54 protein-coding genes (2 of these 54 only partly in view) are annotated in these 55,431 nt (G+C 70.8%); 36 read left to right on the forward strand and 18 right to left on the reverse strand.

Translation table 11 applies throughout. The features are described 5' to 3' along the window. On the forward strand, window positions 1–39 hold the end of the coding sequence (locus tag ACIRHA_RS07490; RefSeq protein ID WP_403841033.1) for a TetR/AcrR family transcriptional regulator. 762 nt of this gene lie to the left of the window's left edge; only the last 39 of its 801 coding nucleotides appear in the window; its start codon lies beyond the left edge, outside the window; it ends in the stop codon at window positions 37–39. Between the two features lie 13 nt (window positions 40–52). On the opposite strand, the gene ACIRHA_RS07495 is transcribed toward ACIRHA_RS07490, so the two are convergent. After that, window positions 53–2,035, reverse strand: coding sequence for an ABC transporter ATP-binding protein (locus ACIRHA_RS07495; RefSeq protein WP_403841035.1), 1,983 nt, complete (start codon window positions 2,033–2,035; stop codon window positions 53–55). A 216-nt stretch (window positions 2,036–2,251) separates the two neighbouring features. Here ACIRHA_RS07495 and ACIRHA_RS07500 point away from each other — a divergent pair, with 216 nt between their 5' ends. The 9 genes from ACIRHA_RS07500 (at window position 2,252) to ACIRHA_RS07540 (ending at window position 12,368) form a co-directional block, all read left to right on the forward strand. After that, window positions 2,252–3,622 carry a GntP family permease gene (locus ACIRHA_RS07500; RefSeq protein WP_403841038.1) on the forward strand — a complete coding sequence of 457 codons (1,371 nt, stop codon included), beginning with the start codon at window positions 2,252–2,254 and terminating at the stop codon, window positions 3,620–3,622. A gap of 119 nt (window positions 3,623–3,741) precedes the next feature. Further along, a complete protein-coding gene (locus tag ACIRHA_RS07505) occupies window positions 3,742–4,917 on the forward strand; it encodes a CaiB/BaiF CoA transferase family protein (protein ID WP_403841040.1) in 1,176 nt (391 codons plus the stop codon). After that, complete coding sequence (locus ACIRHA_RS07510; protein WP_403841042.1) at window positions 4,914–5,747, forward strand: HpcH/HpaI aldolase/citrate lyase family protein; 834 nt, start codon at window positions 4,914–4,916, stop codon at window positions 5,745–5,747. The genes ACIRHA_RS07505 and ACIRHA_RS07510 overlap by 4 nt, the downstream gene beginning before the upstream one ends. A gap of 40 nt (window positions 5,748–5,787) precedes the next feature. Beyond that, window positions 5,788–6,723: a LysR substrate-binding domain-containing protein gene (locus ACIRHA_RS07515; protein ID WP_403841044.1), complete on the forward strand. Its 936-nt coding sequence runs from the start codon at window positions 5,788–5,790 to the stop codon at window positions 6,721–6,723. Window positions 6,724–7,015: 292 nt separating this feature from the next. Then, window positions 7,016–9,070 carry a phosphocholine-specific phospholipase C gene (locus ACIRHA_RS07520; protein WP_403841046.1) on the forward strand — a complete coding sequence of 685 codons (2,055 nt, stop codon included), beginning with the start codon at window positions 7,016–7,018 and terminating at the stop codon, window positions 9,068–9,070. A 232-nt stretch (window positions 9,071–9,302) separates the two neighbouring features. Continuing rightward, window positions 9,303–10,160: a DUF1206 domain-containing protein gene (locus ACIRHA_RS07525; protein WP_403841049.1), complete on the forward strand. Its 858-nt coding sequence runs from the start codon at window positions 9,303–9,305 to the stop codon at window positions 10,158–10,160. A 30-nt stretch (window positions 10,161–10,190) separates the two neighbouring features. Next, window positions 10,191–10,409, forward strand: coding sequence for a hypothetical protein (locus tag ACIRHA_RS07530; RefSeq protein WP_403841051.1), 219 nt, complete (start codon window positions 10,191–10,193; stop codon window positions 10,407–10,409). Window positions 10,410–10,453: 44 nt separating this feature from the next. Further along, window positions 10,454–11,617, forward strand: coding sequence for an aromatic acid exporter family protein (locus ACIRHA_RS07535; protein WP_403841054.1), 1,164 nt, complete (start codon window positions 10,454–10,456; stop codon window positions 11,615–11,617). A gap of 517 nt (window positions 11,618–12,134) precedes the next feature. Then, window positions 12,135–12,368 carry a chaplin gene (locus tag ACIRHA_RS07540; RefSeq protein WP_403841056.1) on the forward strand — a complete coding sequence of 78 codons (234 nt, stop codon included), beginning with the start codon at window positions 12,135–12,137 and terminating at the stop codon, window positions 12,366–12,368. A 98-nt stretch (window positions 12,369–12,466) separates the two neighbouring features. Here ACIRHA_RS07540 and ACIRHA_RS07545 read toward each other — a convergent pair whose 3' ends face one another. Together ACIRHA_RS07545 and ACIRHA_RS07550 are read right to left on the reverse strand one after the other, a co-directional pair. Continuing rightward, entirely contained in the window at window positions 12,467–12,727 is a 261-nt protein-coding gene (locus ACIRHA_RS07545; protein WP_403841058.1) for a helix-turn-helix domain-containing protein, read from the reverse strand. Further along, window positions 12,724–13,137: an SsgA family sporulation/cell division regulator gene (locus ACIRHA_RS07550; RefSeq protein WP_403841060.1), complete on the reverse strand. Its 414-nt coding sequence runs from the start codon at window positions 13,135–13,137 to the stop codon at window positions 12,724–12,726. The genes ACIRHA_RS07545 and ACIRHA_RS07550 overlap by 4 nt, the downstream gene beginning before the upstream one ends. A 197-nt stretch (window positions 13,138–13,334) precedes the next feature. Between ACIRHA_RS07550 and ACIRHA_RS07555 the strand changes: the two genes are divergently transcribed. Next, complete coding sequence (locus ACIRHA_RS07555; protein WP_403841062.1) at window positions 13,335–14,108, forward strand: hypothetical protein; 774 nt, start codon at window positions 13,335–13,337, stop codon at window positions 14,106–14,108. 50 nt (window positions 14,109–14,158) lie between these two features. Here ACIRHA_RS07555 and ACIRHA_RS07560 read toward each other — a convergent pair whose 3' ends face one another. Next, window positions 14,159–15,124 (reverse strand): pirin family protein, encoded by a 966-nt coding sequence (locus ACIRHA_RS07560; protein WP_403841064.1) that lies wholly within the window; start codon window positions 15,122–15,124, stop codon window positions 14,159–14,161. Window positions 15,125–15,243: 119 nt separating this feature from the next. Here ACIRHA_RS07560 and ACIRHA_RS07565 point away from each other — a divergent pair, with 119 nt between their 5' ends. From ACIRHA_RS07565 to ACIRHA_RS07580, 4 genes are all read left to right on the forward strand, one after another. Continuing rightward, window positions 15,244–15,948, forward strand: coding sequence for an ABC transporter permease (locus tag ACIRHA_RS07565; RefSeq protein WP_403841067.1), 705 nt, complete (start codon window positions 15,244–15,246; stop codon window positions 15,946–15,948). Beyond that, window positions 15,945–16,619 carry an ABC transporter permease gene (locus tag ACIRHA_RS07570; RefSeq protein ID WP_403841069.1) on the forward strand — a complete coding sequence of 225 codons (675 nt, stop codon included), beginning with the start codon at window positions 15,945–15,947 and terminating at the stop codon, window positions 16,617–16,619. Before ACIRHA_RS07565 ends, ACIRHA_RS07570 begins: the two co-directional genes overlap by 4 nt. Beyond that, the gene (locus ACIRHA_RS07575; RefSeq protein ID WP_403841071.1) at window positions 16,619–17,578 is read left to right on the forward strand and encodes an ABC transporter substrate-binding protein; all 960 of its coding nucleotides are present in this window, start codon (window positions 16,619–16,621) and stop codon (window positions 17,576–17,578) included. The genes ACIRHA_RS07570 and ACIRHA_RS07575 overlap by 1 nt, the downstream gene beginning before the upstream one ends. A 72-nt stretch (window positions 17,579–17,650) precedes the next feature. Continuing rightward, a complete protein-coding gene (locus ACIRHA_RS07580; RefSeq protein WP_403841073.1) occupies window positions 17,651–18,814 on the forward strand; it encodes an NAD(P)/FAD-dependent oxidoreductase in 1,164 nt (387 codons plus the stop codon). 52 nt (window positions 18,815–18,866) lie between these two features. Here ACIRHA_RS07580 and ACIRHA_RS07585 read toward each other — a convergent pair whose 3' ends face one another. From ACIRHA_RS07585 to rhaI, 7 genes are all read right to left on the reverse strand, one after another. Next, window positions 18,867–20,030 (reverse strand): ABC transporter ATP-binding protein, encoded by a 1,164-nt coding sequence (locus ACIRHA_RS07585; RefSeq protein WP_403841075.1) that lies wholly within the window; start codon window positions 20,028–20,030, stop codon window positions 18,867–18,869. A gap of 23 nt (window positions 20,031–20,053) precedes the next feature. Further along, window positions 20,054–20,704 (reverse strand): lactate utilization protein C, encoded by a 651-nt coding sequence (locus tag ACIRHA_RS07590; protein ID WP_403841077.1) that lies wholly within the window; start codon window positions 20,702–20,704, stop codon window positions 20,054–20,056. Further along, window positions 20,701–22,182, reverse strand: coding sequence for a LutB/LldF family L-lactate oxidation iron-sulfur protein (locus ACIRHA_RS07595; RefSeq protein ID WP_403841079.1), 1,482 nt, complete (start codon window positions 22,180–22,182; stop codon window positions 20,701–20,703). Before ACIRHA_RS07595 ends, ACIRHA_RS07590 begins: the two co-directional genes overlap by 4 nt. Next, entirely contained in the window at window positions 22,179–22,970 is a 792-nt protein-coding gene (locus ACIRHA_RS07600) for a (Fe-S)-binding protein (RefSeq protein WP_403841082.1), read from the reverse strand. The genes ACIRHA_RS07595 and ACIRHA_RS07600 overlap by 4 nt, the downstream gene beginning before the upstream one ends. Window positions 22,971–23,062: 92 nt before the next feature. After that, window positions 23,063–24,505: a rhamnulokinase family protein gene (locus tag ACIRHA_RS07605; RefSeq protein ID WP_403841085.1), complete on the reverse strand. Its 1,443-nt coding sequence runs from the start codon at window positions 24,503–24,505 to the stop codon at window positions 23,063–23,065. Between the two features lie 210 nt (window positions 24,506–24,715). Then, window positions 24,716–26,755 carry a bifunctional aldolase/short-chain dehydrogenase gene (locus tag ACIRHA_RS07610; RefSeq protein WP_403841088.1) on the reverse strand — a complete coding sequence of 680 codons (2,040 nt, stop codon included), beginning with the start codon at window positions 26,753–26,755 and terminating at the stop codon, window positions 24,716–24,718. A 52-nt stretch (window positions 26,756–26,807) separates the two neighbouring features. Continuing rightward, a complete protein-coding gene (rhaI, locus tag ACIRHA_RS07615) occupies window positions 26,808–27,974 on the reverse strand; it encodes an L-rhamnose isomerase (protein WP_403841091.1) in 1,167 nt (388 codons plus the stop codon). Window positions 27,975–28,256: 282 nt separating this feature from the next. Here rhaI and ACIRHA_RS07620 point away from each other — a divergent pair, with 282 nt between their 5' ends. Genes ACIRHA_RS07620 through ACIRHA_RS07645 form a run of 6 tightly spaced genes read left to right on the forward strand, consistent with a single transcriptional unit; the run spans window position 28,257 to window position 34,357 of the window. Then, window positions 28,257–29,768 (forward strand): sugar ABC transporter ATP-binding protein, encoded by a 1,512-nt coding sequence (locus tag ACIRHA_RS07620; RefSeq protein ID WP_403841094.1) that lies wholly within the window; start codon window positions 28,257–28,259, stop codon window positions 29,766–29,768. 43 nt (window positions 29,769–29,811) lie between these two features. Next, window positions 29,812–30,867 (forward strand): ABC transporter permease, encoded by a 1,056-nt coding sequence (locus ACIRHA_RS07625; protein ID WP_403841096.1) that lies wholly within the window; start codon window positions 29,812–29,814, stop codon window positions 30,865–30,867. Next, a complete protein-coding gene (locus tag ACIRHA_RS07630) occupies window positions 30,860–31,876 on the forward strand; it encodes an ABC transporter permease (RefSeq protein WP_403841098.1) in 1,017 nt (338 codons plus the stop codon). The genes ACIRHA_RS07625 and ACIRHA_RS07630 overlap by 8 nt, the downstream gene beginning before the upstream one ends. A gap of 31 nt (window positions 31,877–31,907) precedes the next feature. Beyond that, window positions 31,908–32,987 (forward strand): rhamnose ABC transporter substrate-binding protein, encoded by a 1,080-nt coding sequence (gene rhaS / locus ACIRHA_RS07635; RefSeq protein ID WP_403841101.1) that lies wholly within the window; start codon window positions 31,908–31,910, stop codon window positions 32,985–32,987. Window positions 32,988–33,018: 31 nt separating this feature from the next. Beyond that, window positions 33,019–33,339: an L-rhamnose mutarotase gene (locus ACIRHA_RS07640; protein WP_403842177.1), complete on the forward strand. Its 321-nt coding sequence runs from the start codon at window positions 33,019–33,021 to the stop codon at window positions 33,337–33,339. Then, window positions 33,296–34,357 carry a LacI family DNA-binding transcriptional regulator gene (locus ACIRHA_RS07645; protein WP_403841104.1) on the forward strand — a complete coding sequence of 354 codons (1,062 nt, stop codon included), beginning with the start codon at window positions 33,296–33,298 and terminating at the stop codon, window positions 34,355–34,357. The genes ACIRHA_RS07640 and ACIRHA_RS07645 overlap by 44 nt, the downstream gene beginning before the upstream one ends. A gap of 3 nt (window positions 34,358–34,360) precedes the next feature. On the opposite strand, the gene ACIRHA_RS07650 is transcribed toward ACIRHA_RS07645, so the two are convergent. Next, window positions 34,361–37,459, reverse strand: coding sequence for a family 78 glycoside hydrolase catalytic domain (locus ACIRHA_RS07650; protein WP_403841107.1), 3,099 nt, complete (start codon window positions 37,457–37,459; stop codon window positions 34,361–34,363). Window positions 37,460–37,735: 276 nt separating this feature from the next. On the opposite strand from ACIRHA_RS07650, the gene ACIRHA_RS07655 reads away from it, so the two are divergent. From ACIRHA_RS07655 to ACIRHA_RS07675, 5 genes are all read left to right on the forward strand, one after another. Then, a complete protein-coding gene (locus ACIRHA_RS07655; protein ID WP_403841110.1) occupies window positions 37,736–38,764 on the forward strand; it encodes a LacI family DNA-binding transcriptional regulator in 1,029 nt (342 codons plus the stop codon). Between the two features lie 83 nt (window positions 38,765–38,847). Then, a complete protein-coding gene (locus tag ACIRHA_RS07660) occupies window positions 38,848–39,195 on the forward strand; it encodes a nitroreductase/quinone reductase family protein (protein WP_403841113.1) in 348 nt (115 codons plus the stop codon). Window positions 39,196–39,312: 117 nt separating this feature from the next. Next, complete coding sequence (locus tag ACIRHA_RS07665) at window positions 39,313–40,617, forward strand: alpha/beta fold hydrolase (protein WP_403841116.1); 1,305 nt, start codon at window positions 39,313–39,315, stop codon at window positions 40,615–40,617. Between the two features lie 212 nt (window positions 40,618–40,829). After that, window positions 40,830–41,582, forward strand: a complete 753-nt coding sequence (locus ACIRHA_RS07670; RefSeq protein WP_403841117.1) for a PIG-L deacetylase family protein — start codon at window positions 40,830–40,832, stop codon at window positions 41,580–41,582. Between the two features lie 90 nt (window positions 41,583–41,672). Next, window positions 41,673–42,824 carry a GDSL-type esterase/lipase family protein gene (locus ACIRHA_RS07675; protein ID WP_403841119.1) on the forward strand — a complete coding sequence of 384 codons (1,152 nt, stop codon included), beginning with the start codon at window positions 41,673–41,675 and terminating at the stop codon, window positions 42,822–42,824. 83 nt (window positions 42,825–42,907) lie between these two features. Here the strand turns inward: ACIRHA_RS07675 and ACIRHA_RS07680 are convergent, their stop codons facing one another. Further along, the gene (locus ACIRHA_RS07680) at window positions 42,908–43,459 is read right to left on the reverse strand and encodes a hypothetical protein (RefSeq protein WP_403841121.1); all 552 of its coding nucleotides are present in this window, start codon (window positions 43,457–43,459) and stop codon (window positions 42,908–42,910) included. Between the two features lie 215 nt (window positions 43,460–43,674). Between ACIRHA_RS07680 and ACIRHA_RS07685 the strand changes: the two genes are divergently transcribed. The 4 genes from ACIRHA_RS07685 (at window position 43,675) to ACIRHA_RS07700 (ending at window position 46,562) form a co-directional block, all read left to right on the forward strand. Continuing rightward, entirely contained in the window at window positions 43,675–44,265 is a 591-nt protein-coding gene (locus ACIRHA_RS07685) for a TetR/AcrR family transcriptional regulator (protein WP_403841123.1), read from the forward strand. After that, the gene (locus tag ACIRHA_RS07690) at window positions 44,266–44,769 is read left to right on the forward strand and encodes an HD family hydrolase (protein WP_403841126.1); all 504 of its coding nucleotides are present in this window, start codon (window positions 44,266–44,268) and stop codon (window positions 44,767–44,769) included. Between the two features lie 62 nt (window positions 44,770–44,831). Continuing rightward, on the forward strand, window positions 44,832–45,764 hold the full coding sequence (gene hemC, locus ACIRHA_RS07695) for a hydroxymethylbilane synthase (RefSeq protein WP_403841128.1): 933 nt from the start codon (window positions 44,832–44,834) through the stop codon (window positions 45,762–45,764). Between the two features lie 153 nt (window positions 45,765–45,917). Continuing rightward, window positions 45,918–46,562 (forward strand): LysE family translocator, encoded by a 645-nt coding sequence (locus ACIRHA_RS07700; RefSeq protein ID WP_403841131.1) that lies wholly within the window; start codon window positions 45,918–45,920, stop codon window positions 46,560–46,562. Window positions 46,563–46,573: 11 nt separating this feature from the next. On the opposite strand, the gene ACIRHA_RS07705 is transcribed toward ACIRHA_RS07700, so the two are convergent. From ACIRHA_RS07705 to ACIRHA_RS07715, 3 genes are all read right to left on the reverse strand, one after another. Further along, window positions 46,574–47,959 carry an MFS transporter gene (locus tag ACIRHA_RS07705; protein WP_403841133.1) on the reverse strand — a complete coding sequence of 462 codons (1,386 nt, stop codon included), beginning with the start codon at window positions 47,957–47,959 and terminating at the stop codon, window positions 46,574–46,576. Next, window positions 47,956–48,543 (reverse strand): TetR/AcrR family transcriptional regulator, encoded by a 588-nt coding sequence (locus ACIRHA_RS07710; protein ID WP_403841134.1) that lies wholly within the window; start codon window positions 48,541–48,543, stop codon window positions 47,956–47,958. The genes ACIRHA_RS07705 and ACIRHA_RS07710 overlap by 4 nt, the downstream gene beginning before the upstream one ends. A gap of 279 nt (window positions 48,544–48,822) precedes the next feature. Beyond that, window positions 48,823–49,365 carry a TetR/AcrR family transcriptional regulator gene (locus ACIRHA_RS07715; RefSeq protein ID WP_403841136.1) on the reverse strand — a complete coding sequence of 181 codons (543 nt, stop codon included), beginning with the start codon at window positions 49,363–49,365 and terminating at the stop codon, window positions 48,823–48,825. 64 nt (window positions 49,366–49,429) lie between these two features. Between ACIRHA_RS07715 and ACIRHA_RS07720 the strand changes: the two genes are divergently transcribed. From ACIRHA_RS07720 to ACIRHA_RS07730, 3 genes are all read left to right on the forward strand, one after another. Then, window positions 49,430–50,413: an SDR family NAD(P)-dependent oxidoreductase gene (locus tag ACIRHA_RS07720; protein WP_403841139.1), complete on the forward strand. Its 984-nt coding sequence runs from the start codon at window positions 49,430–49,432 to the stop codon at window positions 50,411–50,413. A gap of 71 nt (window positions 50,414–50,484) precedes the next feature. Further along, a complete protein-coding gene (locus tag ACIRHA_RS07725; RefSeq protein ID WP_403841141.1) occupies window positions 50,485–51,324 on the forward strand; it encodes an enoyl-CoA hydratase/isomerase family protein in 840 nt (279 codons plus the stop codon). Between the two features lie 67 nt (window positions 51,325–51,391). After that, window positions 51,392–51,823: a PPOX class F420-dependent oxidoreductase gene (locus tag ACIRHA_RS07730; protein ID WP_403841143.1), complete on the forward strand. Its 432-nt coding sequence runs from the start codon at window positions 51,392–51,394 to the stop codon at window positions 51,821–51,823. 46 nt (window positions 51,824–51,869) lie between these two features. Here the strand turns inward: ACIRHA_RS07730 and ACIRHA_RS07735 are convergent, their stop codons facing one another. Beyond that, window positions 51,870–52,772 carry an SDR family oxidoreductase gene (locus ACIRHA_RS07735; protein WP_403841146.1) on the reverse strand — a complete coding sequence of 301 codons (903 nt, stop codon included), beginning with the start codon at window positions 52,770–52,772 and terminating at the stop codon, window positions 51,870–51,872. A gap of 161 nt (window positions 52,773–52,933) precedes the next feature. Between ACIRHA_RS07735 and ACIRHA_RS07740 the strand changes: the two genes are divergently transcribed. Then, complete coding sequence (locus ACIRHA_RS07740; RefSeq protein ID WP_403841148.1) at window positions 52,934–53,425, forward strand: DUF2975 domain-containing protein; 492 nt, start codon at window positions 52,934–52,936, stop codon at window positions 53,423–53,425. Further along, complete coding sequence (locus tag ACIRHA_RS07745) at window positions 53,425–53,646, forward strand: helix-turn-helix transcriptional regulator (RefSeq protein ID WP_351338056.1); 222 nt, start codon at window positions 53,425–53,427, stop codon at window positions 53,644–53,646. Before ACIRHA_RS07740 ends, ACIRHA_RS07745 begins: the two co-directional genes overlap by 1 nt. 56 nt (window positions 53,647–53,702) lie before the next feature. Here ACIRHA_RS07745 and ACIRHA_RS07750 read toward each other — a convergent pair whose 3' ends face one another. Next, window positions 53,703–54,722, reverse strand: a complete 1,020-nt coding sequence (locus ACIRHA_RS07750) for an NAD(P)/FAD-dependent oxidoreductase (RefSeq protein WP_403841150.1) — start codon at window positions 54,720–54,722, stop codon at window positions 53,703–53,705. A 95-nt stretch (window positions 54,723–54,817) separates the two neighbouring features. On the opposite strand from ACIRHA_RS07750, the gene ACIRHA_RS07755 reads away from it, so the two are divergent. Further along, window positions 54,818–55,431, forward strand: partial view of a helix-turn-helix domain-containing protein gene (locus ACIRHA_RS07755; RefSeq protein WP_403841153.1) — the 5' portion only. Its footprint extends 28 nt past the window's final position; 614 of the gene's 642 nt are visible here — the first part of the coding sequence; its start codon is at window positions 54,818–54,820; its stop codon lies beyond the right edge, outside the window.

The following is a 55,431-nucleotide window of genomic DNA, read 5'->3' on the forward strand; positions in this document are numbered from 1 at the left end:
ACACGCCTGGCGGCGGATGGCGGCACGGGCCGGAACTGACCTGACCGCGCGCTCAGTTCGGATCGGGGACGGCCGGGCGGGTGGGTTCCGGTACGGAGCGGTGGGGGAGGTGTTCGTACTGGTCCGCCTGGAGGCGGTACATCTGCGCGTAGCGGCTCGTGGGCTCCGTGGCGAACAGTTCGGCGTGACTGCCCTGCTCGATCAGGCGGCCCTCGTCGAGGACGAAGATGCGGTCGGCGTGCCGGACCGCGGCCATCCGGTGCGTGACCAGAACGATGATGCGGTCCGGTCCCGCGAGCCCGAGGATCTGGTCGAAGGCACGCTGCTCGGCGTCCGGGTCGAGCGCCGACGTCGGCTCGTCCACGATGATCATGCAGGCGTCCCGAAAGTGCGCGCGGGCCAGACCGATCTTCTGCCACTGGCCGCCGGAGAGATCGCTTCCGCCACGGAACTGCTTGCCCAGCAGCGTGTTCATGCCGCGGGGGAGCGCCGCGATGTCACCATCCGCGCCCGCGTACTCGGCCGAGGTGTGCAGCTCGTCGTCGGTGGCTTCGCGGTCGGGCTGGCCGATGCGGATGTTCGCCGCGGCCGTGAACGGCCAGCGCTCGAAGCTCTGCGTGAGCAGGCTGACATGGGCGAACAGCTGCGCCCGGTCGGCCTCGGCGACATCGACGCCGTCCCAGTGGATGCGCCCCTCCCCGGGCAGATGAAGTCCGCACAACAGGCGGACCAGGGTCGACTTTCCGGAGCCGTTGGGTCCGACCAGGGCGATGACGCTGCCCAGGGAGAGGGTGAAGGAGACGCCCTTGAGGGCCGGCTCGTCGCGGCCGGGATAACGGAAGCCGACCCCGTCCAGGCGGATGGACCTGGGCCGACCGGGGAGGGGGAGACCGCCGTCCGGGATGGCCCGGTCGTCGGCCTTCACGAGGAAGTCGGCCAGGTCGTGCACGTACAGGGACTGCTCGTGGAGCTGGCTCATCGTGTTGACCAGGGCGCCGATCCCGGCAGAACCCGAGTTGAGCGCCATGACGGCGGTGCCGAAGGCGGCCACGCTCATGCGCCCCGACAGGCACAGGCCGATCATCAACAGGAAGGTCAGCAGGTAGCCGACCCCCTGGAGGGCCGAGGCGGCCAGCTCGGTGCGGGCCTTGTCCTTGGCCAGGCGCTCCTGTTCGGACTCGGCGGAGTGCGACATCCGGTGGAAGTGCCGGAGCAGGAAGCCGCCCACGCCATGGACGCGCACCTCCAACGCGGCCGTGACCGAGGTCAGGAGAGTGGACAGCACCCGGCTCGCCCGCACGTGCTCGATCCAGGTCATGGTCGAGAAGTACCGCTGCTGCGCCACCCGCATCACCCCCCAGCCCCGCGGTGCCACGATCAGCACCAGCATCGGCAGCAGCACCGGGTTGAGCGCGAGCAGTACCCCGCCGGAGGCGACGAGCGAGAACACACTGTTGATCGCCGCGACACTGGAACCGATCATGTGGCGCGCCTCGATGGCCCCGTACTGCGCCCGGTCGATCAACTCACGGAACGCGCCGTCCTCGATCGCCGCCATCTCGACGCGCTCGCAGGCCGCCAGGTACTGCTCGCTCGCGGCACGTTCGACCTTGGGTTCCAGGCTCCCCGCTGCCGAGGTCGACCAGGACGCCAGGACGGCGTTGACACTGTTGACGGCCACGAGCACGGCCCCCGCGGGCAGGGCACGGCGCAGGCCGCCCACATCGGCACCGGCCGCGAGCACCGCGTGCAGGGCGGCGTTGACCGCGAGCAGCCTCAGCGCGGCCGCGATGCCCTGCCCCACCTCGGTCGCGCCCACCGTGACCAGTGAACGCCGGTCGGTGCGCCATGCCAGCGTGATGGTGTGTCCCACCAGGCGGGGCAGGGACTTCAGCGCACCCCACAGGGTGAGGTCCAGGCGGGCGTACTCGTGCTTGCTCCAGCCCATGTCGTAGCGCAACGGGCCGCCGAACAGCTCCAGTTCGGAGGCCGACACCTTGGGCTCCTCGATCCGCGGGCGCCGCAGAATCCTCATGCGTCCACCTCTCACGTCGTCGGGGCTCGTCGGGGCGGGGCGCGCACAGCCGCCCTGCGGCAGGCCGTCGACGCCGCGCGCCGCCACACCAATATGGCCCGTCCCGCGCACGGGTTATAAGGACGCCTGATACCCCCCTCGCGGATTCCTGCCTTCCGCCGCCGTGACCACCGTGTTTCCCTCACATGAACTCACGACGTGGTGAGAGGAACCCCCGTGACAGCACTGCATACCGCGATCGCCATCCTCGTGGTCGTCCTGCTCATTCTGGTGCCGAAGGTCGAACCGGTGATCGCCCTGGTCGTCGGCTCGCTCTATCTCGGCATCGCGACCGGCCTCGGTTTCGAGGGCACCATCAAGACCGTCGTCGACGGCTTCGGCGACATCATGGCCGAGGTGGGACTGCTGATCGGCTTCGGCGTACTGCTCGGCTCGCTGCTGAACTCCATGGGGGCGCTGCAAAAACTCGTCGAGAAGCTGATGCGCCTCCTCGGGCCCGGAAAGCTCCCCTACGCGCTCGCCGGCGCGCTGAGCGCCGTCTTCCCGTCGATCTACGTGGACGTCCAACTCGTCCTCGCCGCCCCGCTCGCCAAGTCGGCCGCGCCGCGCATGGGGCGCTACGGGCTGCCCATGATGGGCGGCGCGCTGAGCGCGGGCATCCTCGTCGGCTACGTGTTCGTCGTGCCCGGCCTCGGCACCCTGGCGGTCGCCGGGCTGCTGCACGTGCCGCTCGGCACGATGCTGGTGTACGGCTTCGTCCTCGGCCCGCTCGCGGCGCTGCTGACCACGTTCCTCTTCGGCCGGCTGCTGCGCCACGGCCTGTGGAACGCGGACACCGACGAAGTGCCCGACAACGAGGACGCGCAGAAGGAACCGGCCGACGCCACCGGCACCGTGACCGAGCCCGAACACCCCGGCGCCCGCCGCCCCCTGCCGCCGCTGTACCTCTCGCTGCTGCCGATCGTCGTCCCGCTGCTGCTCATCGCCACCGGCGCCATCGCCGACGCCGCGGGCGTGCGGTCCGATCTGCTCGCCTTCCTCGGCAACCCGGCGTTCGCGCTGTTCGCCGGACTGGTCGGCGCGTACGCCCTGGCGAAGCGGGTGCTCAGCAACGAGCGGGTGGACCAGGCGGTGACCGAGGGCTTCCACAGCACCGGGCAGATCCTGCTCGTCACCGGAGTCGGAGGATCGCTCGGCGCCGTCATCGGCAAGACCGGCCTCGACAAGGTCCTCTCCGGGATCTTCTCCGCCGACGCGGGCATGTCCACGGTGGTGACGATCCTGCTGGTGTGGCTGGTCGCGGCGCTGCTGCACCTGGCCATCGGCTCCATCGGCGTCGCCGCCATCGCCGCGGCCGGGATCATCGCCCCGATCATGGGCGACCTCGCGGTGCCGCCCGCGGTGCTGGCTCTGGCGATCGGTTCGGGCTCGCTCTTCGCCCTGCAGGTGAACAGCAACTTCTTCTGGATGTTCCAGCCGCTCCTCGGGGTGACCACCCGGGGCGCGCTCAAGGCGCTCACCTTCGTGACCGCGTTGGCGTCCGTCGTCTCGCTGGTGCTGGTGATCGCCGTGAGCTTCGTGGTGTGAGACCCGCGCCCCGATCCTGAACCACGTACGACAGCCCGATCCTGAACCCCGTACGACAGCCCGACCCTGAACCACGTAAGACAGCCCGGCCCTGAACCACGTACGACAGAGAGAAGCACATGCAACCCCTCCGCGACCTCACCGTCGTCTCGCTCGAGCAGGCCATCGCCGCTCCGTACGCCACCCGACAGCTCGCCGACCTCGGCGCCCGTGTGATCAAGGTGGAGCGGCCGGGCGTCGGCGACTTCGCCCGCGCCTACGACACCCGTGTGCGCGGACTCAGCTCCCACTTCGTATGGGTCAACCGCAACAAGGAGTCCCTCGCCCTCGACATCAAGGACCCCCGGGGCATGGCCGCGCTGCGCCGGCTGCTCGCCGACGCCGATGTCTTCGTGCAGAACCTGGCGCCCGGCGCGGCCGAGCGGGCCGGCCTCGGCTGGGCCGAACTGCACGCCGCGCACCCGAAGTTGATCGTCTGCGACATCTCCGGATACGGATCTCCCGGCCCGTACGCCACCGCGAAGGCGTACGACCTGATGGTGCAGAGCGAATCCGGGCTGCTGTCGGTGACCGGCACGGACGAGGAGATGGCGAAGGTCGGCATCTCCGTGTCCGACATCGCCGCCGGCATGTACGCCTACAGCGGGATCCTCGCCGCCCTGCTGGAGCGGGGCCGCACCGGTGAGGGCGTCCATGTCGATGTATCGATGCTGGAGGCCACCGTGGAGTGGCTGGGCTTCCCCCTGTATTACGCGTACGACGGCGCCGAGCCGCCGCCGCGTGCGGGCGCCGCGCACGCGACCATCTATCCGTACGGCCCCTTCACCGCCGGGGACGGCAAGGTCGTCATGATGTGCATCCAGAACGAGCGCGAGTGGACGGCCTTCTGCGAACGCTTCCTGCTCCGTCCCGAACTGGCGACACACGAGGACTACGCGGGCAACGCCGCCCGCAACGCGCACCGCGAGGCCCTCGGCGCGATCATCGCCGCGCGGTTCGCGGAACTCACCGCGGCCGAGGCCGTCGAGCTACTGGCGGCCGTCCCGGTGGCGCACGCCCGGGTCAACTCGCTGGCCGAGGTGTGGCAGCACCCGCAGCTGACCGCCCGCGGCCGCTGGCACCAGGTGCACACCCCGACAGGACCGATCCCCGCGCTGGCCCCACCGGGCCTGGTCGACGACACACCACGCATGGACCCGGTGCCCGAACTCGGCGAGCACACCCGGGCGATCCTCGCCGAGGTGGGCCTGAGCCCATCCGAGATCGACGAGCTCACCACCGGGGGCGTCGCATGACCGGCGCGAGCGACCCGCTGGCCACGGCGGTGAGCTGGCTGTTCGTGCCGACCACCCGCCCCGACAGGTTCGCGAAGGCGGTCGGCAGCGGCGCCGATGCCGTCATCATCGACCTGGAGGACGCGGTGGCCGCGGGCGACAAGGCGGCCGCCCGAGAGCAAGTGCGCGCTGCCTGGCCGCGGGACACGGACGTGCCCGTGGTGGTGCGGGTCAACGGCCCCCGGACCGCCGAGTTCGCGGACGACCTCGCCGCATGTCGCGCCCTGGCGCCCGCGGCCGTCGTGCTGCCCAAGACCGAGTCGGCGGCGCAGGTGCGGGACGCGGCCGAGGCGAGCGGCACCCGCGTACTCCCGTTGATCGAGACCGCGCGAGGGCTGATCCACCTCGACGGCATCACGGCCGAACCGGCCTGCGCCCGGCTGCTCTTCGGCAGCATCGACCTCGCCCTCGACCTCGGTGTGTCCGACGATCGAGCCCTTGACTCCGCCCGATGCGACCTGGTCCGCTGGTCGGCGGCGAACGGACTGCCGGCGCCTGTGGACGGAGTGACCACGGCCGTCCGCGACCCGGCCGCCGTGACCCGGGCGGCCACGCGCGGTCGCGGCTGGGGATTCGGCGGCAAGCTCTGCATCCACCCGGCGCAACTCCCGCACGTGCGGACGGCCTTCGCACCCGCCGAGGACGACGTGCTCTGGGCCCGCCGGGTACTCGCCGCAGGCCACGACGGGGCGGCGGCCGTGGACGGTGAGATGATCGACCGGCCCGTCGTCGAACGAGCACGCCGCATCCTCCACCAGGCCGAACTCGCCGCACGAGACACCACGTCATAGATCGACACCCCAGAGCCGGAAGGCGGCCGCGAACTCCACCGTGGACATCGCCCAACTGCGTGACTTCATCGCGGTCGTCGACGCCGGCAGCCTGTCCCGGGCCGCCGGCGTGCTGCACGTGTCGCAGCCCGCCATCAGCCAGCGCATGGCCCAACTCGAGGCGCATCTCGGCGTCCGGCTCCTTGAGCGCGGCCCGCGCGGTGTGCGGCCGACGTCCCGGGGGCGGACGCTCTACCGGGACGCGCAGCAACTGGTGCGGCAGTTCGACCGGCTCGCGCAGGACATCACCAGTGACCGGCAGCCCGTCCACGGGCCGGTCGCCATCGGCCTGCCCACCACGGTGACCGCGCCGCTCGCGCCCGCCCTGTTCTCCTGGATCCGTGCCCACTACCCCGGAATCCACCTTCAGCTCTTCGAGTCGATGAGCGGTTACGTCCACGAGCTGCTGCTCGCCGGGCGGTTGGACCTCGCCGCGGTCTTCCGCGAGGACGACGCGCCACGCGCGGCGGAACTCCCGCTGTACTCGGAGGAGCTGTACCTGATCGGGAACCCCGACCCCGCCCCCGCTCCCGGGAATCCGGACGAGGTGTCCCTGCCCGACCTGCGACAGGTGCCACTCGTGACGCCGGGGGCGCGCAGCAACCTGCGGGCCCTGGTGGACCGGGCGTTCGCCGCCCACGGAATGGTGCCCATGAACGTCGGCGACGTGGAGTCGCTCGGCACGCTGATCCGTATCGCGGAGAGCGGCGAGGCCTGCACGATCCTGCCGCGTTCAGTGGTCGCGGTCCACGGGACCCAGCACCGCCTCGGCGTCCGCCGCATCGTCGACCCCGCGCTGCGCCGCCACATCGCGGTGCGCACGGCCACGGACGGCTATGAGCCGCGCGACGCCGTGGTGGCGGTCCGGCGCGGCATCGTCGAGGTCACCAAGGAGCTGGCCGCCACGGGCCGGTGGCCGGGCATCCGGCCTGCCTGACCGAGCCGCCTCGGCGACGGGGTCTTGTTCAACTTTGCGACGGTTTCCCGCCTCGTCGTGTTGGCGCAGCACCTTGATCATGTCTGTCGATTCGCGTAAGAACGATCTCGACCTGCTCTCTCTCGCCGAAGGACGAGCACATGCCGGACCGCGCGCAGGACCTGTCGAACGGCTTGACGTGGGCGTCTCTTGAACTGCCGGTCGACACCGGCGTCATCGGCGACGTCCTTTCCCTGCTTCTCGCACGACGGTCCGACTCGTCACCACCGCAGAACAGGAGAACCCCCCACCCATGACCGCATTCAACCGGCGCCGCTTCCTGCAGATCGCCGGAGCCACCGCCGCCGTCACGGCGCTGAACGGCTCCATCGACCGCGCGGCCGCCATCCCCGCCGCCCGGCGCAGCGGCACCGTCCGGGACATCGAGCACATCGTGGTGCTCATGCAGGAGAACCGGTCCTTCGACCACTACTTCGGCACTCTGAAGGGCGTCCGCGGCTTCGGTGACCCGCGACCGGTCACCCTGCCCAGCGGCAAGCCCGTCTGGCACCAGTCCAGCGGCGGCAAGGAGACCCTGCCCTACCACCCGGACGCGGACGACCTCGGCATGAAGTTCATCGCGGGGCTCGACCACGACTGGGCCGGCGGCCACAGCGCCTTCGCCGCGGGTAAGTACGACAATTGGATCGCCGCCAAGAGCACCGGCACGATGGCGTACCTGACCCGGGACGACATCCCCTTCCACCACGCCCTCGCCGACCGGTTCACGGTCTGCGACGACTACCACTGCTCGTTCATGGGCGCGACCGACCCCAACCGCTACTACATGCTGAGCGGTTACGTCGGCAACGACGGCACAGGCGGCGGCCCCGTCCTCGGCAACGAGGAGGCGGGCTACGGCTGGACGACGTACGCCGAGCGCCTGGAGAAGGCGGGCGTCTCCTGGAAGGTCTACCAGGACATCGGTGACGGTCTCGACGCCGACGGCGGCTGGGGCTGGATCGACGACGCCTACCGCGGCAACTACGGCGACAACTCGCTGCTCTACTTCAACAACTTCCGTAACGCCAAGCCCGGCGACCCGCTCTACGACAAGGCGCGCACCGGCACCAACGCCAAGGCGGGCGACGGCTACTTCGACGTCCTCAAGGCCGACGTGAAGGCCGGCAAGCTCCCGCAGATCTCCTGGATCGCCGCTCCCGAAGCCTTCTCCGAGCACCCCAACTGGCCCGCGAACTACGGCGCCTGGTACATCTCCCAGGTCCTCGACGCCCTCACATCGAACCCCGACGTGTGGAGCAAGACCGCACTGTTCGTCACCTACGACGAGAACGACGGCTACTTCGACCACGTCGTGCCGCCCTACCCGCCGGCGACCGCGGACCAGGGCCTGTCCACCGTCGACACCAAGCTCGACTACTACCCCGGTGGTTCGCGTGCCGCCGGCCCCTACGGGCTCGGCCAGCGTGTCCCCATGGTCGTCGTGTCACCGTGGTCCACCGGCGGCTACGTGTGCTCGGAGACCTTCGACCACACCTCGATCCTGCGGTTCATGGAGCAGCGGTTCGGGGTGGAGGAGACCAATATCTCGCCGTGGCGCCGTGCCATCTGCGGCGACCTCACCTCGGCCTTCGACTTCTCCCTCAAGGTGACCGAACCGGCGGAGCTGCCCGACACCTCCGGCTACGCGCCACCGGACCGCGACCGCCACCCCAGCTACGTCCCGAAGCCGCCCGCCCAGGGCGCGTTGCCCCGCCAGGAGGCCGGCTCCCGCCCCAGCCGCCCGCTCGCCTACGCCCCGTACGTCGACGGCGCGGCCGATGCGGCGACCGGCAAGTACCGGCTCACCTTCAGCGGCGGCGAGCAGGCCGGAGCCGCCTTCCAGGTCCGCTCGCTCAGCCGCGGCGACGGCCCCTGGACGTACACGGCCGAGGCCGGGAAGTCGATCGCGGACAGCTGGAACTCGGAGTACTCCAAGGGCCGTTACGACCTGACCGTGCACGGTCCGAACGGGTTCCTGCGCGCCTTCCAGGGCGACAACAAGACCGCGGGCCCCGAGGTGACCGCACGCCACGACGGGGGCACCGGCAACCTCGCCCTCACCCTGACGAACCCGACGTCGGCGGCGATCCGGCTCACCGTCACCAACGCATACGGCGGTGACGCGCAGACGTACACCGTGCCCGCGCGCGGCACGGCCCGGCACACCGTCGACCTCAAGGGGACCCGTCGCTGGTACGACCTGACGGTGGCCGCCGAGGGGATCACCGGGTATCTGCGCCGGCTGGCCGGGCACGTGGAGAACGGGGCACCGGGAGTGAGCGACCCGGGTATCGCGACCGCCTGAGCGGTGAGCGCGCGGGACGCGCCCCTCTTACCTGGGCGCGTTCGGACGGCTATGAGCCGCGCGACGCCTCGTGGCGGTCCGGCGCGGCATCGTCGAGGTCACCAAGGAGCCGGCCGCCGCGGGCCGGTGGCCGGGCATCCGCCTGGCAAGGACCGCCCGCGAGGCCGGCCCCGACTCGAAGACGCCGCCTGCGAACAGGAGTTGAGTGCCGAACCGGGGGAATTCGGCTGTCATGACAGCTACTGGATCGGCGACACCACGTCTCGGACGGGCTCGAAGCGCGGCGAAGAGCCCCGCGATCGCGATGGCGGCCCGAGCGGGCTTCATCGGGCGCGGCGTCATCTACCTCCTGATCGGTTTCCTCGCCCTGCGCATCGCCTTCGCCGACGGGGGCGGTGGCGGCGACGGTGGCAAGCAGGCGGATCGTAGCGGCGCGGTCGCGGAGATCGCTGAGAAGCCCTTCGGCATGGCCCTGTTGTGGCTGCTCGGCATCGCCGTGGCAGGGATGGCCGTATGGCGCTTGTCCGAGGCGGCCTTCGGCCAGGCCGGTCCTGACGGGCGCAAGGCGAACAAGCGGGTGATGGCCGCGGGCCGCTGCGTCTTCTACGCCTTCGTCGCCTACTCCGTGCTGTCCTTCGCCGCCGGGGAGAAGTCGAGCGGCGGCGGCAGCTCCGACGAGAGCTCCAAGGACGTCACGGCCAAGGCACTGGATTGGCCGTACGGACAGTGGATCGTCGGCGCCGCCGGGTTCGCGGTCGCCGCGGCGGGCGCATGGATCGCCGTACGGGCCCTCCTGCGTACGTTCCACAAGCATTTGAAGATGTCCGCACTCTCCTCCCGGGCCCGCAAGGGCGTCGACGTCCTCGGGGTGTTCGGCGGCACCGCCCGCGGTGTGGTCTTCACCGTTGCGGGCGCCTTCGCCGTCACCGCTGCGGTGCGGCACGAGCCGGGCCGGGCCAAGGGCATCGACGACACGCTGCGCTCCTTCACCGACACCCCGGCAGGCCCGTGGCTGCTCGCCCTGATCGCCGTGGGGCTGGTCGCCTTCGGGCTCTTCTCGTGGGCCAACGCCAGGTGGCGCAAGGTCTGACCGTGGTCCTTCGTAGGGCACAATGCGGCGATGGACGAACCCAAGTTGGAACTTGCGCTGCAGCGGTACCAGGACGCCGTCGCCGCCCTCGACGCGGCCCGCACGGATCTGGAGGCCGAGGCCGCCGCGGTCCTTCGGTCGAGTGAGGCGACGCCCGAGGACTGGGCGCACGTGTCGCAGCGGACCGGCTGGACCGAGCGGGAGCTGCGGCGCCTGGTCGACGCGGCGCAGAAAGTCGACCTGCCGTAGGGGACGCCGACGCCAGGACCCGGCAGAAGGGAAAGACAAAGCACGTGCTGGACCGGATCCGAAGCTGCGGCCAATGGTTGGCGCGGGCGGTGCGCTCGTCCGGGCACGAGCGCGACACCGCGCTCTTCGTGGGCAAGTGCACGCTCGCCGCGACACTGGCGTGGTGGGTCGCACACGACCTCATGAACGCGATGTCGCCGGCGTTCGCACCGTTCTCCGCGGTGCTCACGATGAATGCCACGATCTACACGTCGGTGTGGCAGGCGCTGCGCTACGCGGGTGCCGTCACGGTCGGGGTGGCGGTGCAGGCCGCGATCGGCTTCACTGCGGGACCCGACCTGGTCGCCTTCGTGCTGGTCGCGCTGATCGCCCTCGTCATCGCCCAGTGGCCGGCGCTGGGGGAGCAGCGCTCCCAGGTACCGACGGCCGCCTTCTTCGCCTTCTCGACCTACGCCGCGGCCACCACCACGGCGGACAAGGCGAGCCAGCTCGGGCAGATCGTTCTGCTCGTACTCGTCGGGTGCGGAATCGGACTGATCGTGAATCTGTGCATCGTGCCTCCGCTGCGCTACCGCAGCGCCGAACACGGCCTGCGCGCCCTGGCGTCCGAGATCGAGGCCCTGCTCGACGACGTGGCGGACGGTCTGTGCAGCGGTGACGTCGACGCCGACCGGGCTGAGCAGTGGCAGACCACGGGCGGCCGCCTGCGGGACGCGGTCGAACACGCCAGGAGCGGGCTCAGCACGGCCGAGCACAGCCTGCCCCTCAACCCGCGGCGCCTGCTGCCCGCCCACCGCGGGTACCAGTCCTTCACCCGCTACCGGGACACCCTCGACGCGCTGGAGCGCGCGGTCTACCAGCTCGGCTCGCTGACCCGCAGCCTCGGCAGGTGGCGCGAGAAGGAAGACACGTACACCTACGCGCCGGTCCTCGAGACGTACGCGGACTTCGCACGCCGACTGCGCGACATCGCCCACGTCCTTGCCGAGATCGACAGCGACACCCTCGAGGAGCAGGCCGATGAGATGGGCAGGCTCGCGGCCAGTGCCCAGGAGGAGCGGGAGCGAATCGCGGAGGCGGCGCGGAAACACGACCTGCCGCTGGCCGACTCCGCGCGCCCCTACGGGGTTCTCGTCGTCGAGGCGACCCGCCTGATGGAGGAGTTCCAGCACACGTGCGACGTCCTCAAGGTCACCGCCGACGCGTGAGAAGGACGCAGGAGCCGTGACCTACGCGTACGTGGGCGGCGCCACTCGGTGGCGAGGACGGTGTCGCCCTCGCCGGGTGCCAACTCCTCGGTGGTGCGCGCCAGTTCGAACGTGTCTGCTGTAGGCGCGCATGAATCCGGTGACACAGCCGTGACACACGGCAGGGCAACGGGTAGTACCAACTCCCGCAAGCGGAGCGCCTTGTTGGCGCAGGCCGCCGCGGTGGTTCCAACTGCCGCCGCACCAGTCGTCGCCCTGGTACGCGGGCCTCGTCACGGCCGGGCAGCCGGACCCGTTGCCGATGTGCGTCGGTGAGGCGCTGCCGTCGCTCTCCGTGTACCGCGCCGCCGTGATCAGTGGCCTGCCTGTCCTTGGCGAGGGTGACGAGCCGGCGGAAGTGAGACCGGGCCGGGCGACCGGGGGAGCCTCTCAGGAGGCGAACCGGCCGAAACTGTGAGTGTCTGGATGGCGACGGGATGTACATCCGTCATTCCTTCGTCTCACTCAAGGAGTCTTCATGAAGCCCATGATCAAGCTGGGTCTCGCGGCAGCTGCGGCCGGCGTCGCCGTCCTCGGAACCGCCGGCATGGCCTCCGCCGACACCGACCCGTTTGGCGTGGCTCAGAACTCGCCCGGTGTGGTCTCCGGCAACGTGGTCCAGGTCCCCGTCCACGTCCCGGTCAACGCCTGCGGCAACAGTGTCAACGTCGTCGGTCTGCTCAACCCGGCCCTCGGCAACTACTGCCGCTGACCTACGCCCTCGTGCGGTGAACATCCCGCGCCGGCCCCGGCAGCTTCACGCCGGAGAGTCGGCGCGGGATGTTCCACGTCGTAACGCCCCCACCGCTTTCACCGCTGCGTCGGCATCGCGGACAACCCCGCCGACCGCGGAGCCCTCGGCTCGTACTCCACGGTGACGGTGACCCGGGCCCCCAGAACCTGTGCGTAGAGCTCCATCGTCTCCAGGTCGAGTATCTCGCCGCCCTCTATCTGGGCCGCCCACAGCCGGGAGATCCCCGCGGTCGCGGCCGCCTGCCCCAGCGGAACGCCTTGTTCCTGGCGGATCTGCCGCAGGCGTTGCCCCAGGACGTAGGTGCGCGCCGCATTCATGCCGCCCCTCCGTAGATCGCCGTCAGCCCGCGGTCCAGCTCCGGTGCCACGGTCTCCGCACCGGGTGCGACCACCGTGTGGGTGCGGGCCAGGAAGCGGTGCAGGACCTTGGTGTCGAAGCGGAGCATGGCCACACCGAGTTCGGTCTGGAGCTCGACCACGGTGTGCGAGGGCCCGCGCGGCGCGACCCGTACACAGCCGGCCCCGGCGGGGCCTGCGAGCCCTTCGGCCAGCAGGGTGCGGGCGAAGGTCCACGTCGCGGCCTCACCGTCGACCGTGACGCGCGCCGGAAAGTCGAAGTGAACGGCGAAGGGGTCGGACGAGGTGTAGCGGAGGGTGACCGGGGCGGGCAGCCGACCGTCCATGGTGACGATCAGCGCACTGGTGGACAGCTCCAGTGTGATGTGCATGAGGGGGCTCCGATGGGGACGTCTGGGCTACAAGGGCAGGTGTGGCCCTTGTGACGTGAGACCACCTATGGGGCGTGGCATTACGCGAGTCGCGGCACGTTTTTCATATGACCTGGATCACTGTTGGCGGGCCGTTCGGGCAACCCGGGGGAAGCACCCCCTGCCAGACGCGGGTCCGCCACCGCTAGGGTCCGGGCATGTCGGCTCCAGAAAATGTGTTCGCCTCACTGCCCCGGCAGCGCTCGCGCCGCGAACGGCTGGTGCGCCGCCTCGTCCGAGCGCTCGCGGTCGTTCTGGTGCTCGCGGGAGTCGCCTGGGGCGTGTCCGCGGTCTTCGCTCCGCAAGGGCCCGGAGACCACGCCCCGATGGCGATCTGCACGACCTTGGACACTTCTGTGATGCGTGCGGACGTCGACGGTGACGGCCACCTCGACGAGATCAACGATCCGGTCCACGACGGTGTCACCTCCGTGGTGTTCAGCGACGGCGACAAGGCCGACGTCGGCGACGCCCGCGGCACCTGGGCGAAGCTGCGCGGGACCAACCTCGACGACATGGCGACGCGGGGAACCATCGGCGACTTCGACGGTGACGGGTACGTCGACCTCGCCCTCTTCTACAGCCAGGACGACATAGGCGATTCGCCCCAGGAGGCCATGCTCGTTCACGAGGTCCACTACGGGCCGCTCGCCCGCGACCTGACCAGTGAACGGACCGGGAACATCCGCATCCGCAGCAAGACGTACGTCGACGGCGTCCGTGCCTCCGACCAGGACCACGACGGCAGGGCCGAGCTCCTGATCGTGCAGTCCACGGGGGACGGGACTTCAGCGATGCGTAGCGGCGTCCAGGAAGACGGCGGAATCTCCGTGGCCGACAAGGTGTCCGACGACGAGACCGACTTCACGACCGCGGGGGACTGGCCGCCCGCCGCACACGGATGGCAGGACTTCAAGGACTGCGGACGCTAGCGCCGCAGCCGAGCAGGCCCACCTCCTGCGCGAGCACCGCGGCTCCCAGTTCAGCGCACACGCCCCCGCGGCTTCAACGGCACCGCCGGCAGCTCCGGCGCCGGAAGCGGACCCCCGTCGTATCCCTTCACCTCACCGAACCGGGTCCCCGTCGCCCAGTCCTCCCGCGCCTGCGTGATCTCGTCCTGGTTGCGGCCGATGAAGTTCCACCACATCACCAGCTCCTCCTCGAACGGCTCCCCGCCCAGCAGCATCAGACCCGCGTCCGAGGCCGCGCGCAGCGGGAGTTCCGTGCGGCCGCAGCCGAGGTAGAGCATGGAGCCGGGGACGAGGGGGACGTCGTCGACGTGGGCCTCGCCGGACATCGACAGGACCGCGTACTCGAAGTCGGGGTTCAGGGGGAGGCGGGTCTCCGTGCCGTGGGTGAGGGAGAGGTCCGCGCCCACGATGGGGGTGTACGTGGTGCCGGGGGACGCCGCGCCGTCCAGTGAACCGAGGATGACCGTGGCCGTCAGGCCGGGCGCCGTCACCGTCGGCAGCGCCCCGTGGTGCTCGAAGTGCGGGTCCACATGGCGGTGGGAGTCGGGGAGCGCCACCCAGAGCTGGGCTCCGTGCAGGAAGCGGGCGTGGGCGCGCGGGCTTTCCTCGGAGTGGGAGATCGCCCGGCCCGAGGTCATCAGGCCCAGTTCGCGGGGGCGGATCGTCTGGAGGCTGCCCGTCGAATCACGGTGCAGGACCTCGCCGTCGTGCAGCCAGCTCACCGTCTGCAGACCCATGTGCGGGTGCGGCGGCACCTGCATGCCGGGCTCGTCCGCGATGTCGTCCGGGCCGTAGTGGTCGACGAAGGCCCACGCGCCGACCATGCGGCGGCCCAGGTTGGGCAGGAGCCGGCGCACCTCCGTGGAGCCGCCGAGCCGCACGCGGCGCGGGCTGAGGAGTTCGCGTACCGGCTCCGCCACGACGAAGCCGCGTCCGCCGCACACCGAGGGGACTGGCTCGCGGTCAAGATTGCTCATGACGCAGACCCTAGCCCCGGCGCCGCGCCACGTCAGGTGTGTGGCACGGGGAAGACGGCGCGCCGCCCATACGGGTCACCCGGCGCGCCGAGCGCGGGCCGAACCACTGGAATGGTCGGGTGCGCCTCGTGAACGGTGGGCCCGGCACTTCGCCGCCCGACGACTGTCTCGCCCGCAACGACTGGATCTGCGGCGAGTATCTGAGCACGCGTCGGCACATGCTGGTGGACGCCACCGTGCAGCATGTGGAGATCACGCTCGTTGCCGTCGCCATCGCCGTTGTCATCGCCGTGCCGCTCGCGCTGCTCGCGCGGCGGTGGGGCTGGGCCGCCGGGCCCGTGCTCGCCCTGACGACCGTGCTCTACACGATTCCATCGCTCGCGATGTTCTCGTTGCTGCTGCCCGTGTACGGGCTTTCCGCCACGCTGGTCATCGCCGGGCTCGTGCTCTACTCGCTCACCCTCCTCGTACGGAACATCCTCGCCGGGCTGCGGTCCGTGCCCGAGGACACCCGGCAGGCCGCGCGCGGCATGGGGTACGGGCCGATCCGGCTCCTGCTGACGGTCGAGTTGCCGCTCGCCCTGCCGGCGGCGCTCGCCGGGCTGCGCATCGCGACCGTGTCCGCCGTCTCGCTCGTGACCGTCGGCGCCATCGTCGGCTACGGAGGACTCGGCAATCTCATCTACAGCGGCATGAACACGTACTTCAAGGCTCAGGTGCTCACCGCCTCCGTGCTGTGCGTCGTCATCGCGCTGGTCGCCGATGTGGTGCTGCTGGCCATCGGGCGTGCGCTCACCCCCTGGACGAGAGCGAGCCGCGCGTGAATCTCCTCTCCGACTCCTGGAACTGGCTCGCCGACTCCGCGAACTGGGCCGGCGACAACGGCGTCTGGCACCGGCTCGCCCAGCACGTGACCCTGACGGTTGTCTGCCTCCTCATCAGCTGTCTCATCGCCCTGCCGATCGCTCTTGTCCTCGGGCATCTCGGGAAGGGCGGAGCGCTCGCCGTCAACATCGCCAACGTGGGGCGCGCCGTGCCCACCTTCGCCGTGCTCGTGCTGTTGCTGCTCACGCCGCTCGGGCAGTACAGCGAGGGGCCCACCGTCGTCGCCCTCGTGCTGTTCGCGGTGCCGCCGCTGCTCACCAACGCGTACGTGGGAATGCGCGGCGTCGACCGGGAGGTCGTGCGGGCCGCGCGGGGCATGGGGATGACGGGGCGGCAGATGCTGCTGAGGGTCGAGGCGCCGCTCGCGCTGCCGATGATCCTCAACGGTGTGCGGATCGCCGCCGTGCAGCTCGTCGCCACGGCCACCATCGCCGCCATCGCCGGGGGTGGCGGGCTCGGGCGGATCATCACCGCCGGGTTCAATCTCGCGAGCACGCCGCAGGTGGTGGCGGGCGCCGTGCTCGTGGCCGTCTTCGCGCTCGTCGTCGAGGCGCTGTTCGAACTCGTCGAACGGTTCGGTCCCGGGTGGCTGCGGGGGAGGAGGGCCTGATGAGCGGGTTGTTGCGTCGAGTGGCCCTGCTCCTGGGGCTCCTGCTGCTCGTCGGCGGGTGCACCAGTGGGCCCTCCCTGGAGGACCAGGGCGAGGTGACCGCGCCGCCCGGCGACAGCAAGCACCTCGTCATCGGGTCCGCCGGATTCACCGAGAGCGATCTGCTCGCCAATATGTACGCGCTGCTGCTGAAGCAGGCGGGGTACGAGACCGAGCTGCTGTCCGTGGGCAACCGCGAGCTGTACGAGCCCGCCCTGGAGTCCGGGCAGATCGACGTCGTGCCCGAGTACGCCGCCACCTTCGCCGACTGGCTCAACGCCAAGAAGAACGGCGCCGACGCGAAGCCCGTCGGCTCGCCCGATCTCGACGCCACCATGAAGAGCCTGCGGGCGCTCGCCGCGCCCCGGGGGCTCGATGTGCTCGACGCGGGCAGGGCCGTCGACCAGAATGCGTTCGCGGTGACCGAGGCCTACGCGAAGAAGCACGACCTCAAGACGCTCAGCGACCTCGGGGCCTCCGGCCTGAAGGTGCGGATCGCCGCCGGGGACGAGTGCGTACAGCGCCCCTACTGCCAGCCAGGGTTGGAGAAGGTCTATGGCATCGACGTCACCGGGATCGACCCCAAGGGCGTCGGCACCACGCAGGCCAAGAACGCCGTGCAGAACGGGCAGGACCAGATGGTGCTCACTACGACCACCGACGCCACCCTCGGCGACTTCGGGCTCGTGCTGCTCGACGACGACAAGAAGCTGCAGAACGCCGACTACCTCGTGCCCGTCGTCAACCGCTCCCGGGCCGGAAACGAGAAGGTCGCGAAGGCGCTCGGCGCGCTCAACTCCGTCCTCACCACTGAGGACCTCGCCTCCATGAACCAGCAGGTCGACAGCTGGCGACGGCTGCCGGAGGACGTCGCGCGGACCTATCTGGAGGACAAGGGGCTGTTGCGGCAGGGCGGTTGAGAGGTGTGTACCGCGGCTCGGCGGGCAACCGGGGACTGACCGACCGCAACTGGGACACGTACAGGAAGCCGTATGAATCGAGCCGTCGTCGTCGGAGCGGGCGTCCTGGGCGCCTGCGTCGCTTACCACCTCGCCCGTTCGGGCGTCGAAGTCGTCGTCCTGGAGGAGTCGGGGCCCGCGTCCGGCACCTCCAGCGCCACCTTCGCCGCCGACGTCACCCACCTGAAGACCCCGCACACCTACTACCGGCTGAACCGGCAGGGCTCCGACGGCCACCGCGCCCTCGCCGAGGAACTCGACGGACCCACCTGGCGGCATCCGGTGCCGCTCGTGCAGTGGGCCGACAGCGAAGACGCGCAGCGCACACTGCACGAACGGGCGTCACGCGTACGGGAATGGGGCCACGACTGCCGCACCGCCCCGGCCTCCGTGCTCCGCGAGCTCGCGCCCGCCGCCGACCCGGCCGCCTGCACCGTCGACGAGGTCGTGGTGCACACCGGAACCGCCTGGTTCGACGCCCCGCACCTGGTGCACAGTTTGCTGGACGCGGCCGTACGCAGGCACGGCGCCGAGGCGTATTTCGGCGCCCGCGTCACCGGCCTGCTGCGCAGCGGCTCACGGGTCGTCGGGGCGGAGGTAGGGGAGCGCAGTTGGAGCGCGGACACCGTCGTGAACTGTGCGGGGCCCGCCGCCGACCAGATCGCCGCGCTCGCCGGGGCGCGACTGCCATTGCGGCACGTCCCCGGACTCGTCGCCGAGAGCGCGCCACTGACCGAGGCGCCGCTGACCGCGATCCTCTCCGCGCCCGGCATCGACCTGCGGCCCACGGCGGACGGCGGCGTGCTCGCGCTGTCGTGGGAGGTCGACGCGCGCCTGGAGGGTGCGGCCGTCGACGGCCTGCCCTCGGAGCTGCACCGTCGCGCGAGCACCGTCGTGCCGGGCCTGGGCGAGTCCCGGATCGCCGACGCGCGCATCGGCGTACGACCCGTGCCACTGGACGGGCTGCCGCTGGTCGGCGAGGCGGAATCCGCGCCCGGCCTGTACCACCTGGTGTCGCACAGCGCGGTGACGCTCGCCCCGGTGCTCGGCCGGCTCGCCGCGCAGGAGATCACGAGCGGGAGACCGCCCGAGGAACTGGACGCGTACCGTCCGGGCCGGGCGATCGGCGGTGACGTACAGGACGAGAATCTGCGGTCGATGAACAGCCACGGGCCAAACTCTCGACCTCAACCTTAGGGTTACGTTGGCCCGTGTCCGTAGAGGCCGGTCATGCCTTCGCGGAGCCCGGTCACGCGTCCGCCACCGAGTCGAACTCGACCTCGTCCCGCGCCACGCCCTGTGCGTCCGCGTCCACCGAGCGCCGCAGCGCCTCGTGCAGCTTGGCCGGGGTCAGGACGCCGAGGAAGCGGGCGTCGTCGAGGACCGCGACCCAGCCCGCGTCGTGCTGGAGCATCTCGCCGAATGCCTGCTTGAGGGGCGCGCCGACCGGCACCCATGCGCGCATCCGGTGGGCCAGATCGCCGATCCTGCCGTCGGGACCGGCGAGCGACGCTTCGTCGACGCCGACCCAACCGTGCAGGTCACCGCCCTCGTCGAGGACGACCGCCCACCGCACCCCGTCCTCGCGCATCCGGGCGGCGGCCCGCGCGGGAGACTCGTCGAAACGGGCCACCGACGGCTGCTCCAGATCGTCCGGCTCGATCTCGGTGACCGACAGGCGCTTCAGGCCCCGGTCCGCGCCGACGAACTCGGCGACGTACGGGGTGGCGGGCGAGCCGAGCACCGCGCCAGGAGTGTCGTACTGCTCGATGCGGCCTTCGCCGTACACCGCGATGCGGTCGCCGAGCCGTACCGCCTCCTCGATGTCGTGCGTGACGAGCAGGACCGTCTTGCGGACGGCGGCCTGCATCTTCAGGAACTCGTCCTGCAACTGTTCGCGCACCACCGGGTCGACCGCGCCGAACGGCTCGTCCATCAGGAGGACCGGCGGGTCGGCGGCGAGGGCGCGGGCGACCCCGACCCGCTGGCGCTGGCCGCCGGAGAGCTGCTCCGGGTAGCGGCTCCCGTACGTGGACGGGTCCAGGCCCACCAGGTCGAGCAGCTCGGCGGCGCGGGCCCTGGCCTTCGCCTTCTTCCAGCCGATGAGCGCGGGCACGGTCGCCGTGTTGTCGAGGATCGTGCGGTGCGGGAAGAGGCCGACCTGTTGGATGACGTAGCCGATGCGGCGGCGCAGCTGCACCGGGTCCACGCCGGAGATGTCCTCGCCCTCGACGTGGATGTGACCCGACGTCGGCTCGATCAGCCGATTCACCATCATCATTGTGGTGGTCTTGCCGCAGCCGGAGGGGCCGACGAGCGTGACCAGTTCACCCTCGTTCACCTCGAACGAGAGGTCGTTCACTGCCGTCGTGCCGTCCGCGTACCGCTTGGTGACATGGTCGAACCGGATCATGTCACCAACGCTAGCCGCGCCCTTCAGTCACTGCTCACCAGGACGACCTCCAGGGTGCGCGGTCCGTGCACGCCCTCGACGCGGTCGAGTTCGATGTCGCTGGTTGCGGACGGGCCCGAGACCCACGTCAGTGGGCGGGTGGGATCGAGCCGTTCGAGGGCCTGGGGGACCGAGGACACCACCTGGTCGGGGACCCGGACGACGCAGATGTGATGGTCGGGGACGAGGGTGATGCGGCGGCGGCCCTGGTCTCGGGAGCCGTCCAGGACGATCGTGCCGGTCTCGGCGATCGCCACGGCGCAGGCGGTGACGACGCTGTCGACCTGGTCGAGTTCGGCCGCGGTGTTCGTCTCCAGGTCGGGGACCTGCGCCGCGTCCGCCTCGGCCAGCCAGCCGTCCGGCAGCTCGGGCGGCACTGCCGCGGTCCGCGACCCGTGCCCGGCGAGGAGGCGTGCGAGGGTGGCCGGCAGTTCGTCGCTGGTGGCCCGGTGCACGATGGCCCGGTAGTCCGCGAGGTTCTCTGCGAGGAGTTCGACCGTCTGGTCGGTGGTGCGGGTGCCGTGTTCGCGCAGGTAGGCGCGGTCGATGTCCTTGGCGTACGACTCCGGGGCCTCGACGGGGCCGCCCAGCGCCCGGCGTACCCGGCCGAGGATGACGTCTCTGCTGCTGCTCACTTGTTCGTCTCCTTGCCGCCGTTGGTCCGTTTCCACCAGTCGCGGAAGGGTTCCGCGGGCACCGTGGGCAGGTCGCGGGTCGCCGTCCACGCCTTGCCGGGGCCGGGCACCGTACGCGGGTGGAAGCGCCGCGTGCGCGAGGCGAGGCGCTGGCCGGTGGCCAGGGCCGCCGGGTGGGTGAAGGCCCAGGTGGCGGCGCGCATCGCGGCGCGTTCGGCGGCGTGGCCCTTGGCCGGGCGGAGCATCACCTTGTTGCCCTGGCGGGTGGCGGGGCCGCCGGCGACCACGCGTTCGCGCAGGTGGACGAGGACCTCGGGGATGTCGATGGCGACGGGGCACACCTCGTAGCAGGCCCCGCACAGGGAGGACGCGTAAGGGAGCGAGGCGTCGATCTCGCTGCCGGTGCCGCGCAGTTGCGGGCTGAGGATGGCGCCGATAGGGCCCGGATAGACGGAGCCGTAGGCGTGGCCGCCGGCCCGCTCGTAGACCGGGCACACGTTCAGGCAGGCGGAGCAGCGGATGCAGCGCAGGGCCTGGCGGCCGACCTCGTCGGCGAGGGTGTCGGTGCGGCCGTTGTCGATGAGGACCAGGTGGAAGGTCTGCGGGCCGTCGGAGTCGGTGGTGCCCGTCCAGGTGGAGGTGTACGGGTTCATGCGCTCGGCCGTCGAGGAGCGCGGCAGCGTCTGGAGGAACACCTCCAGGTCCTGCCATGTCGGCACGATCTTCTCGATGCCGACGACCGAGATCAGCGTCTCGGGCAGCGTCAGACACATGCGGCCGTTGCCCTCGGACTCGACCACCACCAGGGTGCCGGTCTCGGCCACCATGAAGTTGGCGCCGGAGATACCGACCTTGGCGCGCAGGAACTTCTCGCGCAGGTGCAGGCGGGCCGCCTCGGCGAGTTCGGCGGGGGTGTCGGTGAGACCTTCCGGGGCCGGGCGGCCCCAACTGCCCATCTCCTTGCGGAAGATGTCACGGATCTCGCCCCGGTTGCGGTGGATGGCCGGGACCAGGATGTGCGAGGGGCGGTCGTCGCCGAGCTGGACGATGAGTTCGGCGAGGTCGGTCTCGTAGGCGTGGATGCCCTCGGCCTCGAGGTGCTCGTTGAGGCCGATCTCCTGGGTGGCCATCGACTTGACCTTGACGACCTCCGACTCGCCGGTCTCCCGGACCAGGCTCGTCACGATCCGGTTGGCCTCGTCGGCGTCGCGCGCCCAGTGCACGGTGCCGCCGGCGGCCGTGACCGACTCCTCCAGCTGGATGAGGTAGTGCTCCAGGTGGGCGAGGGTGTGGTCCTTGATCTCCTTGCCGGCCTGGCGAAGGCGTGCCCAGTCGTCGAGTTCGGCCACCGCGCGCTCGCGCTTGTCGCGGATGGTGTGCGTGGCGTGCTTCAGGTTGGCGCGCAGGGTGGTGTTGCGCACGGCGTCGTGCGCGGCCTTCGGGAAGGCCGGCATCCCTACGAATGTGCCGCCGCTCATGCCAGGGCCCCCTCTTCTGCCGTGCTGGCTTCTTCCGTGTTGGCGAGGATCTCGGCGATGTGGACCGGACGCATGCCGACCTTCAGGCGGGACATGGTGCCGCCGATGTGCATCAGGCAGGAGTTGTCGGCGGCGCACAGCACGTCCGCGCCCGTCGATTCGGCGTTGCGGACCTTGTCCGTGCCCATCGCCGACGACACGTCCGCGTTCTTCACCGCGAAGGTGCCGCCGAAGCCGCAGCACTCGGCCGCGCCCGGCAGCTCGGCCAGCTCAAGTCCCTTGACTTTGCTGAGCAGTTGCGTGGGGCGATCGCCGAGGCCGAGGGAGCGGAGCCCGTGGCAGGTGGGGTGGTAGGTCACTTTGTGCGGGTAGTACGCGCCGACATCCGTGACACCCAGCACGTCGACCAGGAACTCGGTCAGCTCGTACGTCTTCGGGATCACCGGCGCGAGTGTGGCCGCGAGGTGTCCGCCACGGCCCTCCGAGCGCGCCCGTTCGCCCATCCGCGGGTACAGCTCGCGGACCATCGCCGCGCACGAACCGGACGGCGTGATGATTGCGTCGTAATCACCCGAGGCGAGACCGGGACCGAAGGTGTCGGCGTAGTGGGTCGCCAGTGGCTCGGCCTCGCGGCGGTAGCCGGTGTTGTAGTGCGGCTGGCCGCAGCAGGTCTGCGCGGCGGGGAAGTCGACCTCCACGCCGAGCCTGTTGAGGAGCTTGACGACGGCGCGGCCCGTATCCGGGTAGAGCGTGTCGTTGACACAGGTCAGGAAGAGCGCGACACGCATCGGGGCCCCTTCGGTCGGTCGGAATCGGTCGGCGCGGGTGGTACGTCGGTGATCATCGGTCGGGTGCAGCGTACGTCGTGAGCGGGAGCTGGTCACGGGGTGCGGACGCGTGCCGCCGCCGCGTCCCATGCACCGCGGTCGCCGGTCGGCTCGTAGCGCGCCAGCGGCTGGGTGTCGGCGACGAGCCGACGCATCGCGGCCCGGTCGCCGATGACGCCGTCGGCCCGCGCCTGAACGAGTACGTTGCCCAGCGCCGCGCCCTCGGCGGGGCCCGCCACGACCGGCAACCCGCAGGCGTCGGCCGTGAGTTGGCAGAGCAGGGCGCCCCGGGCGCCGCCGCCGACGATGTGCACCACGTCGACCGGGCGGTCGGCGAGGCGGGCCGCGTCCTCGATGGCGCGGCGGTGGGCGAGGGCGAGCGAGTCGAGGATGCAGCGGGTGGTCTCGGCGCGGGTGCGGGGCTCCGGCTGGCCGGTGGTGCGGCAGGCGGCGGCGATCCGGTCGGGCATGCCGCCGGGCGGCAGGAACGTGGGATCGCCCGCGTCGACGACCGAGCGCAGCGGGGTCGCCTTCGCGGCCTCGTCGAGAAGCACGCTCAAGTCCGGCTCGTTCCAGGCACGTTGGCACTCCTGGAGCAGCCACAGGCCCATGATGTTGCGGAGGTAGCGGACCGTGCCGTCGATGCCGAGCTCGTTCGTGAAGTTCGCGGCGCGGCTCTCCTCCGTGAGGACGGGCGCGTCCAGTTCGAGGCCGGCGAGGGACCAGGTGCCGGTGCAGATGTACGCGAAGTTCTCCTCGGTCGCCGGGACCGCGGCCACGGCCGACGCGGTGTCGTGCGAGGCGACCGTCGTCACAGGGACGGGGCCGGTCAGGCCCGTCTCGTCGAGGACGTGGGGGAGGAGTTCGCCCGCGGGGTCGACGGGGCGGCGGATCGGGGCGAAGAGGTTCACGTCGATGCCGGCGCGGGCGGCGATGTCGTGGGCCCAGTCGCCGGTGCGGGGGTCGATGAGCTGGGTGGTGGAGGCGTTGGTGAGCTCGGTGCCCTGCTGTCCCGTCAGCCAGTACGTGAGGAGGTCCGGGATGAGCAACAGGCGTTGGGCGGCGGCGAGTTGTGCAGTGTCGCGGGCCGCCGTGAGCTGGTAGATCGTGTTGAACGGGACGTACTGGAGGCCGGTGGCCGCGTACAGCTCCGCCGGCGGGATCGTCGCCCACAGCTTCTCGGCGGTGTGGTCCGTGCGGGTGTCGCGGTAGTGGTACGGGTTGCCGAGGAGGGCGTTGTCCGCGTCGAGGAGGCCGTAGTCGACGGCCCAGCTGTCGATGCCGACGGAGCGGACCGGTCCGGTTTTCCGGAGGCCCTCCAGGATGCCCCCGTACAGCCCGAGGATGTCCCAGTGCAGGCCGTCGGTGGTGCGGACCGGGGTGTTCGGGAACCGGTGGGCCTCCGCCAGGGTCAGGGTGTCTCGGGTGACGCGGGCCGTCATGACCCGGCCGCTGGAGGCGCCCAGGTCTATCGCGGCGTAGGGGGTGGTGGGCATGAGGTTGGCCTTTGCGAGTGGGCGTGCGGTGGGAGGCGGGGGAGGGAGCCGCACCGGGGCAGGGCCACGCGTAACGGGCGCGCCGCACCGGGGTGCCGCCTCGCCCACCCTGCCGCTCAAGGCGGCAGATTGCCCAAGGCGGCGGGACGGCACGGTCTTTTGGAGCCCCTGCGGCGATTGAGCAGCGGGGTCCGGGGCGGAGCCCCGGGGTCAGCGGAGGAACGCTGCCGCTACACCTGCGTCCACGGGGACATGCAACCCCGTCGTGTGCGTAAGGTCCCCGCCGGTCAACGCGAACACGGCGTTGGCCACGTGTTCCGGCAACACCTCCCGCTTCAAAAGAGTCCGCTGCGCGTAGAACTCGCCCAGCTTCTCCTCCTCCACCCCGTACACCGCGGCGCGCTTCGCCCCCCAGCCCCCGGCGAAGATCCCGGACCCGCGCACCACGCCGTCCGGGTTGACCCCGTTGACCCGGATCCCGTCCCCGCCCAACTCCGCTGCCAGCAACCGCACTTGGTGCGCCTGGTCCGCCTTGGTCGCCGAGTACGCCACATTGTTCGGCCCGGCGAACACCGCGTTCTTGGAGGCGATGTAGACGATGTCGCCGCCCATCTCCTGCGCCCGCATCACCCGCGCCGCCTCGCGCGAGACGAGGAATGAACCGCGCGCCATGATGTCGTGCTGGAGATCCCAGTCCTTCGCCGTTGTCTCCAGGAGCGGCTTCGAGATGGAGATGCCCGCGTTGTTGACGACCAGGTCCACACCGCCGAAGGCCAGCGCCGCCGCCTTGAAGGCGTCCGCGATCTGCTCCTCGGACGTGACATCGACCGTCACAGCGACCGCCTTGTCGGGGCCGCCCAACTCCTCGGCCACCGCCGCCGCACCGTCCGCGTTGAGGTCGGCGACGACCACGCACGCGCCCTCGGCGACGAGCCGGTGCGCGATGGCCTTGCCGATGCCGGAGCCCGCGCCCGTCACCAGGGCCACCCGCGTGGCGAGCGGCTTCGGCTTCGGCATCCGCTGGAGCTTGGCCTCCTCCAGCGCCCAGTACTCGATGCGGAACTTCTCCGACTCCTCGATCGGCGCGTACGTCGAGACCGCCTCGGCGCCGCGCATCACATTGATGGCGTTGAGGTAGAACTCGCCCGCCACGCGCGCCGTCTGCTTGTCCTTGCCGAAGGAGAACATGCCCACACCCGGCACGAGCACGATCGCCGGGTCCGCGCCGCGCATCGCGGGGGAGTCGGGCGAGGCGTGCCGCTCGTAGTACGCCGCGTACTCGGTGCGGTAGTCGGCGTGCAGCTCCTTCAACCGCTCGGTCACCGCGTCGAGTTCGGCCGTGGGCGGCAGGTCGAGGACGAGAGGGCGGACCTTCGTACGAAGGAAGTGGTCAGGGCAGGAGGTGCCGAGCGCGGCGAGGCGCGGATGCTCGGCGCTGGCCAGGAAGTCCAGGACGGGGCCCGAGTCGTCGAAGTGGCCGACCTGCGGGCGGTCCGTGGACGCCAAACCCCGGATGAGCGGGGCGAGTTCGGCTGCCCGCGCACGGCGCTCGGCCGCGCCCGGCGCCGCGTAGCCCTCGATGACCGGGCCGAACGGCTCGTCCTTGCCGTGTTCGGCGAGGAAGGTCTCGGCGGTGCGGATCATGTAGAGCGAGTTGGCCTCGCACTCCTCGGCCGTGTCACCCCACGCGGTGATGCCGTGGCCGCCGAGGACGCAGCCGATCGCCGCCGGGTTGGCGGCCTTGATCGCGCCGATGTCCAGGCCGAGCTGGAAGCCGGGGCGCCTCCACGGCACCCACACGACCTTCTCGCCGAAGCACTCGGCGGTCAGCTTCTCGCCGTCGGCGGCGCAGGCCAGCGCGATACCGGAGTCGGGGTGCAGGTGGTCGACGTGCGCCGCATCCACCAGGCCGTGCATCGCTGTGTCGATGGACGGCGCGGCGCCGCCCTTGCCGTGCGAGCAGTAGTCGAACGCGGCGACCATCTCGTCCTCGCGCTCCACGCCCGGGTACACCTCGGTCAGCGCCTTGAGCCGGTCGACGCGCAGGACGGCGAGCCCGGCCTCCTTGAGCGTGCCCAGATCGCCGCCCGAGCCCTTGACCCACATCAGCTCGACGTCGCCGCCGGTGACCGGGTCCGTCTCGATGGCCTTGGCGGAGGTGTTCCCGCCGGCGTAGTTGGTGTTGCGGGGGTCGGCGCCGAGCCGGTTCGAGCGGTCGATGAGGGCGGCGACCTGAGGGTGCGTAGCCATGAAAGGTCCTAAATTCCTGAGGAGTTGAGGGCGGTGGTGTGTCGGGAGGTGGTTACGCGCCCCACCCCGCCTGCTCCCCACCGACCCGCTCGGCCACGATCCGCTCCTGCCACCCGGAGGCGGCGTACGCGGTGACGGGGTTCGCCGCGAGCCCCTGCTCCTCGCGCCACTCGGCGAGCAGCGGCCGCACGTCGGTGTTGTACGCGTCCATGATCACGGAGTTCGCGGTCAGGACATCGCCCGTTCCCTGCGCCGCGCTCAGCGCCTCGCGGTCCACGAGCAGCGCCTTGGCCGTCGCCTCCTGCACGTTCATCACGGAGCGGATGACCGCCGGGATCTTGGCCTCGATGTTGTGGCACTGGTCGAGCATGAAAGCGACGTTCGTGGCCGGATCGAAGCCGCCGTTCTTCGCGACCTCGTGCAGGATACGGAAGAGCTGGAACGGATCGGCGGCGCCCACCATCAGGTCGTCGTCCGCGTAGAAGCGGGAGTTGAAGTCGAAGCCGCCGAGCTTCTTCTCGCGCAGCAGCAGCGCCACGATGAACTCGATGTTCGTGCCGGGCGCGTGGTGGCCGGTGTCGACCACGACCTGCGCCTTGTCGCCGAGCTTGAGGCACTGCATGTAGGAGGTGCCCCAGTCAGGGACGTCCGTCGTGTAGAAGGCCGGCTCGAAGAACTTGTACTCCAGGAGCAGCCGCTGGTCGTCGCCGAGCCGCTCGTAGACGGCGGCGAGGGACTCGGCGAGGCGGTCCTGGCGGGCCACGATGTCGTCCTGGCCGGGGTAGTTGGTGCCATCCGCGAGCCAGATCTTCAGGTCCTTGGAACCCGTCGCGTCCATGACGTCGACGCATTCGAGGAGGTGGTCCAGTGCCTTGCGGCGCACCTTCGGGTCCGGGTGACAGACGCTGCCGAACTTGTAGTCGTCGTCCTGGAAGGTGTTGGAGTTGATGGTGCCGAGCTCGACACCGCGCTCCTTCGCGTACGCAGACAGGGCCGCATAGTCGTCGACCTTGTCCCACGGGATGTGCAGCGCGACCTTCGGGGCGATGCCGGTGAACTCGTGCACCTTCGCCGCGTCGTCCAGCTTCTCGTGGGGCGTGCGCGGCACACCGGCCTGGGCGAACACCTTGAACCGGGTGCCGGAGTTGCCGTAGCCCCAGGACGGCGTCTCGATCCGCTGGTTGGCGAGTGCGGCCTTCACGGCAGCGATGTCAGGCATGTCCACCTCTGAGTACACGGGTCTGCGAACCGTCTGCTGAATCGTCTGTGAATCGATTCATTGTGCAGCGAAGTTAGTCCTCCTCGTGAGGTGCGTCAAGGGGGTGGGTGACGACTCTCGTGCGTTACGAAATCGTTTCGTACGTCGTCGTATTCGGGCTGCCCAGACCCCTTGACCGGGGCGCCGGGGCGTGGCTAGCTTCCGGAACGTTTCACTGAAACATTTCACGTCGGGTGCCCTGCGAGTCACGTCGGGTGCTCTTCGACCCCCTGGAGACCTGTCATGACGCCACCTGAACCGGAGACCACTCCGGTGCTCGCCCTGGAGGGGGTGAGCAAGTCCTTCGGTGCCGTGCGCGCCCTGCGCGGTGTGTCGCTGAGCCTGCACGCCGGTGAGACGCACGCCCTCGCCGGCGAGAACGGCGCGGGAAAGTCGACGCTCATCAAGACCCTCGCCGGCGTGCACCGCCCGGACACCGGGACGGTTCTGCTCGACGGCTCCCCGGTCGAGTTCCACGGCCCCGCCGACGCCCGCGACGCCGGTGTCGCCGTCATCTACCAGGAGCCGACGCTCTTTCCCGACCTGTCCATCGCCGAGAACATCTTCATGGGCCGCCAGCCGCGCCGCTCCTTCGGCCGCGTCGACCACACCACGGTCAAAGAAGCCACCGCGGCCCTGTTCAAGCGGCTCGGCGTGGAGCTCGACCCAGACCAGCCGGCCCGCGGCCTGTCCATCGCCGACCAGCAGCTCGTCGAGATCGCCAAGGCGCTCTCCTTCGACGCCCGCGTGCTGATCATGGACGAGCCGACCGCCGCGCTCACCGGCAGCGAGGTGGCCCGCCTGTTCGGCGTCGTCCGCACGCTGCGCGAGCAGGGCGCCGCCGTGCTGTTCATCTCGCACCGCCTGGAGGAGATCTTCGAGCTGTGCCAGCGGGTGACGACGCTGCGCGACGGCGCGTGGGTGGCGAGCGAGCCGGTCGAAGGGCTCACCGAGGACGAGCTCGTACGCCGCATGGTCGGCCGCGACCTCGACGAGCTGTACCCCAAGCAGGCCACCGAACTCGGTGAAGTGGCCCTCAAGGTAAGCCGGTTGACCCGCGAGGGCGTGTTCACCGACGTGTCCTTCGAGGTGCGGCGCGGCGAGATCGTCGGCCTCGCCGGGCTCGTCGGCGCGGGCCGCAGCGAGGTGGCCCGCGCCGTCTTCGGCGTCGACCGCTTCGACGGCGGCGAGGTGGAGGTGCTCGGGCAGAAGCTCAAGCCCGGTGCGCCGAGCCTCGCCATGCACGCGGGCCTGGCCCTCGTCCCCGAGGACCGGCGCGCCCAGGGCCTCGTGATGGACATGTCCATCGAGCGGAACATCGGCCTGACCGGCTTCGCCGACACCTCCCGCGCGGGGTTCATGAGCCGCAGGGCGGAGCGCAGCCGGTCCCTGGACTGGTCGGTGAAACTCCAGGTCAAGTACGCGCGGCTCGCCGACGTCGTCGGCACGCTCTCCGGCGGCAACCAGCAGAAGGTCGTCCTCGCCAAGTGGCTCGCCACCGGCCCGCAGGTGCTCATCGTGGACGAGCCCACGCGCGGCATCGACGTCGGCACGAAGGCCGAGGTGCACCGCCTGCTGTCCTCGCTCGCGGCCGACGGCGTCGCCGTCCTGATGATCTCCTCCGACCTCCCCGAGATCCTCGGCATGGCCGACCGGGTGCTCGTGATGCACGAAGGCCGGCTCTCCGCCGAACTGCCGCGCGCCGAGGCGAACGAGGAGTCCGTGATGGCGGCGGCGACGGGGAGGGCGGCGTGACCACCATCCCCCTGCGGGCCGCCCGCACCGCAAGGAGCACCACATGACCATCACCGCACCACCCGTACGCGAGGACGCGGCGCCACCGCCCACCGCCGGGCGACGGCTGCTCGACAAGGTGTTCAAGGCGCGCGAACTCGCCGTCGCCGCCGTGCTCGTGGTGATGCTGCTCGCCACGCAGATCTCCAACACTGAGTTCCTGTCGCAGCAGGGCGTCAAGGATCTCCTCCTGAACGCCACGATCCTCGTCCTCGTCGCCACCGGACAGGCGATCGTCGTCATCACCCGCAACGTCGACCTGTCCGTCGGTTCGGTGCTCGGCATCTCCGCCTTCGCCGCCGGTGACTACCTTCAGGGCGGCGGCAGTTCACTGATCGCCGTCGTGTACGCGGTCGCCATCGGCGCCGTCTTCGGCGTCCTGAACGGCGCGCTCGTCAGCCTCGGCAAGGTCCCTGCACTCGTCGTCACCCTCGGCACGCTGTACGTGGTGCGCGGCATCGACTCCATCTGGGTCGGCTCCCAGCAGATCGTCGCCGCCGACCTGCCCGACGGCTTCGTCGACTTCGGCCACGACGGCATCTGGATCGTGTCCTATCTGGCGCTGCTCGCCGTCGCCGTGCTGCTCTGCGTCGGCTACTACCTGCGCAGCTACCGCAGCGGCCGCGAGATGTACGCGCTGGGATCAAGCCCGGAGGCCGCGAACCTCGCCGGTATCCCCGTCCGCAAGCGGATCATGACGGCGTACGTGCTGTGCGGCGCGCTCGCAGGCCTCGCCGGCGCCCTCTACCTGGCGCGCTTCGGCAACGTCGACTCCGGTACAGGCAACGGCTACGAACTCACCGTCGTCAGCGCCGTCGTCGTCGGCGGCGTCGCCTTCACCGGCGGCGCGGGCACTGTCTACGGCGCCGCCCTCGGCGCCCTGCTGCTGACCTCCATCAACAGCGTGCTGCCCGCCATCGGCGTCAGCTCCGTCTGGGTCACCGCCATCAACGGAATCTTGCTGCTGCTCGCCATCGCCGTCGACCGGATCGTCGCACTGCGTGTCGCTGCCGTGCTGCGCAAGCAGGCCGCACAGATGAGGAGCGCCCGCCATGCGTGACGCCATGCGTAAGAACTCCCTTGCGGGCGCCGTCCGTTGGGACACCGCCGTCGGCGCCCTGCTCGTCGTGCTGCTGCTCTGCTCGTTCGCGTTCGTCGACAACTTCGGCAACGCGCTGAACCTGTCGTTCCTGATCGGCAACACCCTGCCCATCGCGATCATCGCGCTGCCGATGACGATGCTGGTCATCTCCGGCGAGGTCGACCTGTCGGTCGGCTCCACCGTCGGCCTGTCCGGCGCCGTGATGGGCGCGCTGTGGAACAACGGCATGGCCATCGAGACGATCATCCCGATCTGCCTGCTGCTCGGCGTCGTCTGCGGCCTGATCAACGGGCTGCTCGTCACCCGCCTCGGCCTGCCCTCCCTCGCCGTCACCATCGGCACCATGGCCGCCTACCGCGGCATCGCCCAGATCGTCCTCGGCTCCGACTCGGTCACCGACTTCCCGTCCCAGTACCTGGACTTCGGCGCGAACCGGATCGGCGACACCTTCATCCCGTACGCCGCCCTGCCCTTCGTCGTCCTCCTCGCCATCGCGATCGTCGTGCTGCACGCCACCCGCATGGGCCGCTCCCTCTTCGCGATCGGCGCGAACGAGGAGGCCGCCCGGTTCGCCGGCGTACGCGTCAAGCGGCTCAAGCTGTCGATGTTCGTCACGACGGGCGTGCTGTCCGCGCTCACCGGCGTGTTCTGGGCCCTGCACTACGCCAGCGCCCGCTACGACAACGCCACCGGGCTCGAACTCTCCGTCATCGCGGCCGTGTTGCTCGGCGGCATCGACTTCGACGGCGGCAAGGGCACCCTCGGCGGCGCGATCGCCGGGGTGTTCCTGCTCGGCTCGCTGCAGAACGTGATGAGCCTGCTCAACGTCTCCGCGCAGTCGCAGATCGTCGTCACCGGCGTGCTGCTCGTGATCTCCGTGCTCGCGCCGCGCGTCGGCCGCCAGATCGCGCAGGCACGGTCCCGCAAGAAGACGGCAGCAGCCGCACCCGCACCCGTCGCCCCGTAGCCCCACGTCCCGTACTCCTTAAGGAAACGCCATGAACGTACGCACCCGCCGGTTGTCCGCCGCCCTCGCCGTGACCACCGCCCTCGTCCTCGGCGCCACCGCCTGTGGCGGCACCACCAAGTCGGACTCCAACAAGGAGGACGCCAAGTCCGCCGCCGCGGGCAAGGCCGACCCGAACGCCAAGACCAAGAAGGGCCTCACGGTCGCCTTCCTGCCCAAGCAGGTCAACAACCCGTACTTCACGACCTCCGACACCGGCGGCAAGAAGGCCCTCGCGACGCTCGGCTCGACGTACAAGGAGGTCGGCACCAGCTCCGGCACCGACACCTCCGGGCAGGTCTCCTACGTCAACACGCTCACCCAGCAGCAGGCCGACGCCATCGCCGTGTCCGCGCAGGACCCGGGCGCCCTGTGCACCGCGCTCAAGCAGGCGATGAAGAGCGGCGTCAGCATCGTCACGTACGACTCCGACACCAAGGTCGACTGCCGGAACGTGTTCGTGTCGCAGGCCAGCGCCGAGGACCTCGGCCGCACCCAGGTGCAGCAGATGGCGAAGCAGATCGGCAACAAGGGCGAGATCGCGGTTCTGTCGGCGGCCCAGACGGCCACCAACCAGAACACGTGGATCAAGTACATGAAGGACGAGCTGAAGAAGCCCGCTTACAAGGACATCAAGCTCGTCACGACCGCCTACGGCGACGACGACGCCCAGAAGTCGTTCCAGCAGACCCAGGGCCTGCTCCAGGAGCACCCGAAGCTGAAGGGGATCATCTCCCCGACCACGGTCGGCATCAAGGCGGCGGCCCAGTACCTCTCCGGCTCCAAGTACAAGGGCAAGGTCAAGCTGACCGGCCTCGGCACCCCCAACGACATGCGTGCCTACGTCAAGAACGGCACGGTCGAGGCCTTCGAGCTGTGGGACCCGGCGAAGCTCGGCGCGCTCGCCGCGCACACCGCGGTCGCCCTGGAGTCCGGGCAGATCACCGGCAAGGCGGGGGAGAAGTTCACGGCAGGTGACATGGGCGAGTACACGATCGAGAAGGACGGCGTCGTCACCCTCGGCAAGCCGACCGTCTTCAACAAGTCGAACATCGACGACTACAAGTTCTGAGCGGGAACGTGGGATTCGAAGAATGAGTGACATGCAACGCGTCTGCTTCCTGCTCAAGGTCAGGTCCGACCGCATCGAGGAGTACAAGGCCCGCCACGCACCCATCTGGCAGGAGATGCGGGACGCACTCTCCGCCACCGGCTGGCACAACTACTCGCTCTTCCTGCGCGAGGACGGACTGCTCGTCGGCTACCTGGAGACGGAGGACTTCGACAAGGCGCGTGCCGCCATGGATGCCACGGACGTCAACGCGCGCTGGCAGGCCGAAATGGGCGAGTTCTTCGAGGCGTTGGACGGGCAGGCGCCCGATGCCGCGATGCGCCCGCTCACCGAGGTCTTCCACCTTGCGTGAGCGTCCCGTCGTCGGCATCAAGGACGTCGCCCGGGAGGCCGGTGTCTCCGTCGGCACGGTCTCCAACGTCCTCAACCAGCCCGACCGGGTCTCCGAGCCCACCCGCCGCCACGTCCAGCAGGTCATCGCCCGGCTCGGCTACGTACGCAGCGAGTACGCCCGCCAACTCCGGGCCGGACACAGCCGCATCATGGCTCTCCTCGTCCTCGACATGGGCAACCCGTTCTTCGTGGACCTCGCGCGCGGCGCCGAACGCGCCGCGCGCGAGGCCGGGCTCGGCGTGATGGTGTGCAACAGCGCGCAGAGCCCGTCGGTGGAGGCCGAATACCTCTCCATGTTCGCCGAACAGCGGGTGCGCGGCGCCCTGATCACACCGGCCGACCCCAGCGGCGCAACGCTCCGCGCATTCCGCCGCCACGGCATCCCGTACGTCGTCGTGGACCGGGTCGCCGGCGACGAACCGGGCTGTTCGGTGGCGGTCGACGACGTGGCGGGCGGCACGCTCGCCGTCCGCCACCTCGTCGACGCGGGCCACCGCTCCCTCGCCTACGTCAGCGGCCCACCCCACCTCAAACAGGTGCAGGACCGCCGCGAGGGCGCCCACAAGGCCCTGGCCGAGGCAGGCCTGCCTGTGAACGCGCTCTACGAACTCCCCACGGACCGCCTGGACGTGGCGGCCGGCCGCGACGCGGGCGCCCGCCTCCTCGGCCTGTCCCACCGCCCCACGGCCGTCTTCTGCGCCAACGACCTCCTCGCCCTCGGCGTCCTGCAATCCCTCTATGCGGCCGGGATCCGAGTCCCCGAGGACATCTCCCTGGTCGGCTACGACGACATCGAATTCGCCTCGGCGGCCACGGTCCCCCTCACCTCCGTCCGCCAACCGGCCACGAGCCTCGGCACCATCGCCGCCCACCTCCTCCTCCAGGAAACCGGCGACCACGCGGCCGACCACCACCACGAACACATCGTGCTGCGCCCGGAGTTGGTGGTGCGGGGGTCGAGCCGCGCGGTGCGATGAGGGTCACCGCACCGAACTCGTCAACTGATACCTCCCCGGCGTCAGCCGATACGTGGCCACCTTGTCCGCGAAGCCCTCGAAGTGGGCTCCGGAGGCCTTCGACAGCGGGGTACGGCCCTCGCGGACCGTGTCCGCCGAGACGGCCGGCAGGGACAGTGTCGCCTCCGTGTTGGGCGGGACCACGGCCTCGTAGGACAGGGTGCCGTCGGCGGACAGGGACCAGGTGCTGGTGATTTCTCCGTAGGGGGACATGTGGCTGGCCTCGACCTCGGTGATCTTTCCGGTCGGGTCGAGGTGGGGCCGGAGGCGGAAGCGTTGGAAGCCGGGGTGGTCGGGGTCGCCGGCGATGCCCGCCATGTACGTGTACATCCACTCCATGATCGCGCCGTACGAGTAGTGGTTGAAGGAGTTCATCTCCACCGGGCCGAAGCCGTCCTCCTTGGAGTAGGAGTTCCAGCGTTCCCAGATGGTCGTCGCGCCGTTCTTCACCGAGTAGAGCCAGGACGGCATCGCGTCCTGGTGCAGCAGTTTGTACGCGAGGTCGGGGCGGCCCTCGTCGGTGAGGACCGGGGCGAGGACGTTCGAGCCGAGGAAGCCGACCGAGAGGGTGTTCTCCGCGTAGTCGACGCGGGCGCTGTCGGGGTGGGCGGCCTTGTACGCCGCGTCGTTGCCGATGTTGTCCGCCAACAGGCCGACCAGAGCCCGGCGTTGGGCCTGCGTGTCGTAGAAGCCGAGCTTGAGGACCCACAGGAGAGCTGACTGGCTGTTGTCCTCCGGGTCGCCGCCCATGACCGGCTTGCCGCCGAGGCTCGACCGTACGGTGATCTTGTCTCCGTCGACCGCGACGTACTTCGCCATGAAGGCGCGGCGGATGCGGGCGAAGAGGTCCTCGTACGCCTTCGACTCCGAGGTCCTGCCGGTGGCGCGCGCCATCTGTGCCATCAGGTGGACGCTGTACGCGTAGTAGACGTCGCTCATCAGCTGGGTACCGGTGTTCTGGAAGGCGAGCCAGTCGGCGAAGATCGCGCCCTGGCCCGCGTAGCTGTCGCCGCCCTTCTTCTTGATCCACTCGATGTAGTGGACCATGGCGTCCCAGCTGCGGTCGACGATGGTCCGGTCGCCGCTCATCTGCCACACGGTCCACGGGACGACGACCCCGCAGTCCGCCCAACCACTGCACGGCTCCGCCGCGTTGTACCGGTTGCCGGGCGCGACCGCAGTGAACTGCGCGCCGTCGACGCCGTACGTCTTCTGCGACTCGATGAGGATGTCCTCGAAATGGCTGAGGAAGGCGACCGAGTCCGTGTTGTAGAGGCCGGTCATCGAGAACACCTGCGTGTCGCCGGTCCAGCCGAGCCGCTCGTCGCGCTGCGGGCAGTCGGTGGGCACCCACAGGTAGTTGCCGCGCTGGCCCCAATGCACGTTGCTGATCAGCTGGTTGATGTCATCGTCGTTGGTCGTGATGCTGCCCGCCTCGCGGAGGGCGGAGGTGGCGACCCTGCCGGTCAGCCCGGAGACCGTGACCTCGGCGTCCTTGGTGGTCACCGCCACCGACACGTAGCGGAAGCCGTAGAAAGTGAGCGTGTCCTCGTGGGTCTCGCCCTCGCCGCCGGCCCCCTTGAGGGTGTACGTGCTCGTGGCCTTCGCCGAGCGCAGATTGGCCCGGTAGAGCGAGCCCACCGGGCCGTCCGCGCCCTTGCTGTCGTCGTTGAGCATCTCGCCGAACCTGACGACGACTTCGGCTCCGGCGGGCCCGCGCAGCGTGTAGCGGGGGACACCGACCATGTTCTGGCCGAGGTCGAAGACGGCGATGTCGCCGGGGCGCAGGGTGACCGGGCCCGGCTTCCCGCTGGTCGAGCGGGCGGGGTCGGGGACGATGCGGCCCTTGCCGTTGGCGCTCGACTCCTCGCCCGTGACCTCGGAGTAGACGGTGAGGGACTGCGGGGTGCGGTCCCACTTCTCCATCAGGCGGGCCGTCTCGCCGGGGTAGGCGGTCAGCCTGGCGTCCGGGTACTTCGTGGCGTAGCCGACCTCCTCCACGTCCGACCACATGGACGCGTCGAAGGCGTTCGCCGTCCAGCCGGCGAGTTCCTTGCGGGCGTCGTACGTCTGACCGTCGTAGATGTCGTCGGCGCGGTAAGGGCCGGTGTCGGTGGCCTTCCAGCCGGCGCCCGGCCTGGTGACGACGCTCTGCGTGCCGCCGTCGGCGTACCGGATGAGGAGCTTGGCCTTGAGGGCGAGCGGATTGCCGTCCTTGGAGTAGTACTTGCTGCCCTCCGAGACCCGCGCGTTGTACCAGCCGTTGCCGAGCACCGCGGCGAGCGTCACGTCACGGCCGCCGCCGCGCGTCACCAACTCCGTGACGTCGTACGTCATGTAGTTGACGCTCGTGTCGTAATTGGTCCAGCCCGGGGTGAGGAGTTCGGCCGTGCGGCCCTCGCCCTCGGGGACCGTGACGCGCTCGCCGTTGATGTACGCCTCGTAGACGCCGAGCGCCGTCACGTACAGCCGCGCCTCGCGGACCCGGCCCTTGCGCAGTGCGGACTCGCTCCGCAGCAGCGGCGCGCCCGCCGAGTTGGGCTTCTTGCCCTTCATGCCGATCCACAGCGCGCCGTCCCAGTGGGTGACGCCGTCGCTGCTCAGCAGGGCGGTCTCGAAGCGGGCGGGGAAGGAGGTGCCGACCTCGCGGCCGTCCGCGTCCCACACCGTCACGGACCAGAAGTACCCGGTGGACGGCTCCAGTTCGGGCCCGTCGTAGCGCACGGCCACCGAGTCGGACGACGTCACGCGGCCGCTGTCCCACACATCGGCGCGGGCGAGCCGCGCGGGGCTCGACGCCACGCGGATCCGGTACGCGCCCTGCGCCAGGCCGCGCCGCGGCGAGTCGAGGCGCCAGCCGAAGAGGGGGCGGGCGGCGTCGGTGCCGAGGGGGTCGACGCGGTGTTCGGTGGTGAGCCCGGTGACCGCGCCGTTCGGGGGAGTGGGGAGGGCGGTGGGTCCGGTGGAGGTCGCCGCGGTGGCGGACGGGGCGGCGGTCGCGATGACGGGCACCGCGCCCGCGCTCGCGGCGAGGACGGTTCTGCGACGTATGTCGCTGCGCATCTCGGGGTGTCCCTTCGTCGGTGAAGGTGTTCCGGTTCAAACGATTCAGGTCCGCGCCCCAGGAGGCAAGGGGTGTGCATGAGGTACGGCTGAGGTGTAGCCGCTCCACTGGTGCGACAGGATGGTCGGAGGCGGGTGGGGAGGGACGCCCCCGCCTGCTGGGACGACTGTCGGGACCGAAACGATTCACCCACTCGTCCGATGCGTCGAACACGGACCGGGCCCAGCCACGTACACTCCGACTGCCGCACCAGCTCACCAGGAGGATCACACCCGATGGGACAGTCCGTGGGGATCAAGGACGTCGCCCGCGAAGCGGGGGTGTCCGTGGGCACGGTCTCGAACGTGATCAATCGGCCCGAGGCGGTGGCCGACGCGACGCGGGCCCGCGTCCAGGCCGCCATCGAGCGGCTCGGCTATGTCCGCAGTGAGTCGGCGCGCCAACTGCGCGCCGGACGCAGCCGCATCATCGGCCTGCTCGTCCTCGACATGGGCAACCCGTTCTTCGTGGATGTCGCGCGCGGCGCCGAGCGTGCGGCGCGGGACACCGGGCTCGGGGTGATGGTGTGCAACAGCGCGCAGAGCCCGGCCGAGGAGGCCGAGTACCTGTCGCTCTTCGCCGAGCAGCGGGTACGCGGAGTCCTCCTGACACCCGCCGAGGCGACCGGCCCCACCGTGGAGGCTTTCCGCCGGCACGACATCCCGTTCGTGCTGGTGGACCGGGTCGCCGAGGGCGCCACCGAGTGCTCGGTGTCGGTCGACGACGTCAACGGCGGCGCGCTCGCCGTGCGTCACCTCATCGACGCGGGACACCGCAGCATCGCCTACGTCAGCGGCCCGCGCACGCTCAACCAGGTCGAGGACCGCCGCCAAGGCGCTCTGCGCGCGCTGAAGGAAGCCGGCCTTCCCGCCTCCGTGCTGCGCGAACTCCCGACCGATCGCCTCGACGTGGCAGCCGGCCGGGACGCGGGCGCCCGCCTCCTCGGCCTCACCGAGCGCCCCACGGCCGTCTTCTGCGCCAACGACCTCCTCGCCCTCGGCGTCCTCCAGTCCCTGTACGCGGCCGGGGTCCGGGTCCCCGACGACATCGCGATCGTCGGCTACGACGACATCGAGTTCGCGGCGGCCGCCGCGGTCCCGCTCACCTCGGTGCGGCAGCCCGCGGTCCACATGGGTGCCCTCGCCGCGGACCTCCTCCTGGAGGAAATCGAGGCGACGGACGACCCGGAACGGGCACACGAGCACCGACGGGTGGTGCTGCAACCGGAGTTGGTGGTGCGGGGATCGAGCCTGGGCGCACGCTGAGTGCCGGTCTTTCAGCCCCGCCGACGATTGAGGCGCGGGGGGTCGGGGCGGAGCCGAAGCCGCGACCCGACAAGTGGGGCACCTTGTGGCTGACCACCATGGGCCGCCGTACGGGCCGTCCGCGCGGCGTCATCGTCGCCTACGTGGAGGACGGCCCGCATCTGGTCACGCCGGCGATGAACGGGTGGGGCGAAGGTGAACCCGCCTGGTGGCTCAACCTCCGGGCGCACCCCGAGGCGATGGTCCAGCTGGTCAGTGGTCGCCGGACGGTGCGGGCGCGCGCCGCGACGGGCGACGAGCGGGCGCGGTTGTGGGACCGCTGGCGCGAGATCGAGAAGAACCTCGACGCGTACGCGGCGAAGCGGTCGTTCGAGACCACGGTGGTGGTCCTGGAGCCCCTGTCAGGACACCGGCCCCCGCCCGTCCCGTAGCCGCGTGGCGAACCCGGGCAGGCCGGATCGGGCCGGACGTGACACCGGTCGAACACAGTGGTGGGAAACTGGGCGGACGTATCGTCCGCTTGTCCGCATCGCCGCACAGGAGCCGCATTGAGCGCCGCCAGCTACCGACAGGCCGGGGTCGTCCTGACCGACCGTCGGTTCTCCGTACCCCTGGATCATGACCTCCCCGACGGGGAGCGCATCGAGCTCTACGCGCGCGAGGCCGTCGCTCCGGGGCGCGCGCACGAGAATCTGCCGTGGCTGCTCTACCTCCAGGGCGGCCCCGGTTTCGGCGCCAACCGCTTCTCCGGCCCGCAGGCCTGGCTCGGCCGCGCACTGAAGGACTACCGGGTCCTCCTCCTCGACCAGCGCGGCACCGGCGCCTCCGCCACCGTCAACCGCCAGACGCTCCCGCTGCGCGGCGACGCCGAGCAACAGGCGGCGTACGTAGGGCACTTCCGCGCCGATTCGATCGTGCGCGACTGCGAGTTCATCCGCCGGGAGGTCACCGGCGGTGCGCCCTGGACGATCCTCGGGCAGAGCTTCGGCGGCTTCTGCGCCGTGCGCTATCTGTCGTCGGCGCCGGAGGGCCTGGAGACCGCGATCATCACGGGCGGCCTGCCGAACCTCGACGGCCACGCGGACGACGTCTACCGGGCCGCGTACCCGCGCGTCGAGCGCAAGGTCCGTGCGCACTACGCCCGTTACCCGATGGACGTCGAGCGGGCGAAGGAGATCGCCGCGTACGTCCACGAGCACGAGCCGGTCCTTCCGAACGGCTACCGGCTGACCGTCCCCGCCTTCCAGTCCCTCGGCATCTGGCTCGGCGCGGGCGACGGCAGCGACCGGCTGCACTACCTCCTCGAGGACGCGTTCGTGCGGACGCCTGGCGGCCGTGAGCTGTCGGACGCGTTCTGCGAGCAGGTCGCGGGCGCGCTGTCCTACCGCCCCCACCCGCTGTACGCCGTGCTGCACGAGGCGATCTACGCGCAGGGCGGCCGGGCCACCGACTGGTCCGCGGAGCGCGTACGCGGTGAATTCCCGCAGTTCGACGGGGAGAAGGCCCTCGCGGGCGGCGGGCCGCTGCTGTTCACCGGCGAGACGATCTACCCGTGGCAGTTCGACAGCGACCCGGCCCTGCGTCCGCTGCGCGAGGTCGCGGAGCGGGTCGCGTCCCGCACCGACTGGGCGCCGCTGTACGACCCGACGCGGCTCGCCGCGAACGAGGTCCCGGCGGTCGCCGCCGTCTACCACGACGACATGTACGTGGACACGGAGCACGCGCTGCGCACGGCTCGGACCATCCGCGGCCTTCGCCCCTGGGTGACGAACGAGTTCGAGCACGACGGGCTGCGCGCGGGCGGCCCGCGTGTACTCGACCGGCTCCTCGCGATGGCGCGGGGCGAGGCGTAAGAGCGTGCCGTCCGGCTTCTCGCGATGGACGGGCGAGGCGTAAGGGCGTGCCGTCCGGTCGCACGCGGTGGCCGGGCGAGGCGTAAGAGCGTGCCCTTCCGGCTGCACGCGGTGGCCGGGCGAGGCGTAAGGGCGTGCCCTCGGATCGGGCAGGGTCATCGGCTGACCGCAAGAGGCTGCCCTCGGATCGGGCAGCGCCATAGGCTGCCCGTATGACCTTGCCCGAACCGAATACCCAAGCCCCACTGCAGCCCATGCCGGAGGACTGGCAGCGCGCCGTCGCCGTCGTCGCCCACCCGGACGACCTGGAGTACGGCTGCGCCGCCGCCATCGCGGCCTGGACGGACGAGGGCCGCGAGGTCACTTACGTACTCGCCACCCGGGGCGAGGCCGGCATCGACACCCTCGAACCCGCGAAGTGCGGCCCGCTGCGCGAGCAGGAGCAGCGGGCCAGCGCGGCCGTCGTCGGGGTGGAGACGGTCGAGTTCCTCGATCACCGGGACGGTGTCATCGAGTACGGCACGGCGCTGCGCCGCGACATCGCCGCCGCGATCCGCCGGTACCGACCGGAACTCGTCATCACCCTCAACCACCGTGACACGTGGGGCGGCGTCGCCTGGAACACGCCCGACCACGTCGCCGTCGGCCGGGCCACGCTCGACGCGGCCGGCGACGCGGGCAACCGGTGGATCTTCCCCGAGCTGACCGAACAGGGCCTGGAGCCGTGGAACGGGGTGCGGTGGGTGGCCATCGCGGGTTCCGCGCAGCCCACCCATGCCGTCGACGCGACGGCCGGGCTCGAGCGCTCCATCAGCTCCCTCCTCGAACACCGCACGTACATCGAGGTGCTGACGAGCGAGGACCCGGAGTCGTACTGCCGCACCTTCCTCACCGGGAACGCGCAGGCGGCGGCGGAGCGGTTCGGCGGAAAGCCGGCGGTCCCGTTCGAGGTGTTCGGGCGGTAGGCCCCGCGCTTCCCGAGGGCTCGTGGGCACAGGGGCTCGTGGGCACGTATGCGGTTCCGGACATGGGACGTTCGATCTGAGGCAGGAGCGGTGACGGTGGTGGTGCGGGCGGTTCCACTGGTGGGCGGGCCGGTGGAATTCCGGGGTGCGCTGGACCTGGAGACCACGCGGGCGGGGGTGATGCCGCGCCGGTTGCCCGCCTGGACCACGGAGCAGTACCAGGACGCCTCGGTGTACGGGGTGACCGTGATGCCTTCGGGGGTGCGGCTGGTGTTCCGCACAGACGCCCGAGAGCTGGAGTTCGAGGTGCTCACCTCCACAGGACAGCTCGAATCCGACCCCGAGCCCCGCCCGACCGGGATGCTGGAGCTGGTGGTGGACGGCGCTCCGGCCGGACGTCGGCAGGCGCCGGTGGGCAACGTGCTGCGGATGGCGGGCCCGGGGGCCGTGCAGCGACTGATCCCGGGCGATCCGGCGACCGTACGGTTCACCGGGCTGCCGGCCGGCATGAAGAGCGTCGAGCTGTGGCTGCCGCAACAGACCCCCACGGAACTGGTGGCACTGCGCGCCGACGGTGAGGTGCTGGCGCCGCTGCCCGACGGCCGCCGCCGATGGGTGCACCACGGCAGTTCCATCAGCCACTGCATCGAGGCCGACGGCCCGACCGGCACCTGGCCGGTGGTGGCGGCCGCGCTCGGGGGAGTGGAGGTGATCAACCTCAGTCAGGCGGGCAACGCGCTGCTCGACCCGTATGTCGCCCGGACGATCCGCGACATGCCCGCCGACCTGATCAGCCTCAAGACAGGCATCAACATCGTGAGCCTGGCCGCCTTCCGGTCGCGGACGTTCGGCCCGGCCGTACACGGATTCCTGGACACCATCCGGGACGGACATCCGGACACCCCGCTCCTGCTGATGTCCCCGGTGAGCTGTCCCGCTCTCGAAGAGTCTCCGGGCCCGACCACGATGGGATCGGACGGGAAGATCACAGCTCTGGGGGATCCGGAAGATGTGGCCGCCGGGGCGTTGACACTGACCGTGGTCCGCGCCGAGCTGGCCCGGATCGTGGCGGCCCGCAAGACACGCGATCCGCACCTCCACTATCTCGACGGCCGCGAACTGCTCGGCCCGGACGAGGCGGACGACCTGGCGGACGGCCTTCACCCCACGGCTGCCGCCTACCGTCGGATGGGCAAGCGCTTCGCCGCCCGCGTCTTCGCGGACGACGGTCCCTTCGGCTGAGCGCGTCGGCTGAGCGCGGCTGCTCCGACGAACGGGAGCCGCGCGACCGGAGCGAAGCCTCCGAGCACCGGACGCGCGTCGCCTCAGCGCCGCAGACGGAGCGCGGAGACGAGAAAGAAGACGCCGCCGAGGAAGGCGTATCCGGCCAGATTGGTCAGCGAAGCGTCGTCCTTCGCCGCCTGGGCGATGAAGGAGGCCCCGGCGAGCGCGGAGATGCCGCCGCTGGCGATCATCGGCCACTGCCCTCCCATGGCGCGCCGCAGGACACCGACGGTCAGCTGTACGAGTCCCGCGGTGATGGCCCAGGCGCCCCACACACGCAGCACGGCCGGGATGCCGGAGGAGACGGCCAGGATCAGTCCCGCCGTGGTCAGGACGCTGAGCGCGATGTTCGCGTACAGGCCGCGCACCGGCCCGCGGCTGGCCCTGGCGGAGCGGACGTCGACGATCGCGCAGGCCACGTCGAACAAGGGATAGAGCACCAGCAGCGTCTTGCTGAGGGGACCCAGGGCGTCGGCGCTCGTGAACAGCAGTCCGGCCCATACGGCGGCGAACGCGAAGCGGAGAAGGTACAGACGGCGCAGCGACGCGACGGGGTTCGCTGCGGGGGCGGGTGTGGAGACGACGGTTTCCATGAGGATCCCTTTCGGAGGGCGGAGAAGTTCGCAGGGCGGGGAAGGAGGCGTGCCGCGCCGGAGTGTCCGACGCTCGTGGCTCGGCGCCAGACGCCAGACGCCAGACACTCGACCGAGGGAGAACGTTCGGTCTCTTTCCTTTCCCATCTAAAGCCGTCCGCGCCCCGCCGTCAAGACCGAACGTTCTCCCTCGTGTGCCTGGTACCGTTGGCGTCATGAGTGCGAGCACGGCAGGCGGCAGGACGTCCGAGGCGCGGGCGCGGCTGTTGTCCACGGCGACCCGCATCTTCTACACCGAGGGGATCCACTCCGTCGGTGTGGACCGGATCATCGAAGAGGCCCAGGTCACCCGGGCCACGCTGTACCGGCACTTCAAGGGCAAGGAAGAGCTCGTCCTCGCCTACCTGCAACAGGCCGATCAGGGCATCAGGGGTCAGGTCGAGGCCGTCCGCGCCCAGGAACTGGCGGCTCCCGACACGGTCCGCGCCGTCGCCCGCACGATCACCGACGGCATTCGGTCCTCGGGCTTTCGCGGCTGCGCCTTCCTCAACGCGGCGGCCGAGTACCCGGATCCGTCCCACCCGGTCCACCAGGCCGTGCTGGCGCACCGGCAATGGTTCCTGGAAACCGCCGTCGAGCTGGTCGAGCAGGCCGGCTGCCTGCCCGCGGACGCGGCGGGCCGGCACTTCGTGATGCTCCGGGACGGCGCCATGGCCGCCGGCTGCCTCTTCGACCCCGCGCTCATCTCCGAGACGTTCCTGCACGGAGTGGAAGGCATCCTGTGCCGTGCCACGATGAAGGCATGAGTGACGAACGACGCGGAGCACTCGTGGCACCTGGCGACGATGGTGGTGGTCCTCGCCGAGCACTCCGACCGGCCCATCGATGTCGGGCACACCGTCCAACTGGTGCTCCTGCACGACCTGGTGGAGATCTACGCCGGCGACACACCGCTGTACGACAGTGCCGCGGGCGGCGATCAACAGGAACGGGAGAGTGCCGCGGCCGACGAACTGTTCGGCCTCCTTCCGGCGGACCAGGGCCGGCGCATGAGGGCGCTGTGGGACGAGTTCGAGGAACGGCGCACCCCTGAAGCGGCATTCGCCAAGGCGATGGACCGGCTGCAGCCGCTGCTTCTCAACTGGATGGCGCGCGGCGGCACCTGGCGCACCCCGGGCGTCACCGCCGACGACGTCCGTGCCCGCAAAGCGGTGATCGGGGAGGCGTCCGCGTCCCTGTGGCAGGCCGGGCAGCGGCTCATCGACGAGGGTGAGGCGCGCGGCTGGTCGCGGCGTGCCGAGCCTCACTGAGTCCGGCCCACTCCGCGTGGGGGTGCCGATCCCCTCGCCGTCAAAGGGGCTATCGTGTCGGCATGTCAGCCGAGTTGATCCGTATCGTCTCCCGTTCGTCGCCGATGGCTCTGGCCCAGGTGGAGCGTGTCCGCGCCGAGCTCGCCGCGCTGCACCCCGGGATCCGGACCGAGGTCGTCCCGGTCACGACCAGCGGTGACAAGTGGATGGGCGATCTGTCGAAGCTCGGCGGCAAAGGCGCCTTCACCAAGGAGGTCGACCGGGCGCTGCTCGACGGGCAGGCCGACCTCGCCGTGCACTGCCTCAAGGACATCCCGGCCGACCGGCCGCTGCCCGAGGGCTGCACGTTCGGTGCGTACCTGAAGCGGGACGACGTACGGGACGCGCTGATCGACCCGGCGGGCCGCACCCTCGACGAGCTGCCCGAGGGCACCCGCGTCGGTACGTCCTCGGTCCGCCGTGTCGCCCAACTCGCCGCGTCCCACCCGCACTTGGAGTGCGTCCCGATGCGCGGAAACGCCAACCGCCGCATGGAGAAGATGGCGGCGGGCGACGCGGACGTCCTCCTGCTCGCGCTGTCGGGACTCGAGCGGATCAACCGCACCGACGTCATCACGGAAGTGCTCTCGCCGGAGGCGATCTGTCCGCCGATCGGTGCCGGGATCCTGGCGCTGCAGTGCCGTGAGGGTGACGACGCGACGCTGGAGGCGGTGACCGGCCTCGGCGACCGTGACACCTGGCGCGAGGCGACCGCCGAGCGCATGTTCCTGCATGTCCTGCAGGGCCACTGCAACTCGCCGATCGCCGGCTACGCCCGCGCCGAGCGCTCCGGCGACCTGTCCCTGCGGGGCTGTGTGTTCACCCCCGACGGCAAGCGGGTGCTGAACGCGCAGGAGTGGGCGGGCCCGTTGGACCCGGCGACACTGGGGATGTCGGTGGCGGTGGCGCTGCTGCGGCAGGGCGCGAGGGAGCTGATCGACGGCATCCCGCACTGACGCCTGACCGGGTCGGGTCGGCGGGTTCCTCTGATCACGTAATCTTTGGCACAGGTGTTCGGGCGTCACGTCGGCCATGTGCCGCAGCCGTCCGTCGCACCTGGGTGCCTCCATCCGCATCAGGCGCCCGACGAGCGATCAGGAGGGTGACCGGTGATCAGTGCGACCGCAGTCGGGGGAGTGGCCCTGATCGAACTGGGCATGGCCCTCACGCCCGGACCGAACATGATCCACCTGGCCTCCCGCGCGATCACCCAAGGGCGCAGGGCGGGCCTGGTCAGCCTCAGTGGGACCGCCGTGGGATTCGTGGCCTACCTGCTGGCCGCGGCGGCGGGCCTGTCCGCGCTGTTCGCCGCCGTGCCGGTGGCGTTCCTGGTGGTCAAGCTCGCCGGGGCCGCCTACCTGGCCCACCTCGCCTGGAGCATGCTCAAGCCCGGCGGCCGCTCGCCGTTCGCCCCGGCCGCCGACCTGCCTCCGGTCTCCGACGCCCGGCTGTTCTCCATGGGGCTGCTGACCAACCTGCTCAACCCCAAGATCGCGCTCATGTACGCCGCGCTGCTGCCCCAGTTCCTCGACCCGCACGCGGGGCCGGCCTGGGGTCAGCTGCTCCAACTCGGCGGCGTACAGATCGTCGTGGGGATCACCGTGAACGCCCTGATCATGCTGGGCGCCGCCCGGGTATCGGGATTCCTGGCCGCCCGCCCCCGCGCCATGACCGCCCAACGGTTCGCGGCAGGCGGCCTGCTCGGCGTCTTCGCGCTGCGCACGGCACTGTCCCGAACCCCTGTGTCGGGCTGAGCCGTGCCCGCCTAGGGCGTTCGTGCACGAGCTTGGGTCGTTCCGTGCTGAGTCCTCTCCGGGAGTCGGGTCGCCACCGCGGCGGCCGCGAGTACGAGTATCGCGAGTGCCGTCAGCGTCGCGCCCATAGACGCCACGAAGTCCGCGCCGGACGCGAGGAGTGTTGTCGCTGTCGCCACGCCGAGCGTCGGGCCCACGTTCATCGCCGTCTGCTGGAGGCCGCCCGCCACGCCGGCCGTGGCGAGGTCGGCCCGGCGGACGAGGGACTCCGTCGCGGCGACCATCACCGTGCCGAAGCCCGTGCCCATGGCGAACGCGCAGGCCCCGATGGCGAGTTGGGTCGACGACGTGTCGAGGCGGCCGAAGCCGAACACTCCCGCCGCGAGGACCAGCATTGCGGCCGACGTCGTCGCCCGGCTCCCGTAGCGGCGCAGGAGCACCGGGGTGAGCGGCGCCGCGAGCACCATGCACAGGGCGGCGGGCAGCATGCGAAGTGCCGTGCCGAGCGGGTCGAGGCCGAGCACGTCCTGCAGGAAGTACGTGGCCACGAACAGCGTGCCGAACAGGGCCGCCGAAGCCGTCAACAGGATGCCGAGCGCCGGCGCGACCGCCGGGGACGCGAGCAGCGCGGGAGGCAACAGCGGGTCCGTCACCCGGCGTTCGTGCACGACGAAGGCGACCGCCGCCGTCCCCGCCCCGGCCGCGAGCAGCACCGTGCCTGCCGACCATCCCGCTCCCGGGAGCGCTGCCAGCGCCGCCACCAGGCAGCCGAGCGCCGCCGCGAGCAGCAGCGCACCGGCCGGATCGAGCCCGACGGCGCGTGTTCCGGCCGCCGTCGCCCGGTCCCGTACCGCCAGGACGAGCACCGCGATCGCCACCGCGGGCAGCACACCCAGGAAGAACACCGAACGCCATCCCAGATGTGCCGTGAGCACCCCGCCGACCAGCGGGCCCGCGGCAGCGGCGACGCCGATCGCGCTGGTGCGCAGGGCGATCGGCATGCCGAGGGACTCGGCGGCGTAGGCGGCCCGCAGCATGCCGAGCGTCGCCGGCTGCAGCAGCGCGCCGCACACTCCCTGGAGCACGCGCAGGGCGATCACCCACCGGATGTCCGGCGCGACACCGATCCCGGCGGAGGCCGCCGCGAACCCGAGCATCCCGTATGCGAAGAGCCGCGTGTGCCCGTAGCGGTCGCCGAGCCGCCCGGCGAACACCAACAGGCTCGCCACCGCGATGAGATAGCCGGTGCTGGTCCACTGGACTTGCGCGAGGGAGGCGTCGAGGTCGTCCTGAAGTGCGGGCTGGGCGACGGTCAGGACCGTGCCGTCGAGCGCGACGAGGACCGCGCCGACGACGCTGCCCGCGAGTGTGATGCGCCGGTGGGTGAGGTCGTTCATCGGGGTCCCGGGCTCAAGTGGGCGTCGAGCACCGAGGCCAGCAGGGGCTCGATGTCCTCGGTGGCAGCAGCCAGTTGGAGGCTGCCCCAGCCCCACAGCTGGGCGACACCGTGCAGATTCGCCCACAACGCACCGGCCACGAGGGCGGGTTCCGCGTCCGGGCGCGCTGCCGAGACGCGGTCCGCGAGCACCTTGAACAGCGGGAGGCTCGTCTCGCGCAGCCCCAACTCACCACTCTCCAGCAGGTCGTGGCGGAACATCAGCTCGTACATGCCGCGGTGCCGCGCCGCGAAGTCGAGATAGGCGCGCGACAAAGCGGCCACCTGCGTGCGCGGGTCCGGCCCGGCGTCGGCGAGTGCCCGCGTGGCATGTTCACCCAGGTCCGTGAAGCCGCGTCGGGCGATCGCCGACAGGAGTTCGAGGTGGGTGGGGAAGTGGCGGCGGGGCGCGCCGTGCGAGACGCCCGCCCGCCGGGCGATCTCGCGCAGCGACAACGCGGCTGCGCCCTCCGCGTCGACGAGTGCCACGCCGGTGTCGATGAGGCGCTCGCCGAGGCTGCCGTCGGAGGTGTCGTTCGTCTGCATGGGCACTGTCTACCGGATGAGGGTAGACAGTGTCTACGGGGGGGGGCTGGATCCGCATCAGCGCCAACTACCGCCTGCGACCCGCCTTCTCGCATCCCGTTCACCTGATCGACGCCAAGAAGGTCATCACCTGGGCGCGCGAACACGCCGGGGAGTTCCGCGGGCGGGCACATGGCGGCGCTCGCCGCGCTCACGCCCAACGAGCCCGTCTGTCAGCCGGGCTTCGAGGAATTCGCCTCGTGGGTGCGGGAGAGCGGGAGGGTTGTCCAGGAGTCTTCCTCAGCGCATCAGTAGGGCGACGGCGGTCTTCATCCGGTCCACGTAGAACTCCCGTGACGCGGCCTGATGCTTGAGGCCGATGGACGTACTGATCAATGTCCGGGCAATGGGGGTGGCGGTCTCTCGTGCCGATTCGAGGGTGATCGCGTTGGTGATCAGTGTCTCGAAGCGTCGCGGCGCGGTGTCGGCGATCTCGCCGAGGAGGCCGGGGTTGTCCTCGATGACCGCCGTGATGTCGCCCGACAGCGGGCCGATGTACCGGCCGGCCCACTGGTCGAACGCGTCCACGAGGCGCTCGGCCAGTGGGCGGCCGAGGTCGGCCAGGATGCGTTCGATCGCGCTGATGTCCTGATCCAGGGTCTGGGTGACCGCGGCTCGGAACAGGGTCTCCTTCGAGGAGAAGAGGAAGTAGAGGCCGGGCCGGGAGATGTGCGCGGCCCGCGCCACCTCCTCCATCGAGGTCTTCCGGTATCCGAAGCGCGCGAACGTGGCCATGGCGGAGTCCAGGACCAGGGTGCGCCGGTCGGTGTCGGGGCTGCTCATGGGGCGAGCGTAGGACGTGGGCGACGAACTATACAAATATTGTCCAGTGCGTATAGTCGGACGCATGGATGCTCGCCCCCTCATCACCACGCCCTTCACCGCCTCCAGCACCACCGATGACGTGCTGCGCGGTGTCGACCTCGCCGGTGTCCGCGCGGTCGTGACGGGAGCGTCCTCTGGACTCGGGGCCGAGACGGCGCGAGCACTGGCCGCCGCCGGCGCGGAGGTGACGCTCGCCGTCCGCGACACGGCCGCGGGTGAGGCCGTCGCCGGGAAAGTCGAGAAGTCGACCAACTCGACCCGGCCGCGGGTCGTCCGGCTCGACCTCGCCGACGCGGCCTCCGTCGCACGCTTCGCCGACACCTGGGATGGCCCGCTCCATCTGCTGATCAACAACGCCGGTGTGGTCACCGGCGGCCTCGAACGCACCCGTGAGGGCTGGGAGGTGCAGTTCGCGACGAACCATCTCGGCCACTTCGCACTGGCCACCGGGCTGCGTGGCGCGCTGGCGCGGGGAGCGGCCGAACGCGACGGGGCGCGGATCGTCTCGGTCAGTTCCACGGCCCACATGCGTGCCGGCGTCGACTTCGACGACCTCCACTTCGAGCGTCGCGCGTACGATCCCCAGCTCGCCTACGCCCAGTCCAAGACGGCGAACTCGCTCTTCGCCGTCGAGGCGACCCGCCTCTGGGCCTCCGACGGCATCGTGGCCAACACGGTGAACCCGGGGGGTGTCGCGACGGGACTGCAGCGGAACTTCACGCCCGAACAGAAGGCGTCGCTCGACGCGGCCGAGGCCGCCGGTACGTTCACGTACAAGACCGTCGAGCAGGGAGCCGCCACCAGCATCGTCGCGGCCGTCGCCCCGCAGTTCGCCCGCACGGGAGGCCACTACCTCGACGACGGGCAAGAGGCGTACACCGTGCCGAACGACGCCGAACTCGCGCAGCACCCGCACGGTGTCAAGGAGTGGGCCCTTGACACCGCGACCGCCGAGCGCCTTTGGGCCGTCTCGGCCGGCCTGCTCCGCCGGGCCGTGTCCCGCTGATCGCGTACGTGTCCGTGACGTGACGGTGCAGGTGTCTTCAGGATGTTGCTCCCCGCCGCTACTCTGCGCGGATGATCGACACGACCGACACCCGGATCCCCGAAGGGGACGAGCGGCGGATGCGCCTCGACGTCGAGAAGGGCGGCGTCGGTGTGCTCACGCTGTGCCGTCCGGCCAAGCTCAACGCCTGGAGCTGGGAGTCCAGCCGGCAACTGGGCATCATGGCCGACCGGATCCGGTTCGACGAGCGGATACGTGTGGTGCTGCTGCGCGCCGAGGGGCGGGCCTTCTGCGCGGGGATCGATGTGACCGCGCCCGGCGGGGGCATCGAGGGGGAGAGCGGTTCCGCGCGGCACCGGGCGTACTACGAAGGCATCCGGTGGGTGCACGAGCGGTTCGCCGCGTTCGCGCGGCTGCCGCAGCCCGTGGTCGCCGCCGTGCAGGGGTACTGCCTGGGCTTCGGGTTCGAGCTGGCGCTCATGGCGGATGTCCGGATCGCGGCCGAGGACGCCGTGTTCGCCCTGCCTGAGGTGCAGTTGGGGGTCGCCGTCGACGCGGGCGGCGATCTGCGGATCGCGCGCGAGGCGGGGGCCGGGTGGGCGAAGTTCCTCGCACTCACCGGGCGGCGGATCGACGCGGAGACCGCTCACCGGCTCAATCTGCTCCAACAGGTGCTGCCGGTCGACGAGTTGGAGCGTGCCGCACGCGGCGTTGCCGCCGAGATCGCCGGCAACGCGCCGCTCGCCGTGCAGTCCGTCAAGCGCGACATCGACGCGTACGCCGACGCGGGCCTCGACGCGGCGCTCGACCGGGTCGCCATGAGCGCCGCGCTGACGCTCACCTCCGAAGACGCGACCGAGGGGTTCACGGCGAAGGCGCGGCGCAGGCCGCCGGAATACCGGGGCGCGTGAGACGTTCGCAACGGTGTCGGCGGAGTTCGTCGACGCCGTAGCGTCCGTCCCCGCCCGAAAGGTGACCATGACCACCGCACCCTTCGCCCCGCGCACCCTCCTCGCCGAGAGCAGGCTCGGAGTCCTCGCCACCCTCAAGGCCGACGGCCGGCCGCAGCTCTCGCCGGTGCAGCCGTTCTACGACCCCGGCACCGAGACGTTGTACGTGTCGATGACCGAGGGCCGCGCCAAGACCGCCAACCTGCGCCGCGACCCCCGCGCCGCGCTGGAGGTGACGGCCCCGGACGGCCGGGCCTGGGCCACCGCCGAAGGCGCCGTGAAGCTCGTCGGGCCGGGCACCGACCCCAAGGGGCCGGAGGTCGAGGCGCTGGTCGAGTACTACCGCAAGGCCGCGGGCGAGCATCCGGACTGGGACGAGTACCGGTCGGTGATGGTGTCCGACCGTCGGGTGCTGATGGTGATGGCCGTGGACCACGTGTACGGGCAGCGGATCGGCTGAAATCCAGGATCACGTGTACGGGCAGCGGATCGGCTGATGTCCGGGTTCACGGAGCGAACGGGCCGCGCCCCAGCTGCTCCCGGACCGGTGTCACCGGTGCGTTGACCAGGGCGCGCCGCTGCCAGTTCGCGCCGTCCACCACCAGTGTGTGGCCGCTGATGAAACGGGCGTAGGGGGAGGCGAGGAACGTCGCCGCCCAGCCCAACTCCCGTGGCGCGCCCACCCGGAGCGCGGGCTGGCGGGCGGCGGGATCCTCGGCGCGGTCGAGGTTGTCGCGGATGTCGGGCGTCATGTCCTCGTGCGGCATGAGGCCCGGCACCAGCCCGTTGACCTGGATGCCGTACGGCCCCCACTCCACGGAGAGGGTTTCCACCAGGTTCTTCACGCCCGCCTTCGCCGCCGAACTGTGCGCGTAGCCGGGCCCGCCCGTCCACGCGTACGACGCCCCGACGGCGATCACCGAGCCCGGTGTGCCGGCCGCCAGGTGCCGGCGCCCGAACTCGCGGGTCATGAAGTACGTGCCGTTGAGTGTGATGTCGACGACCGCGCGCCAGCCGTTCGGCGACAACTCCTCGGCCGGTGCCGGGAAGTTGGCGGCCGCGTTGTTCACCAGGACGTCCGGTGTCCGGCCGTGCGCGGCGAGCGCGGCGTCGAAGACCTCCGTGATCCGGGCCGCGTCCCGGATGTCACAGGTCGCCGCCGTGATCAGCCCCGCGCCTCCGATCGCCTGCAACTCCTCGCGCGCGGGCGCCAGATGCTCCGGCTTCCGGCTGACGATCATCACGTCGGCCCCGAGCCGCGCGAACTCCGCCGCTACGGCCCGCCCGAGCCCCGTCCCGCCCCCGGACACCAGCACGAGCCGGCCGTCGTACGTGTCCGGAGGCAGCGCGGACGTGCCGAGCGGGGGAGGGGCGGGGAGGCCGCGCGGAGCGGGTGAGGAGTGCGTCATGGCGCACATGGATACCCCCTGAACGCTCAACCTTCCATGGCTTGGCGGCTGTTCGGTGCCGGCGGGTCCCGGGTTCCCGGTCCGCGCGAACCCATATTTGCCACGCCTATCGTTTTTCGATAGATTCCCATCGCGAATCAATGGGAAGGTCAGGGTGGGTCATGGGGAAGTGGACTGTGCGTGCACTGCGCGCCGTGCTCGCGGTGGTACTCGCGGGCACCGTGTTCGTCCAGGTGTCGATGGCGTGGTTGTTGATCAGTGGGAGCGATCCGGAGGACGGCACGATGCCGCTGACCGCGCTGCGCGTGATCACGATCCTGGGGATGGTCGCGGCCCAGGTCGCCCTGGTCTGCGTATGGCGGCTCGTGTCGATGGTGCGGCGCGGAACCGTGTTCTCCCACGCCGCCTTCCGATACGTGGACGGGGTGATCGGCGCGATCGTGGCGGTCGGCGTGCTCTGGTTCGTCGTCACGGGTGTCAACGCGCCCGGCCAGCGGGACGATCCGGGCGGCACCCTCATCATGGGCGGGATCGGCCTGGCCATCCTCGGTGTCGCGCTCATCGTGCTCGTGCTGCGGATGCTGCTCGCCCAGGCGGTCGCGCGCGACGTCGAGGCGACGGAGCTGCGGGCCGAGCTGGACGAGGTGATCTGATGCCGATCGTCGTCGACGTCGACGTGATGCTGGCCAAGCGGAAGATGTCCGTCGGCGAGCTGGCCGAACGCGTGGGGATCACGCCCGCCAACCTCGCGGTCCTGAAGAACGGCCGCGCCAAGGCGGTCCGCTTCACGACCCTCGCCGCGCTCTGCGACGTACTCGAGTGCCAGCCGGGCGACCTGCTGCGGTGGGAGGCGGAGGGCGCCGCGGGCGCGTGAGGCGCCCGGGGCGCGAGGTGCGCCGCAGGCGCCCGTTCCCCTCACGCCTCCACGGCCTATCGCCGCGCCCGCGCCACGGCCCGCTCCCCTTCCGGTGAGAACACGCCGGCCTTGCGCCGCGCCACCTCCCGCTCCAGGTCCGCCTGGAGCAGCTGCGCGTGGAGCGTGACGCCTGCCCGGTAGCCCGCGCTCGCGGCGTTGACCACCTGTTCCGCGGGGCCGGTCGCGTTCCCCACGGCCCATACGCCCGGCACGCTGGTCAGGCCGGTGGGGTCCACCTCGACGAACGGGCCCATCGGGGTCTCCTTCGTCCGGGCGCCGAGCGCGCTCAGCAGGGAGTCGCGCGGCACCATCACCGCCGGGACGACCACCACCGACCTCGGGAACACCCGGCCACCTTCGAGGCGCACCCCGGTCAGCCGGTCGTCCGTCACCTCGATGCCCTCGACCTTGCCGCTCACCACGCTGACCCCGGCCGCGGCGAGGGTCTGCCACTGCTCGTCCGGGAGGTCGTCCTCGTCCGCGCCGTTCAGGAACAGCGTCACGTCGGAGGAGAGGCCACTGAACAGGATGGCCTGGTGGATGCCCGTCGCCTCGCGGTAGAGGACGGCGATGGGCTGGTCGCGCACCTCGTAGCCGTGGCAGAACGGGCAGTGGATCGCGTCGTCGCCCCAGCGTTCGGCGAGGCCGGGGATGTCCGGGAGCTCGTCCACCAGGCCGGTGGCGATCACGAGGCGTCGTGCGTGCACCGCGGCGCCGCCCGCCAATGTCACCTCGAACTCACCGGAACCGTCGGGCTCGGCCGCCGTCACCAGGTCCCGCACCAGCTCGACGCCGTACTCGGCGATCTCCCGCCGCACCTCCGCCAGGAACTCGGCGGGCGGCATGCCGTCCCGGGACGGGAAGCCGTGCATTTGCGCGGCCGGCGCGTTGCGCGGTTCGCCCGCGTCGACCACGAGCGCCGAGCGGCGCGAGCGGCCCAGGATCAGCGCGGCCGTCAGGCCCGCCGTTCCGCCGCCGACGACCACGACGTCGTACGCGTTCTGCTTGATCCCTGCCGGAGCCTGAGCCTGCATCGTGACCACCTCGCACTCGAAAACCGCTGTGCTCCCGAAGGTGCACCCACTCCTGCCGTATTGACAAACAAGCTTGCTGAAACTGCAATGGATTCATGAATCGGCAAGGTCATCAGCACCACGAGCACGAGGGTGAGCAGTCCGACGCGAGCATGGACGCCGTCCTGTCCGGCGTCGGGCCCAGGCTGCGTGCGCTGCGCAAGGACCGCGGCGCCACCCTGTCCGGGCTCTCCGAGACCACCGGCATCTCCGTGAGCACGCTCTCCCGTCTGGAGTCGGGCCTGCGCAAGCCCAGCCTTGAGCTGCTGCTGCCCATCGCCCGCGCGCACAAGGTCCCCCTCGACGAACTGGTCGGCGCGCCGCCCGTGGAGGATCCGAGGGTGCAGGCCAAGCCCATCGTGCGCGGCGGGCGCACGCTCATCCCGCTGACGCGCAAGCCGGGCGGCCTCCAGGCGTACAAGGTGATCGAGCCGAAGCGCCGGATCGAAAACCCGGAACAGAAGTCGCACGAGGGCTACGAGTGGATGTACATGCTCTCCGGAAAGCTGCGGCTGCTGCTCGGTGAGCACGACGTGATCCTGGAGCCCGGGGAGGCGGTCGAGTTCGACACCCGTGTGCCGCACTGGTTCGGGTCGACGGGGGAGGGGCCCGCCGAGTTCCTGATTCTGTTCGGCCCACAGGGCGAGCGCATGCATGTACGGGCGCGGCC

The organism is Streptomyces sp. NPDC102360, from assembly GCF_044766085.1.
Lineage (GTDB): Bacteria > Actinomycetota > Actinomycetes > Streptomycetales > Streptomycetaceae > Streptomyces.

What these genes read in the sequence shown, in the direction of transcription:
- ACIRHA_RS07495 (WP_403841035.1), bottom strand. Translation starts at nt 2,035, where the DNA reads ATGAGGATTCTGCGGCGCCCGCGGATCGAGGAGCCCAAGGTGTCGGCC.
- ACIRHA_RS07505 (WP_403841040.1), top strand. Translation starts at nt 3,742, where the DNA reads ATGCAACCCCTCCGCGACCTCACCGTCGTCTCGCTCGAGCAGGCCATC.
- ACIRHA_RS07510 (WP_403841042.1), top strand. Translation starts at nt 4,914, where the DNA reads ATGACCGGCGCGAGCGACCCGCTGGCCACGGCGGTGAGCTGGCTGTTC.
- ACIRHA_RS07520 (WP_403841046.1), top strand. Translation starts at nt 7,016, where the DNA reads ATGACCGCATTCAACCGGCGCCGCTTCCTGCAGATCGCCGGAGCCACC.
- ACIRHA_RS07525 (WP_403841049.1), top strand. Translation starts at nt 9,303, where the DNA reads ATGACAGCTACTGGATCGGCGACACCACGTCTCGGACGGGCTCGAAGC.
- ACIRHA_RS07530 (WP_403841051.1), top strand. Translation starts at nt 10,191, where the DNA reads ATGGACGAACCCAAGTTGGAACTTGCGCTGCAGCGGTACCAGGACGCC.
- ACIRHA_RS07540 (WP_403841056.1), top strand. Translation starts at nt 12,135, where the DNA reads ATGAAGCCCATGATCAAGCTGGGTCTCGCGGCAGCTGCGGCCGGCGTC.
- ACIRHA_RS07545 (WP_403841058.1), bottom strand. Translation starts at nt 12,727, where the DNA reads ATGAATGCGGCGCGCACCTACGTCCTGGGGCAACGCCTGCGGCAGATC.
- ACIRHA_RS07550 (WP_403841060.1), bottom strand. Translation starts at nt 13,137, where the DNA reads ATGCACATCACACTGGAGCTGTCCACCAGTGCGCTGATCGTCACCATG.
- ACIRHA_RS07555 (WP_403841062.1), top strand. Translation starts at nt 13,335, where the DNA reads ATGTCGGCTCCAGAAAATGTGTTCGCCTCACTGCCCCGGCAGCGCTCG.
- ACIRHA_RS07560 (WP_403841064.1), bottom strand. Translation starts at nt 15,124, where the DNA reads ATGAGCAATCTTGACCGCGAGCCAGTCCCCTCGGTGTGCGGCGGACGC.
- ACIRHA_RS07575 (WP_403841071.1), top strand. Translation starts at nt 16,619, where the DNA reads ATGAGCGGGTTGTTGCGTCGAGTGGCCCTGCTCCTGGGGCTCCTGCTG.
- ACIRHA_RS07580 (WP_403841073.1), top strand. Translation starts at nt 17,651, where the DNA reads ATGAATCGAGCCGTCGTCGTCGGAGCGGGCGTCCTGGGCGCCTGCGTC.
- ACIRHA_RS07585 (WP_403841075.1), bottom strand. Translation starts at nt 20,030, where the DNA reads ATGATCCGGTTCGACCATGTCACCAAGCGGTACGCGGACGGCACGACG.
- ACIRHA_RS07595 (WP_403841079.1), bottom strand. Translation starts at nt 22,182, where the DNA reads ATGAGCGGCGGCACATTCGTAGGGATGCCGGCCTTCCCGAAGGCCGCG.
- ACIRHA_RS07600 (WP_403841082.1), bottom strand. Translation starts at nt 22,970, where the DNA reads ATGCGTGTCGCGCTCTTCCTGACCTGTGTCAACGACACGCTCTACCCG.
- ACIRHA_RS07605 (WP_403841085.1), bottom strand. Translation starts at nt 24,505, where the DNA reads ATGCCCACCACCCCCTACGCCGCGATAGACCTGGGCGCCTCCAGCGGC.
- ACIRHA_RS07610 (WP_403841088.1), bottom strand. Translation starts at nt 26,755, where the DNA reads ATGGCTACGCACCCTCAGGTCGCCGCCCTCATCGACCGCTCGAACCGG.
- rhaI (WP_403841091.1), bottom strand. Translation starts at nt 27,974, where the DNA reads ATGCCTGACATCGCTGCCGTGAAGGCCGCACTCGCCAACCAGCGGATC.
- ACIRHA_RS07620 (WP_403841094.1), top strand. Translation starts at nt 28,257, where the DNA reads ATGACGCCACCTGAACCGGAGACCACTCCGGTGCTCGCCCTGGAGGGG.
- ACIRHA_RS07625 (WP_403841096.1), top strand. Translation starts at nt 29,812, where the DNA reads ATGACCATCACCGCACCACCCGTACGCGAGGACGCGGCGCCACCGCCC.
- ACIRHA_RS07630 (WP_403841098.1), top strand. Translation starts at nt 30,860, where the DNA reads ATGCGTGACGCCATGCGTAAGAACTCCCTTGCGGGCGCCGTCCGTTGG.
- rhaS (WP_403841101.1), top strand. Translation starts at nt 31,908, where the DNA reads ATGAACGTACGCACCCGCCGGTTGTCCGCCGCCCTCGCCGTGACCACC.
- ACIRHA_RS07640 (WP_403842177.1), top strand. Translation starts at nt 33,019, where the DNA reads ATGCAACGCGTCTGCTTCCTGCTCAAGGTCAGGTCCGACCGCATCGAG.
- ACIRHA_RS07645 (WP_403841104.1), top strand. Translation starts at nt 33,296, where the DNA reads ATGCCGCGATGCGCCCGCTCACCGAGGTCTTCCACCTTGCGTGAGCGT.
- ACIRHA_RS07650 (WP_403841107.1), bottom strand. Translation starts at nt 37,459, where the DNA reads ATGCGCAGCGACATACGTCGCAGAACCGTCCTCGCCGCGAGCGCGGGC.
- ACIRHA_RS07655 (WP_403841110.1), top strand. Translation starts at nt 37,736, where the DNA reads ATGGGACAGTCCGTGGGGATCAAGGACGTCGCCCGCGAAGCGGGGGTG.
- ACIRHA_RS07670 (WP_403841117.1), top strand. Translation starts at nt 40,830, where the DNA reads ATGACCTTGCCCGAACCGAATACCCAAGCCCCACTGCAGCCCATGCCG.
- ACIRHA_RS07680 (WP_403841121.1), bottom strand. Translation starts at nt 43,459, where the DNA reads ATGGAAACCGTCGTCTCCACACCCGCCCCCGCAGCGAACCCCGTCGCG.
- ACIRHA_RS07685 (WP_403841123.1), top strand. Translation starts at nt 43,675, where the DNA reads ATGAGTGCGAGCACGGCAGGCGGCAGGACGTCCGAGGCGCGGGCGCGG.
- hemC (WP_403841128.1), top strand. Translation starts at nt 44,832, where the DNA reads ATGTCAGCCGAGTTGATCCGTATCGTCTCCCGTTCGTCGCCGATGGCT.
- ACIRHA_RS07705 (WP_403841133.1), bottom strand. Translation starts at nt 47,959, where the DNA reads ATGAACGACCTCACCCACCGGCGCATCACACTCGCGGGCAGCGTCGTC.
- ACIRHA_RS07710 (WP_403841134.1), bottom strand. Translation starts at nt 48,543, where the DNA reads ATGCAGACGAACGACACCTCCGACGGCAGCCTCGGCGAGCGCCTCATC.
- ACIRHA_RS07715 (WP_403841136.1), bottom strand. Translation starts at nt 49,365, where the DNA reads ATGAGCAGCCCCGACACCGACCGGCGCACCCTGGTCCTGGACTCCGCC.
- ACIRHA_RS07720 (WP_403841139.1), top strand. Translation starts at nt 49,430, where the DNA reads ATGGATGCTCGCCCCCTCATCACCACGCCCTTCACCGCCTCCAGCACC.
- ACIRHA_RS07725 (WP_403841141.1), top strand. Translation starts at nt 50,485, where the DNA reads ATGATCGACACGACCGACACCCGGATCCCCGAAGGGGACGAGCGGCGG.
- ACIRHA_RS07730 (WP_403841143.1), top strand. Translation starts at nt 51,392, where the DNA reads ATGACCACCGCACCCTTCGCCCCGCGCACCCTCCTCGCCGAGAGCAGG.
- ACIRHA_RS07735 (WP_403841146.1), bottom strand. Translation starts at nt 52,772, where the DNA reads ATGACGCACTCCTCACCCGCTCCGCGCGGCCTCCCCGCCCCTCCCCCG.
- ACIRHA_RS07740 (WP_403841148.1), top strand. Translation starts at nt 52,934, where the DNA reads ATGGGGAAGTGGACTGTGCGTGCACTGCGCGCCGTGCTCGCGGTGGTA.
- ACIRHA_RS07745 (WP_351338056.1), top strand. Translation starts at nt 53,425, where the DNA reads ATGCCGATCGTCGTCGACGTCGACGTGATGCTGGCCAAGCGGAAGATG.
- ACIRHA_RS07750 (WP_403841150.1), bottom strand. Translation starts at nt 54,722, where the DNA reads ATGCAGGCTCAGGCTCCGGCAGGGATCAAGCAGAACGCGTACGACGTC.